The organism is Paraburkholderia phymatum (assembly GCF_040965635.1).
GTDB lineage: Bacteria > Pseudomonadota > Gammaproteobacteria > Burkholderiales > Burkholderiaceae > Paraburkholderia > Paraburkholderia phymatum_B.
Map to the genome: position 1 here is coordinate 113,216 of NZ_JBFRCH010000015.1, position 56,449 is coordinate 169,664.

52 protein-coding genes (1 of these 52 only partly in view) are annotated in these 56,449 nt (G+C 60.5%); 36 read left to right on the forward strand and 16 right to left on the reverse strand.

Going from position 1 to position 56,449, the window contains the following annotated elements:
• On the forward strand, positions 1-75 hold the end of the coding sequence (gene rpoS / locus AB4Y32_RS23895) for an RNA polymerase sigma factor RpoS (RefSeq protein WP_368723699.1). The gene continues 1,023 nt to the left of window position 1, outside the view; 75 of the gene's 1,098 nt are visible here — the last part of the coding sequence; its start codon lies beyond the left edge, outside the window; it ends in the stop codon at positions 73-75.
• A 288-nt stretch (positions 76-363) separates the two neighbouring features.
• On the forward strand, positions 364-1,140 hold the full coding sequence (locus tag AB4Y32_RS23900) for a 3'-5' exonuclease (RefSeq protein ID WP_368723700.1): 777 nt from the start codon (positions 364-366) through the stop codon (positions 1,138-1,140).
• A 66-nt stretch (positions 1,141-1,206) separates the two neighbouring features.
• Here AB4Y32_RS23900 and AB4Y32_RS23905 read toward each other — a convergent pair whose 3' ends face one another.
• Entirely contained in the window at positions 1,207-2,070 is an 864-nt protein-coding gene (locus tag AB4Y32_RS23905) for an endonuclease/exonuclease/phosphatase family protein (RefSeq protein ID WP_368723701.1), read from the reverse strand.
• Positions 2,071-2,296: 226 nt separating this feature from the next.
• Between AB4Y32_RS23905 and rlmD the strand changes: the two genes are divergently transcribed.
• Positions 2,297-3,601 (forward strand): 23S rRNA (uracil(1939)-C(5))-methyltransferase RlmD, encoded by a 1,305-nt coding sequence (rlmD, locus tag AB4Y32_RS23910; RefSeq protein ID WP_439899835.1) that lies wholly within the window; start codon positions 2,297-2,299, stop codon positions 3,599-3,601.
• Positions 3,602-3,735: 134 nt separating this feature from the next.
• Here rlmD and AB4Y32_RS23915 read toward each other — a convergent pair whose 3' ends face one another.
• The gene (locus AB4Y32_RS23915; RefSeq protein ID WP_439899829.1) at positions 3,736-4,539 is read right to left on the reverse strand and encodes an outer membrane protein assembly factor BamD; all 804 of its coding nucleotides are present in this window, start codon (positions 4,537-4,539) and stop codon (positions 3,736-3,738) included.
• Positions 4,540-4,631: 92 nt separating this feature from the next.
• Here AB4Y32_RS23915 and AB4Y32_RS23920 point away from each other — a divergent pair, with 92 nt between their 5' ends.
• From AB4Y32_RS23920 to AB4Y32_RS23950, 7 genes are all read left to right on the forward strand, one after another.
• Complete coding sequence (locus tag AB4Y32_RS23920) at positions 4,632-5,921, forward strand: RluA family pseudouridine synthase (protein ID WP_368723704.1); 1,290 nt, start codon at positions 4,632-4,634, stop codon at positions 5,919-5,921.
• On the forward strand, positions 5,918-6,769 hold the full coding sequence (pgeF, locus tag AB4Y32_RS23925) for a peptidoglycan editing factor PgeF (RefSeq protein WP_368723705.1): 852 nt from the start codon (positions 5,918-5,920) through the stop codon (positions 6,767-6,769). The genes AB4Y32_RS23920 and pgeF overlap by 4 nt, the downstream gene beginning before the upstream one ends.
• A gap of 411 nt (positions 6,770-7,180) precedes the next feature.
• Positions 7,181-9,193 carry a class I poly(R)-hydroxyalkanoic acid synthase gene (gene phaC / locus AB4Y32_RS23930; protein WP_439899830.1) on the forward strand — a complete coding sequence of 671 codons (2,013 nt, stop codon included), beginning with the start codon at positions 7,181-7,183 and terminating at the stop codon, positions 9,191-9,193.
• Positions 9,194-9,376: 183 nt separating this feature from the next.
• Positions 9,377-10,558, forward strand: a complete 1,182-nt coding sequence (locus AB4Y32_RS23935) for an acetyl-CoA C-acetyltransferase (protein ID WP_368723706.1) — start codon at positions 9,377-9,379, stop codon at positions 10,556-10,558.
• Between the two features lie 175 nt (positions 10,559-10,733).
• Positions 10,734-11,474: a 3-ketoacyl-ACP reductase gene (locus tag AB4Y32_RS23940; RefSeq protein ID WP_368723707.1), complete on the forward strand. Its 741-nt coding sequence runs from the start codon at positions 10,734-10,736 to the stop codon at positions 11,472-11,474.
• Between the two features lie 148 nt (positions 11,475-11,622).
• Positions 11,623-12,201 carry a polyhydroxyalkanoate synthesis repressor PhaR gene (gene phaR / locus AB4Y32_RS23945; protein ID WP_012400378.1) on the forward strand — a complete coding sequence of 193 codons (579 nt, stop codon included), beginning with the start codon at positions 11,623-11,625 and terminating at the stop codon, positions 12,199-12,201.
• A 621-nt stretch (positions 12,202-12,822) separates the two neighbouring features.
• Positions 12,823-13,548: a hypothetical protein gene (locus AB4Y32_RS23950; protein WP_368723708.1), complete on the forward strand. Its 726-nt coding sequence runs from the start codon at positions 12,823-12,825 to the stop codon at positions 13,546-13,548.
• A 136-nt stretch (positions 13,549-13,684) separates the two neighbouring features.
• Here the strand turns inward: AB4Y32_RS23950 and AB4Y32_RS23955 are convergent, their stop codons facing one another.
• From AB4Y32_RS23955 to AB4Y32_RS23970, 4 genes are all read right to left on the reverse strand, one after another.
• Positions 13,685-14,479, reverse strand: a complete 795-nt coding sequence (locus AB4Y32_RS23955; protein ID WP_368723709.1) for a TIR domain-containing protein — start codon at positions 14,477-14,479, stop codon at positions 13,685-13,687.
• A gap of 107 nt (positions 14,480-14,586) precedes the next feature.
• Positions 14,587-14,865 (reverse strand): hypothetical protein, encoded by a 279-nt coding sequence (locus AB4Y32_RS23960; protein ID WP_368723710.1) that lies wholly within the window; start codon positions 14,863-14,865, stop codon positions 14,587-14,589.
• 401 nt (positions 14,866-15,266) lie between these two features.
• Positions 15,267-15,542: a hypothetical protein gene (locus tag AB4Y32_RS23965; RefSeq protein ID WP_368723711.1), complete on the reverse strand. Its 276-nt coding sequence runs from the start codon at positions 15,540-15,542 to the stop codon at positions 15,267-15,269.
• Positions 15,543-15,564: 22 nt separating this feature from the next.
• The gene (locus AB4Y32_RS23970) at positions 15,565-16,149 is read right to left on the reverse strand and encodes a recombinase family protein (RefSeq protein ID WP_368723712.1); all 585 of its coding nucleotides are present in this window, start codon (positions 16,147-16,149) and stop codon (positions 15,565-15,567) included.
• Positions 16,150-16,373: 224 nt separating this feature from the next.
• Between AB4Y32_RS23970 and AB4Y32_RS23975 the strand changes: the two genes are divergently transcribed.
• The 5 genes from AB4Y32_RS23975 (at position 16,374) to AB4Y32_RS23995 (ending at position 21,559) form a co-directional block, all read left to right on the forward strand.
• Positions 16,374-16,571, forward strand: a complete 198-nt coding sequence (locus AB4Y32_RS23975; RefSeq protein ID WP_368723713.1) for a helix-turn-helix transcriptional regulator — start codon at positions 16,374-16,376, stop codon at positions 16,569-16,571.
• A gap of 68 nt (positions 16,572-16,639) precedes the next feature.
• Positions 16,640-17,071 carry a helix-turn-helix transcriptional regulator gene (locus AB4Y32_RS23980; RefSeq protein WP_368723714.1) on the forward strand — a complete coding sequence of 144 codons (432 nt, stop codon included), beginning with the start codon at positions 16,640-16,642 and terminating at the stop codon, positions 17,069-17,071.
• Positions 17,071-17,604 carry a hypothetical protein gene (locus AB4Y32_RS23985; protein WP_368723715.1) on the forward strand — a complete coding sequence of 178 codons (534 nt, stop codon included), beginning with the start codon at positions 17,071-17,073 and terminating at the stop codon, positions 17,602-17,604. The genes AB4Y32_RS23980 and AB4Y32_RS23985 overlap by 1 nt, the downstream gene beginning before the upstream one ends.
• A gap of 349 nt (positions 17,605-17,953) precedes the next feature.
• Positions 17,954-20,917: a PriCT-2 domain-containing protein gene (locus AB4Y32_RS23990; protein ID WP_368723716.1), complete on the forward strand. Its 2,964-nt coding sequence runs from the start codon at positions 17,954-17,956 to the stop codon at positions 20,915-20,917.
• A 348-nt stretch (positions 20,918-21,265) separates the two neighbouring features.
• The gene (locus AB4Y32_RS23995) at positions 21,266-21,559 is read left to right on the forward strand and encodes a hypothetical protein (protein ID WP_368723717.1); all 294 of its coding nucleotides are present in this window, start codon (positions 21,266-21,268) and stop codon (positions 21,557-21,559) included.
• Positions 21,560-21,709: 150 nt separating this feature from the next.
• Here the strand turns inward: AB4Y32_RS23995 and AB4Y32_RS24000 are convergent, their stop codons facing one another.
• The gene (locus AB4Y32_RS24000; RefSeq protein ID WP_368723718.1) at positions 21,710-21,925 is read right to left on the reverse strand and encodes a hypothetical protein; all 216 of its coding nucleotides are present in this window, start codon (positions 21,923-21,925) and stop codon (positions 21,710-21,712) included.
• Between the two features lie 397 nt (positions 21,926-22,322).
• Here AB4Y32_RS24000 and AB4Y32_RS24005 point away from each other — a divergent pair, with 397 nt between their 5' ends.
• Positions 22,323-22,970: a hypothetical protein gene (locus tag AB4Y32_RS24005; RefSeq protein ID WP_368723719.1), complete on the forward strand. Its 648-nt coding sequence runs from the start codon at positions 22,323-22,325 to the stop codon at positions 22,968-22,970.
• A gap of 46 nt (positions 22,971-23,016) precedes the next feature.
• Here AB4Y32_RS24005 and AB4Y32_RS24010 read toward each other — a convergent pair whose 3' ends face one another.
• Positions 23,017-23,412 (reverse strand): hypothetical protein, encoded by a 396-nt coding sequence (locus AB4Y32_RS24010; protein ID WP_368723720.1) that lies wholly within the window; start codon positions 23,410-23,412, stop codon positions 23,017-23,019.
• An 853-nt stretch (positions 23,413-24,265) separates the two neighbouring features.
• On the opposite strand from AB4Y32_RS24010, the gene AB4Y32_RS24015 reads away from it, so the two are divergent.
• Positions 24,266-24,481: a hypothetical protein gene (locus AB4Y32_RS24015; protein ID WP_368723721.1), complete on the forward strand. Its 216-nt coding sequence runs from the start codon at positions 24,266-24,268 to the stop codon at positions 24,479-24,481.
• Between the two features lie 81 nt (positions 24,482-24,562).
• Here the strand turns inward: AB4Y32_RS24015 and AB4Y32_RS24020 are convergent, their stop codons facing one another.
• Positions 24,563-26,434: a DUF262 domain-containing protein gene (locus tag AB4Y32_RS24020; protein ID WP_368723722.1), complete on the reverse strand. Its 1,872-nt coding sequence runs from the start codon at positions 26,432-26,434 to the stop codon at positions 24,563-24,565.
• 492 nt (positions 26,435-26,926) lie between these two features.
• Here AB4Y32_RS24020 and hsdR point away from each other — a divergent pair, with 492 nt between their 5' ends.
• From hsdR to AB4Y32_RS24035, 3 genes are read left to right on the forward strand one after another with little or no spacing between them, the layout of a single operon-like run.
• A complete protein-coding gene (gene hsdR, locus AB4Y32_RS24025; protein WP_368723723.1) occupies positions 26,927-29,260 on the forward strand; it encodes an EcoAI/FtnUII family type I restriction enzme subunit R in 2,334 nt (777 codons plus the stop codon).
• Positions 29,261-29,284: 24 nt separating this feature from the next.
• Entirely contained in the window at positions 29,285-30,754 is a 1,470-nt protein-coding gene (locus tag AB4Y32_RS24030) for a type I restriction-modification system subunit M (RefSeq protein ID WP_368723724.1), read from the forward strand.
• Positions 30,751-32,409: a restriction endonuclease subunit S gene (locus AB4Y32_RS24035; RefSeq protein WP_368723725.1), complete on the forward strand. Its 1,659-nt coding sequence runs from the start codon at positions 30,751-30,753 to the stop codon at positions 32,407-32,409. The genes AB4Y32_RS24030 and AB4Y32_RS24035 overlap by 4 nt, the downstream gene beginning before the upstream one ends.
• A 630-nt stretch (positions 32,410-33,039) precedes the next feature.
• Here the strand turns inward: AB4Y32_RS24035 and AB4Y32_RS24040 are convergent.
• A complete protein-coding gene (locus tag AB4Y32_RS24040; protein WP_368723726.1) occupies positions 33,040-33,570 on the reverse strand; it encodes a hypothetical protein in 531 nt (176 codons plus the stop codon).
• 978 nt (positions 33,571-34,548) lie between these two features.
• On the opposite strand from AB4Y32_RS24040, the gene AB4Y32_RS24045 reads away from it, so the two are divergent.
• The gene (locus AB4Y32_RS24045) at positions 34,549-34,851 is read left to right on the forward strand and encodes a hypothetical protein (protein WP_368723727.1); all 303 of its coding nucleotides are present in this window, start codon (positions 34,549-34,551) and stop codon (positions 34,849-34,851) included.
• Between the two features lie 167 nt (positions 34,852-35,018).
• Here AB4Y32_RS24045 and AB4Y32_RS24050 read toward each other — a convergent pair whose 3' ends face one another.
• Positions 35,019-39,527, reverse strand: coding sequence for an NACHT domain-containing NTPase (locus AB4Y32_RS24050; RefSeq protein ID WP_368723728.1), 4,509 nt, complete (start codon positions 39,525-39,527; stop codon positions 35,019-35,021).
• Positions 39,528-39,948: 421 nt separating this feature from the next.
• Here AB4Y32_RS24050 and AB4Y32_RS24055 point away from each other — a divergent pair, with 421 nt between their 5' ends.
• The 3 genes from AB4Y32_RS24055 (at position 39,949) to AB4Y32_RS24065 (ending at position 41,588) form a co-directional block, all read left to right on the forward strand.
• On the forward strand, positions 39,949-40,869 hold the full coding sequence (locus AB4Y32_RS24055) for an endonuclease/exonuclease/phosphatase family protein (RefSeq protein WP_368723729.1): 921 nt from the start codon (positions 39,949-39,951) through the stop codon (positions 40,867-40,869).
• Positions 40,866-41,336 (forward strand): hypothetical protein, encoded by a 471-nt coding sequence (locus AB4Y32_RS24060; protein WP_368723730.1) that lies wholly within the window; start codon positions 40,866-40,868, stop codon positions 41,334-41,336. Before AB4Y32_RS24055 ends, AB4Y32_RS24060 begins: the two co-directional genes overlap by 4 nt.
• Positions 41,337-41,414: 78 nt before the next feature.
• Positions 41,415-41,588 (forward strand): antitoxin MazE-like protein, encoded by a 174-nt coding sequence (locus tag AB4Y32_RS24065; RefSeq protein WP_368723731.1) that lies wholly within the window; start codon positions 41,415-41,417, stop codon positions 41,586-41,588.
• 23 nt (positions 41,589-41,611) lie between these two features.
• On the opposite strand, the gene AB4Y32_RS40710 is transcribed toward AB4Y32_RS24065, so the two are convergent.
• Both AB4Y32_RS40710 and AB4Y32_RS24070 read right to left on the reverse strand, forming a co-directional pair.
• Complete coding sequence (locus AB4Y32_RS40710) at positions 41,612-41,758, reverse strand: hypothetical protein (protein WP_439899831.1); 147 nt, start codon at positions 41,756-41,758, stop codon at positions 41,612-41,614.
• Between the two features lie 228 nt (positions 41,759-41,986).
• A complete protein-coding gene (locus AB4Y32_RS24070) occupies positions 41,987-42,334 on the reverse strand; it encodes a HigA family addiction module antitoxin (RefSeq protein WP_368723732.1) in 348 nt (115 codons plus the stop codon).
• A 116-nt stretch (positions 42,335-42,450) separates the two neighbouring features.
• Between AB4Y32_RS24070 and AB4Y32_RS24075 the strand changes: the two genes are divergently transcribed.
• From AB4Y32_RS24075 to AB4Y32_RS24105, 7 genes are all read left to right on the forward strand, one after another.
• Positions 42,451-42,663: a hypothetical protein gene (locus AB4Y32_RS24075; RefSeq protein ID WP_368723733.1), complete on the forward strand. Its 213-nt coding sequence runs from the start codon at positions 42,451-42,453 to the stop codon at positions 42,661-42,663.
• A gap of 206 nt (positions 42,664-42,869) precedes the next feature.
• Positions 42,870-43,688: a hypothetical protein gene (locus AB4Y32_RS24080; RefSeq protein ID WP_368723734.1), complete on the forward strand. Its 819-nt coding sequence runs from the start codon at positions 42,870-42,872 to the stop codon at positions 43,686-43,688.
• Positions 43,689-43,700: 12 nt separating this feature from the next.
• Positions 43,701-43,970 carry a hypothetical protein gene (locus AB4Y32_RS24085; RefSeq protein ID WP_368723735.1) on the forward strand — a complete coding sequence of 90 codons (270 nt, stop codon included), beginning with the start codon at positions 43,701-43,703 and terminating at the stop codon, positions 43,968-43,970.
• An 85-nt stretch (positions 43,971-44,055) separates the two neighbouring features.
• On the forward strand, positions 44,056-44,406 hold the full coding sequence (locus AB4Y32_RS24090; protein WP_368723736.1) for a hypothetical protein: 351 nt from the start codon (positions 44,056-44,058) through the stop codon (positions 44,404-44,406).
• Positions 44,403-44,573, forward strand: a complete 171-nt coding sequence (locus AB4Y32_RS24095) for a hypothetical protein (RefSeq protein ID WP_368723737.1) — start codon at positions 44,403-44,405, stop codon at positions 44,571-44,573. Before AB4Y32_RS24090 ends, AB4Y32_RS24095 begins: the two co-directional genes overlap by 4 nt.
• 303 nt (positions 44,574-44,876) lie before the next feature.
• Positions 44,877-46,358: a hypothetical protein gene (locus AB4Y32_RS24100; protein WP_368723738.1), complete on the forward strand. Its 1,482-nt coding sequence runs from the start codon at positions 44,877-44,879 to the stop codon at positions 46,356-46,358.
• Positions 46,359-46,402: 44 nt separating this feature from the next.
• Complete coding sequence (locus AB4Y32_RS24105; protein WP_368723739.1) at positions 46,403-47,002, forward strand: hypothetical protein; 600 nt, start codon at positions 46,403-46,405, stop codon at positions 47,000-47,002.
• Between the two features lie 267 nt (positions 47,003-47,269).
• Here AB4Y32_RS24105 and AB4Y32_RS24110 read toward each other — a convergent pair whose 3' ends face one another.
• Together AB4Y32_RS24110 and AB4Y32_RS24115 are read right to left on the reverse strand one after the other, a co-directional pair.
• Positions 47,270-47,584: a hypothetical protein gene (locus tag AB4Y32_RS24110; RefSeq protein ID WP_368723740.1), complete on the reverse strand. Its 315-nt coding sequence runs from the start codon at positions 47,582-47,584 to the stop codon at positions 47,270-47,272.
• Positions 47,585-47,637: 53 nt separating this feature from the next.
• On the reverse strand, positions 47,638-49,311 hold the full coding sequence (locus tag AB4Y32_RS24115) for a recombinase family protein (RefSeq protein ID WP_368723741.1): 1,674 nt from the start codon (positions 49,309-49,311) through the stop codon (positions 47,638-47,640).
• Between the two features lie 15 nt (positions 49,312-49,326).
• Here AB4Y32_RS24115 and rimO point away from each other — a divergent pair, with 15 nt between their 5' ends.
• From rimO to AB4Y32_RS24140, 5 genes are all read left to right on the forward strand, one after another.
• Entirely contained in the window at positions 49,327-50,688 is a 1,362-nt protein-coding gene (rimO, locus tag AB4Y32_RS24120) for a 30S ribosomal protein S12 methylthiotransferase RimO (protein WP_368723742.1), read from the forward strand.
• Positions 50,689-50,691: 3 nt separating this feature from the next.
• Positions 50,692-51,630, forward strand: coding sequence for a sugar kinase (locus AB4Y32_RS24125; protein WP_368723743.1), 939 nt, complete (start codon positions 50,692-50,694; stop codon positions 51,628-51,630).
• 144 nt (positions 51,631-51,774) lie between these two features.
• Positions 51,775-52,959 (forward strand): beta-ketothiolase BktB, encoded by a 1,185-nt coding sequence (gene bktB, locus AB4Y32_RS24130; RefSeq protein ID WP_368723744.1) that lies wholly within the window; start codon positions 51,775-51,777, stop codon positions 52,957-52,959.
• Positions 52,960-53,130: 171 nt separating this feature from the next.
• Positions 53,131-53,829, forward strand: coding sequence for a hypothetical protein (locus tag AB4Y32_RS24135; protein ID WP_368723745.1), 699 nt, complete (start codon positions 53,131-53,133; stop codon positions 53,827-53,829).
• Positions 53,830-53,890: 61 nt separating this feature from the next.
• Positions 53,891-55,078, forward strand: coding sequence for a cystathionine beta-lyase (locus AB4Y32_RS24140; RefSeq protein ID WP_368723746.1), 1,188 nt, complete (start codon positions 53,891-53,893; stop codon positions 55,076-55,078).
• A 115-nt stretch (positions 55,079-55,193) separates the two neighbouring features.
• Here AB4Y32_RS24140 and serB read toward each other — a convergent pair whose 3' ends face one another.
• Complete coding sequence (serB, locus tag AB4Y32_RS24145; protein WP_368723747.1) at positions 55,194-56,033, reverse strand: phosphoserine phosphatase SerB; 840 nt, start codon at positions 56,031-56,033, stop codon at positions 55,194-55,196.
• Between the last annotated feature and the right edge of the window lie 416 nt (positions 56,034-56,449).

Here is a 56,449-nt window from a genome sequence, read left to right on the forward strand (position 1 = left end):
ATCCAGCAAGAGGCGCTCGTGCGTCTGAAGCGCTTCTTTGCCTCCAATGGCGTGCGCAAGGACGCCGTTCTCTAGGGTCTGTTTGCAGATGAAACGTACATGCGTTGCCCCGTAAAGGGCCGCTCGCAAGGATGTATTCGCAAAGAGCGTGACGCCGCGAGCAGCCCTTTACGGGGCAACCCCTGACTTATAAATTGATTCCAGGGGAACGCCCGAAACCGGCCGCTTGGCGGCGTCGTGCGTCGCTTGTCTGGCTCGGCCAAACGGCGCTCCTTGCTTCTGCGCCCCGAAGGAAGTCCCCTTGGAGGGCGGCCAGTTTCGGGCGTTCGCATGCACGTTTCACCTGCAAACACACCCTCAACAATGACTCCAATTCTGGTTTTCGACATTGAGACGATTCCCGATGTCGCCGGCATTCGCCGGCTTGAAAGTCTTCCCGCCACGATGTCCGACGAAGAGGTCGCCGAGCATGCTTTCGCGGCGCGGCGCGAAAAGACGGGCAGCGATTTCCTGCCGCATCACCTGCAGCGCATCGCGGCGATTTCATGTGTGTTCCGCGACAACAACGGCTTTCGCGTGCGCTCGCTCGGCACGCCTGAAGACGGCGAAGCGGCGCTCGTGCAGTCGTTCTTCCGGACCATCGAGAAGTACACGCCGCAACTCGTGTCGTGGAACGGCGGCGGCTTCGATCTGCCCGTGCTGCACTACCGCGCGCTCGTCAACGGCATTCGCGCGAATCGCTACTGGGATCTCGGCGAAGACGACCGCGACTTCAAGTGGAACAACTACATCAGCCGCTATCACGCGCGTCACACCGACCTGATGGATCTGCTCGCGATGTATCAGGCGCGCGCGAACGCGCCGCTCGACGCGCTCGCGAAGCTGTGCGGCTTTCCCGGCAAGCTGGGGATGGACGGCGGCCAGGTATGGCACGCGTTCCTTGCGGGCCGCATCGATGAGATCCGCAACTACTGCGAGACGGACGTCGTCAACACGTATCTGCTGTACTGCCGTTTCCAGCTGATGCGCGGCGGCTTTTCGCCCGAAGAGTACGCGGACGAAATCGCGTTCGTGAAGAACGCGCTCGCGCAGGAGTCGGCGCCGCATTGGGCCGAATATCTGGCAGCGTTCGAGAACTGATCGCTGCGTGCGCATGCGTGCACGCGCCGCGGAGGATGCGTGCGCGTCGCGTGCAGGCAGGCCGGGTCAATCCATTTCCAGCACGATCGGCTGATGATCGGATGCGCGCGTCGCGCCGTCGATCTCGCAGCTTCGCAGCCGCGTGCGCAGGTCTTCCGTGACGAAAAGGAAATCGCACGTGAGCGGCCCGTCCGACCACTGCGCCTTGTCGTAGACGCCAGCCGTCATCGGCGGCGTCTGGTTGGGGTGCAGCGCGGTCCATGCGTCGATGAAAGACGGGCTGCCGTCGAGCGGCTCCAGCATGCGCCGGTATGCGTCGCTGTCGTATGCGCTGTTGAAATCGCCGCAGACGATCGCGCTGACAGGCCGCCCCGTGTCGGTGAAAGGTCCGATGGCATTTTCGGCCGGCGCGGGGTGCCTGGCATGCGCGGCCGCCTCCTGCTGCATCGCGCGCAGATGGTTCACCTGCGCGAGCCGTTGCTTGAGCGAATAGAACTCCAGATGCGTGACGATCACGCGCAGCGGGCCGCTGGGCGCACGCAGCACGGCTTCGAGCGCGACGCGCTGCATCGACGGCGCTTCCGGGTCGGCGGGCCACGGCAGCGAATGACGGATCACGCGCTCGATGGGCAAACGCGTCGCGAGCGCGTTGCCGAACTGCCGGCGCGGCGCGGCGGGCGCGTCGAGCTTGAGCGGCGCCAGATCCGCGCCGATCGCGCCCAATACCGTGTAGCCGGGCAGCAGATCGGCCAGCTCGGCAAACTGGTCGTCGCCCGGATGGCCCGCCAGCACCGAAAAGCCGCGCGTGATTTCCTGCATGCACAGCACGTCGAAATCGGCGAGCCGCCGCGCTTCGTCGATCGTGCGGGACAGGTTCACGTCCCCGTGCGCACTGCGTCCCCACTGGACGTTCCAGCTGATCAGTCGCATCGTCAAATCTCCGTCGGTGTTTGTCGTTCGTCTACAATCTCATGTTTGGTCCCGCCGATTTTTCATTTCGGGTCCCACTTTTACACAGTCTGTCAGGAAGTCGCAGGTGTCTGAAACTGTTACCCCCATTGGTAAATCGCGCTCGCCCCGCAAGAGCAAGCAGGCGCGCGACGAGGCTGCCGCCGGCCCGTTCAAGGCCCCCGAACTCGATATCGATTCGCTCGACATGGAAGCGCGCGGCGTCGGCCGCACCGTCACGGAAGACGGCTCGCCCGGCAAGGTCATCTTCGTCGAGGGCGCGCTGCCCGGCGAACGCGTCACCTATTCGAGCTACCGAAAGAAGCCGAGTTTCGAACAGGCGCAGGTCGTCGATGTTCTTAAAGAGAGCGTGATCCGTACCCGCCCACAGTGCAAGTTTTTTGGCACGTGCGGCGGTTGTTCGATGCAGCATCTCGACGTGCGCGCGCAGATCGCCGTCAAGCAGCGCGTGCTGGAAGACAATCTGATGCATCTGGCGAAGCTGCGTGCGGAAACCATCTTCCGGCCGATCCACGGCCCGTCGTGGGGCTACCGCTATCGCGCACGGCTGACGGTGCGCAACGTCGTGAAGAAGGGCGGCGTGCTGGTGGGCTTCCACGAGAAGAAGAGCAGCTACGTCGCCGACATGACGAGCTGCGAAGTGCTGCCGCCGCATGTGTCGGACATGCTGGTGCCGCTGCGCCACCTGGTCGAGGGGCTGTCGATTCGCGATCGCATGCCGCAAATCGAACTGGCCGTCGGCTCGTCGGTGACGGCGCTCGTGCTGCGCATCCTGGAGCCGATCAACGCCGCCGACGAACAGCTGCTGCGCGATTTCGCCGACCAGCACAATGTCCAGTTCTGGCTGCAGCCGAAGGGGCCGGATACCGTCTATCCGTTCTACCCGCTCGACCGCCAGCTCGACTACACGCTGCCCGAGTTCGGCATCCGCATGCCGTTCCGTCCGACCGATTTCACGCAGGTCAATCACCAGATCAACCGCGTGCTGGTCGGCCGCGCGCTGCGCCTGCTCGCGCCCGCAAAGACCGATCGCGTGCTCGACCTGTTCTGCGGCATCGGCAATTTCACACTGCCGCTGGCCAGGGTTTCGCAAGAAGTGGTGGGCATCGAAGGCAGCGACGTGCTGACCACGCGCGCGCTCGAAAACGCGAAGGAAAACGGCGTCGACGGCCATACAGCGTTTGCGTGCCGCAACCTGTTCGAAGTCACGGCGGACGATATCCGCGCGCTCGGCCACTTCGACAAGTACCTGATCGATCCGCCGCGCGAAGGGGCGCTGGCCGTATCGAAGGCGCTCGCGGATATCGCGCAAAGCGGCGAAGGGCCGCTGCCGAAGCGCATCGTCTACGTGTCGTGCAACCCGGCGACGCTTGCCCGCGACGCCGGCCTGCTCGTGCATGAAGCCGGCTATCGGCTGAAGGGCGCGGGCGTCGTGAACATGTTTCCGCACACGTCGCATGTCGAGTCGATTGCGCTTTTCGAGCGTGACTGACCGGGCTTGACCGACGCGAAAGGGGCCATCATTAAGCGCGCCCACGTAAAGCGGGCACCAAAGCGGGCCGCCACAAACAAAAACGCCACGGTATCGAACCGTGGCGTTTTTTATTTCGGCTGACGATCAGCGGGTCAGAACTGCCACCATGCCTTTTCCTTGCCCGGACGCGCATGGCCCGTGATATACGGGCTGTCCGGGAACGTGCCTGCCAGCACGCGCTTCGTGTCGTCGGCGAGCTGCGGCTGGTCCAGCTTCTGATACGACAGCATCATGATGTGCAGCGCGTCTTCGATTGCGGGCGCGTTCTTGTATTCCCTGATCGCGAGCTGCGCGCGGTTGATGGCGGCCACGTACGCGCCGCGGCGATAGTAGTAGTCGGCCGCGTGCACTTCGTGCGAAGCCAGCGCGTTCACGATGTAGCGCATGCGCTGAGCCGCATCGGGCGCGTACTTGCTTTGCGGATACTTGTCGACGACCACCTTGAAAGCGTCATACGACTCGCGCAGCGACTTCGGATCGCGCTCGCTCATGTCCTGGCCCGAGAAGCGGCCGAACAGACCGAGGTCGTCGTTGAAGTGGATCATGCCCTTCAGGTAATACGCGTAGGCGATGTCCGGATGGTCCGGGTGCAACTGGATGAAGCGGTTGACGGCCTGGTCGGCAGCATCCGTTTCGCTGTCCTTCCAGTTGCAGTACGCGACGTTGATCTGCGCCTGCTGTGCGAAGTGGCCGAACGGGTCGCGGCCTTCGAGCGCCTCGAAGTATTTCGCGCACTTGCCGAAGTCGCCGCCGCTCAGGGCGTCTTGCGCCTCCGTATATAATTTATTGTTGGTCCACGTCGCCGTTTCGTCCGTCTTCTGAGGCAGACCATGACAGGCCGCCACCAGCGTCACGGCTGCCGCGCAAGCGACATAGCTGGCCACCTTCCTGGCCATCTGTTGGGCCACCGTCTTTCGAACAGTTTGAGTAATGATGTTCAAGGCTCGCATTTTCCAGTCTAGCTTTACGTCCAGGTGACCCAGTCTCGATGACCCGTTCCAATACTCCGCGCCCCGCACAGGTCGCGCGGAAGAGCAGCAAGGATTATAGCCCAAGCGTCAATCCCGCCGACGCATTGCCGGACGATAGCGCGAGCGATGCGCTCGACGACGATTTCGGCGGCGACGCACTCGCTTCCGAAGCCTCGAACGCCGATGTCGAAAGCGCCGTGCCGCGGGCCGACGAAGCGCCGCGCGTCGTCACCGTGCCGCCCGAGCTTGCGGGCGACCGGCTCGACAAAGTGCTCGCGAAGGTCTTTCCCGAGTTTTCGCGCAGCCGTCTGCAAAGCTGGATCGAGGCGCAGCGCGTGCGCGTCGACGGACAGCCCGCGAAGATCCGCCAGCCGGTGCCGCTCGGCGCGACGATCGAGCTCGTGCCCGATCTGCTGCCCGAGCAACTCGCGTTCACGCCGGAACCCGTGCCGCTCGATATCGTCTATGAAGACGAGACGCTCGTCGTGATCAACAAGCCTGCCGGGCTCGTCGTGCATCCCGCCGCCGGCAACTGGAGCGGCACCGTGCTGAACGGCCTGCTGCACCGCTATGGCGACGCCGCCGCGGGCTTGCCGCGCGCGGGCATCGTGCATCGGCTGGACAAGGAGACGTCGGGGCTGATGGTGGTCGCGCGCACGCTCGAAGCGCAAACCGATCTCGTGCGCCAGTTGCAGGCGCGCACGGTGAAGCGCCGCTATCTCGCGCTGGTGTGGGGCAACATGCCGGAAGAAGGCACGATCGACGCGCCCATCGGCCGCGATCCGCGCGAGCGCACGCGCATGGCCGTCGTGACGGGTGCGGCGGGCAAGCCCGCGCGCACGCACTTCAGGCGCATCGATTCGACGCTTTGGGAGCCCCAGCCCGTGTCGGCGATTCATTGCGATCTGGAGACGGGGCGCACACATCAGATCCGCGTGCATTGCGCGCATGTCGGCCATCCGCTGCTCGGCGACCCGGTGTATGGCCGCGCGCGCGGCAAGCGCTCGGTGACGCCGCTGCCGGGCGGCTTCGCGCGTCAGGCGCTGCATGCATGGCGGCTCGCGCTGGTTCATCCGCGAACCGGGCGCACGATGCAATGGCGCGCCGACGTGCCGGAAGATATCGCCGCCTTGTCCGAAGCGCTGGGGCTGGGCCGCGATCACGAAGCCGAGTACGCGGAAGACTACGACGAAGACGAAGCGTTCTACGACGACGAAACCGATGCATCGCCCGATGCGGAAAACTACGTCGACGAAGACGAAGTGGACGGATCACGCGGATCACACGACGAGGACAATCGCGCATGACGCTGCCTGACCTGACGATGAATGACGTGTTGCGGCCCGAGTGGCGGGTATCGCCGCGTGTGCATGCGTTCGTCACGACGCGCAACGGCGGCGTGAGCCTGCCGCCGTTCGGCACGTGGCGCAATGGCGTCGACGGGCCGGGCGGGCTGAATCTCGGCAAGAAGTCGGGCGACGATCTCGCGCATGTCGAACAGAACCGCGCGCGCGTGATGCGGCTCGCGGGGCTCCACGAAGCGGCGTGGCTGTCGCAGGTCCACGGCGCGACCGTCGTGAACGCCGAAGACGCACTCGCCGCCGCAAAGCGCGGTGAGCCGACCATTCGGGCCGACGCGAGCGCGACCGACCACACGGGCACGCTGTGCGTCGTGATGATCGCGGACTGCATGCCCGTCCTGCTGTGCGATCCGCAAGGCCGCGCAGTCGGCGCAGCGCATGCCGGCTGGCGAGGGCTCGCGGCAGGTGTCGTCGAAAATACGGCGCAACGTGTCGCGTCGCTCGCGGGCACTGACATGTCAGCGCTGCATGCTTACCTCGGTCCGTGCATCGGTCCCGCGACTTTCGAGGTCGGACCAGACGTGCGTGACGCCTTCATGAAGGGTGTCGGTGGCGCACAACGCGATGAGGTCGCAAGCGCGTTCGCCGATCACCCGGCGAACGCGGGCAAATACCTCGCGGATCTGCCCAGGCTTGCACGTCTGCGGCTTGCTCGACTCGGCGTGACACAGGTGACGGGTGGCGGTCATTGCACGTTCACTGAGCGCGAGCGTTTTTACTCATATCGACGCGATCGCGAGACGGGCCGAATGGCCGCGATGATCTGGCTCGCGGACGATATTGGGGCGCTCTAAGTCCCGCTGCGCAAGGGCCTTTTTGCTGCGCCCCACTGGTCGCGACGATGCTTTGCGAGCGTTCTTATGCTGCATTGCGCGAACGTAAGAAGACCTATGCGGTTGCGCAGTGCGTAAGCGTTTCGTGCCCGTGTGGATCAGGACAAGAGCCCGTCATAGCGGGCTCTTTTTGCATTGCACAGCACGACCGTGCGCCCGACCGCCAAACGCCTTGCTGCACATCGGGAAAACGATAATGAAAAAAATCCCGCACTGCGGCAAAATCGGGAGCAAGCATTGACATGCCTTGCGATGGGGCGCAAGAATGTTCTTCACAGGGCAAGGGCGCACGTGGTCGTGATCCGATCGCGTTCTTCGCGCCAGTACCTGCCTCTCAACCCGTCCGCGAGGACTTTTCGGTCAAAAGCAGGCATGGTTGCATCTCAAACTTCCTCGAATTCTTCTCGCAAGGACACCTCGTCAGACCGCGCTCAGCAAGAAGCGAATGCGGCAGGGGTTCAGCAATGGTTCGACGCCTGGATGAACGCATGGCGTTCGCTAGGCGCACCGGCCGCAGCAAATGGCAATCCGTTCAGCATTCCTCCCATGCCGGACTTCGCGAAATCGGCGACGGCGCAGGCGGGTTCGCTGCCATTTTCCAATCCCTTCGTCGAGCAGATCGCCAAACAGTTCGCTCAGGCGCAGGGCCAACCGGACGGCGAGGCTTCGGGCCAGCCGTTCAACGCATTCTTCGGACAGGTTTTCAATCCGCAGCTTGCTCAACAGTTCGCGCCACAATTTGCGCAACAGTTCACGCAGCAACTCGCGGGGCTGAAGGTGCCGAGCGCCTCGATTCCGCCCGCGCGCCTTCAGCAGTTGCAGTCCGACTATTCGCGTGACGCGATGCAGTTGCTGCAGCAGGCGACCCAGGCGGCGTCGACGGGCATCGAGCTCAAGGACCGGCGCTTCAGTTCCGAAGCCTGGAAGACGACGCCTGTCTACACATATACGGCCGCGTGGTACTTGCTGAACGCGCGCTATCTGCAGGAACTCGTCGACGCGATCGAAACCGACCAGAAGACGCGCGAGCGCATCCGCTTCGCCGTGCAGCAATGGACGGCCGCCGCATCGCCGAGCAACTTCTTCGCGCTCAATCCCGAAGCGCAGAAGACGCTGCTCGAAAGCAACGGCGAGAGCCTGCGCCAGGGCGTGATGAACCTGCTCGGCGACATGCAGCGCGGCAAGATCTCGCAGACGGACGAAACGCGTTTCGGCGTCGGCAAGAATCTCGCGATGACGGAAGGCTCCGTCGTGTTCGAGAACGAACTGATGCAGCTGATCCAGTACAAGCCGCGCACCGCGACGGTCCACGAGAGGCCGCTGCTGATCGTGCCGCCGTGCATCAACAAGTACTACATTCTCGATCTGCAGCCCGACAACTCGCTCGTTGCGCATGCGCTCGAATCGGGGCATCAGGTCTTTCTGATTTCGTGGCGCAACGCGGACCAGTCGATCGCGCAGAAGACGTGGGACGACTACGTGTCCGAGGGCGTGCTGACGGCTCTCGATACCGCGCGCCAGATCAGCGGCCGCGAGCAGATCAATACGCTTGGCTTCTGCATCGGCGGCACGCTGCTGGCGGCGGCGCTGGCTGTCGCCGCGGCGCGCGGCGAACATCCCGCCGCGTCGATGACGCTGCTCACGTCGTTGCTCGACTTCAGCGATACGGGCGTGCTCGACATCTTCGTCGACGAAGCGCACGTGCAGATGCGCGAGCAGACGATCGGCGGCAAGAACGGCATGCCCCCGGGCCTGATGCGCGGCATCGAGCTCGCGAACACGTTCTCGTTCCTGCGTCCGAACGACCTCGTGTGGAACTACGTCGTCGACAATTACCTGAAGGGCCGCACGCCGATGCCGTTCGACCTGCTGTACTGGAACAGCGATTCGACGAGCCTGCCGGGGCCGATGTATGTCTGGTATCTGCGCAACACGTATCTCGAGAACCGGCTGCGCGAGCCCGGCGCGTTGACGACGTGCGGCGAAAAGGTGGACCTGTCGCGCATCGACGTGCCGACGTTCATCTACGGTTCGCGCGAGGACCATATCGTGCCGTGGCAATCGGCGTATGCGTCGGTGCCGCTTTTGACGGGGCCGCGCAAGTTCGTGCTCGGCGCATCGGGCCACATCGCCGGCGTGATCAATCCGCCGTCGAAGAACAAGCGCAGCTACTGGTCGGTGGCGGGCGACGAGAAGACGCTACCCGCGAACCCGGACGACTGGTTCGAAGGCGCGACGGAAACGCCGGGAAGCTGGTGGCCCGAATGGACGAACTGGCTCGACCAGTACGGCGGCAAGAAGGTGAAGGCGCCCACGGAGCCGGGGTCGACCGAATTCCCCGTGATCGAATCCGCACCCGGACGCTACGTGCAGGTGCGCGAGTAATCGTTCGGGTGTCGAAGCAAATCACGAGCGGTCGCCGTCGAAGTCGATGAGCGATCGACGCAAACAGATAACGAGTGACGACGGAGTGAGACAGACGCTGTATCGCAGTAACGCTGACTGACCGGATTAACAACTTGACGGGCTACTGTGGAGCAACTCGCCGCAGCCCCGGAGGAAATTGAAATGACTGACGTAGTGATCGTATCGGCGGCCCGCACGGCTGTCGGCAAATTCGGTGGGTCGCTGGCGAAGATTGCGGCGCCGGAACTGGGCGCCACGGTGATCCGCGCCGTGCTGGAGCGCGCGGGCGTGAAGCCCGAGCAGGTGAGCGAAGTCATCATGGGTCAGGTTTTGGCTGCGGGTTCGGGTCAGAACCCGGCGCGCCAGTCGCTGATCAAGGCCGGCCTGCCGATGGCCGTGCCCGGCATGACCATCAACAAGGTGTGCGGCTCGGGCCTGAAGGCCGTGATGCTGGCGGCCAACGCGATCATCGCGGGCGACGCGGACATCGTCGTCGCGGGCGGCCAGGAAAACATGAGCGCCGCGCCGCACGTGATGCCGGGCTCGCGCGACGGCTTCCGCATGGGTGATGCGAAGCTGATCGACAGCATGATCGTCGACGGCTTGTGGGACGTGTACAACCAGTACCACATGGGCGTGACGGCCGAGAACGTCGCGAAGGAATACGGCATCACGCGCGAAGACCAGGACAAGTTCGCGGCACTTTCGCAAAATAAGGCGGAAGCCGCACAGAAGGCCGGCCGCTTCGATGATGAAATCGTGCCGATCCAGATTCCGCAGAGGAAGGGCGACCCGCTGTCGTTCACGACCGACGAATTCGTGCGCCACGGCGTCACGGCTGAATCGCTTGCGGGCCTGAAGCCGGCGTTCTCGAAGGAAGGCACGGTGACGGCCGCGAACGCGTCCGGCATCAACGACGGCGCAGCCGCTGTCGTCGTGATGTCGGCGAAGAAGGCCGAGGCGCTGGGTCTCACGCCGATCGCGCGCATCAAGGCATACGCGAACGCGGCTGTCGATCCGAAGGTGATGGGCATGGGCCCCGTGCCGGCGTCGCGCCGCTGTCTGGAGCGCGCGGGCTGGAGCGTGAACGATCTCGACCTGATGGAAATCAACGAAGCGTTTGCCGCGCAGGCGCTGGCCGTGCACAAGCAGATGGGCTGGGACACATCGAAGATCAACGTGAACGGCGGGGCGATCGCGATCGGCCATCCGATCGGCGCGTCCGGCTGCCGTATTCTCGTCACGCTGCTGCACGAAATGCAGAAGCGCGATGCGAAGCGGGGTCTGGCTTCGCTGTGTATCGGCGGCGGCATGGGCGTGGCGCTGGCTGTCGAGCGTCCGTAAGCAAGACCGTTTCACAAGGAGGCCGCCACGCAGGCCGGTGTTCGCCAAGGCGGCCGGTGCGTGGCGCGGTCCGATGGCCGTGCGGGCGGCGTAATCCGCCGCATGGCCGTGGATATCGCGAAGGGCGAAGCACGAGGCGGCTGGCGTCTCGTAAAACGATAATGGAGTGTGTTTTATGTCACAACGAATTGCGTACGTAACGGGCGGCATGGGTGGCATCGGCACGAGCATTTGCCAGCGTCTGCACAAGGATGGCTTCAAGGTGATCGCGGGTTGCGGCCCGAACTCGCCGCGCCGCGTGAAGTGGCTCGAAGATCAGAAAGCTCTGGGCTTCGACTTCGTTGCTTCGGAAGGCAACGTGGGTGACTGGGAATCCACCAAGACCGCGTTCGACAAGGTGAAAGCTGAAATCGGCGAAGTCGACGTGCTGGTCAACAATGCGGGCATCACGCGCGACGTCGTGTTTCGCAAGATGACGCACGAAGACTGGACGGCCGTGATCGATACCAACCTGACCAGCCTCTTCAATGTGACAAAGCAGGTGATCGACGGCATGGTCGAGCGCGGCTTTGGCCGTGTGATCAACATCTCGTCGGTGAACGGCCAGAAGGGGCAGTTCGGGCAGACGAACTACTCGACCGCGAAGGCGGGGATTCACGGTTTCACGATGGCCCTCGCGCAGGAAGTGGCCACCAAGGGCGTGACGGTCAACACGGTTTCGCCGGGCTACATCGGCACGGACATGGTGAAATCGATCCGCCCCGATGTGCTGGAAAAGATCGTCGCGACGATTCCGGTGCGCCGTCTCGGCACGCCGGATGAAATCGGGTCGATCGTTGCATGGCTGGCGTCGGAGGAATCGGGCTTCTCGACGGGGGCCGACTTCTCACTGAACGGCGGCCTGCATATGGGCTGATCCGTGGGCGTTCCGCCTTGTCGCAGCAAGGACGAGGCGGGACGTTGCATGGTTCAGATGTTTCTGGCGGCGTCTTGTACGCGCAGTGTCATGCTGCGCGTGCGACAGGACGCCGTTTCTGCGCTTCATTCGCGCTCAAAGGCTTTACATGACCACTACTACAAAGAAAACAGCCGAACGACTCATTAAGAAATATCCGAACCGTCGACTGTACGATACAGAGACCAGCACTTACATCACGTTGACTGATGTGAAGCAGCTCGTGCTGGATCAGGAGGATTTCAAGGTCATCGATGCCAAGAGCAACGAGGACCTGACGCGCAGCATCCTGCTGCAGATCATTCTCGAAGAGGAGAGCGGCGGTCTGCCGATGTTCTCTTCGCTGATGCTGTCGCAGATCATCCGTTTTTACGGGCATGCGATGCAGGGCATGATGGGAACGTACTTGGAAAAGAACATCCAGGCGTTCATCGACATTCAGAACAAGCTCGCGGATCAATCGAAGGGCCTGTACGAAGGCAAGACGATGAATCCGGAGGTCTGGTCGCAGTTCATGAACATGCAGGCCCCGATGATGCAGGGGATGATGACGAGCTATATCGAGCAGTCGAAGAACATGTTCGTGCAGATGCAGGAGCAGATGCAGAACCAGGCGAAGACGATGTTCAGCTCGTTCCCGTTCACGCAGCCTGCGCCGCAAGGGAATCCGGAGCCGGAGAAGAAGTAACCGGCGCAAGCGGTTCTTCAAGCGGGAAAGTTCTTCCTGAGTTTTTCCGGCCATGACGCCTCGATGAGTCCGCCCGGCGGCACGCCGGGCGGTGCGGCGTCGTGTAGCGGCGGGGCTCGTCGGCGTTCGCCCACCCAGTCCCCCATCCCAGCCCACGGTATAATATGCGGTTGCTTGCGCGGGGCCATTCCGATCGGGCGTCGACCACGCATCGCGCTACCAATCCGATCAGCATGGCCCCAATTCGCGGCGGCCCGCAGTTGTTCCGCGGTCGTACTTTTCGCCGCCGTACGGTGCACCCACGTTTGCCGCGGTTTGGCGCTCGGGCTGCACGCCCAGGCCTTCATCTATCGCGCCACTCATCGCTTCTCGCCGGACCATTCTCTATGTCGCAGACCTCAACCCCCGCCGCGCCGACCGCTTCGTCTCCGAAGGTCGGATTCGTTTCACTCGGATGCCCGAGCGATACTGTATGTAAACTTTAGCATAAGCCGCAGATAACGATTAAAATCAGCGCCTTCAGGTAAGCGGCAAGCAAAAATGGCGAGACTAGACGAGTCGGTAGTAGCGGAGTTTTTTGAGACTGCTCCTTTGTACACGCGGAAGGCATTCCCGTTTCCAGTGGACAATTTGCTGTTCGTGAAAATTTCAGAGATCAATGACGAGTGCGAGGTGTGTGAAGAACGTCGCCCGTTTTTTAATCTGAAAGACGAGGGCGCGTCTTACGCGCTGAAAAAACAGTCGGGCGACGTGTACTATTCGTTCCAGTGCTTTTCGTGCAGGACGGACAAACGTGTGTTCGTGGTTCGCTACTCAGTGGACGTCGACGAACGTATGCTGAATCTTGAGAAGTTTGGTGAGTTCCCGAGAAGGAAGCTCAAGCGGGATAAAAACCTGCAACGGTTCTTCAAAGACGACCTCGACAATTTCGAGAAAGCAACTGTTTGCCTTGCCACTGGCTACGGCGTGGCGGCCTTCGCATATTTCCGTCGAATCTTGGAAAACAACATCGTTCAGCTATTGAAGCTGGTGCGCGAAGATGCGGTGGCGTCCGGCGCGCCGCAGGAAACGCTTGATGCACTCGACGAACTGGAAAACCCAGGCGTCCCGATGTCGAAGAAGATCGAAAAGGCGAACGCAGCAATGCCGCCGTATCTGAAACCTGAGGGGCTTAATCCGCTCGGCAAGTTGTACGCCAATCTCAGCGATGGCGTCCATTCCGCGCCTGAGGAGGAATGCTTTAAGCGAGCCAACGCGATTCAGTTTTGCCTCGCCTTCCTGATCGGCGAACTCTCATCGCGGAAGCGACACCGCGAATCGTTCAAGAGTCAGCTCGCATCCCTTTAAAAAACGGCGCCTCGGCGCCGTTTGTCATCTCGTGTCGCAGGGCAGACCGGAACCTGTTCCTGTTTTCGTTGCTCGCTACCGATCTGCGCGTTCAATCCCGAATAACTTGGGGCTAACGGGACAGATGAAGGATGTGTCAGAGCTTATACATAGCTTTTAACTCGCGAACTAGGACACCGAAAGCGGCGCCGACGTGTCCTTTCGGGAACGGCACATATACGACACCCGCGAGGTTGGTCGGGATGCTTACACCTTCCTCATGCAATAGACAGACACGAGCACGACCATATTTGGCCTGAAAAAATCCGATTTCGTGCATCACGTTTTCACGCGCGCGTGTTTGCCCATCTTGATCCAAATCGTCGCCCGTCATAACGATGACTGCGCTATCACATGAAGCGGCGTTTGCTTCCAGTTTCTCGATAATCGTTTGGCCGGTGTTCGGTTCTTGCGCTAGCTCGATCGTCGCGAGCCCAATGTCTTTCTCAATGTATGCTTGCATCTCCCGCCAGTCCGTCGCGCGGCCGTGAGAGATGAAAACACGCCTCTGTTCCGTGGGCTTCGCCGGGACAGGTTGAGCCAGTTCGCTATTCGCGCGAATTTCTAGTACCTGGTCGATGGCGCGTGCGAGCTGTTCCACTTGGTCGCGTGTGTAATTGAACACGGTAGAGCCGTCAGCGTTCTTTGCGGCCATCTGTTGCAGGGGCTTCGTGTTGATCCTGTGGAAATCCCCGTAATAGTCCGGTAAGAGGGTGCGAAGCTGATCGATGAGCGTGGCAGCTTGCACGAAGTAGTGGCCGTTGCTGACCGGTCCGAAATTTGTGCGTAGCCTCCCGCCAGCTCGATCGACATTCACTTTCTCCTCCAGTGCGGCGCCCACGGCCCTGCGAATGCCGGCTAGTTTCGCCATTACGATCGCGACGCTACTCAATTCGATTCTCCGTCTTGTTAGATCAGCCTATGTTACTGGCAATCTCAAACTGCTGCGATCGGGCATCCTTTAACGAATAAAACGGCCCCGAAGCGCCGTTTCTCACTCTACATGTCTACATCTTTCGGTGGACCGGTGTGCACCCGCAGGTGACCCGATCCCTTCAAGAAATTGCGATACGAATTGATGGCGACGTTCCAGGCGGCGATCGCAACCCCGGCACCCGCCTCGAGCACATTGCCGTCCGTGTCTACTACGGCGAGCATTGCGGGCTCGCCGCTCGCCGTGGTCACGTGAAAGCCTGCATAGCTGATTGCGCTAATGACTGAGTGCTGCAGTTTACGAATATCCGGTTCGTCGGCCTTGGTAATTTGTTGCGCTTTCATCTATATCCCGATTGTTCGCGCGCTCAAGCGATGCCGCCGGCGCACTCGCAGTGTAATGCGGCGCCAGATCTGATTCAACTCATTGTTTTTAAAAGAAAAAACCAACAGTGCGAAAATCTGTTGTTCGAGGCGTGTGCGCCGCGTGTGTCGGGCGTCTCGGGGGGCACGCCATTCGTCGGGCGCAGTTCGGGCGCAGCGGGTAGCGTTGCAAAAACGCGTTGTACGGTCGAGAGCGCGGAAAAAAAGCGCCATCAACTGATGGCGGTGAAAGGATGTCTTTCGAGAAGATGAGCGCTCGACGTGACGAGAGCGCCAGGACGATTGTGATCAGAGGCGCTGATCGTTTCTAGCGGGGCAAACCCGTGTGATTAATTCGTCCGGCACGTCGCAGTTGTTCGCTATCAATCTGAGGCCGGCGGCTCGATTCCGGTTTGCCTGATTCCGTCGACGCGAACGAGATCGGCCCACTGTTCCATGTCGAGCTCGTCGGCGATCGCATCCATGTCGTTGCGGTCAGCGTAGGGGATTACCGTCACGAAGAACAGCGGATCATCGCCTTCTTCGAGCTCGGCCTCCAGATCGGTTGCTTCGTCGTAGATGTGCTCGACAAAGATTTTCGCGCCTTTGTCGTTCTCCCAAACTGAATACAGCGGCGGACATTTCACGGTCATCGACAACTCCTCCAAGATCGGGTTTGGCTCACGCGGTGATCGCCTTCTGGCGCACGCGCATGATCGTCTGGCGCGTCGTATTGTAGTCGCGCGCGAGTTGGGCGACTGACACTCCTGCCGCCAATTTCTGGCGCGCTTCGGCCTGTTGCGCTTGTGTAAGCGCGGACGGACGCCCCATAGCCTTTCCCTCGGATTTCGCGCGCGCGAGTCCTGCCTGTGTGCGCTCGATCAGCAGGTCGCGTTCGAACTCAGCGACGGCGCCGAGGACGCCCATCGTCATCTTGCCGGCGGCGCTGGTCAGGTCTACTCCGCCAAGTGCGAGGCAGTGCACTCGCACGCCCATCTCCGCCAGTCGCTCGACGGTCGCGCGGACGTCCATCGCGTTGCGCCCGAGCCGATCGAGTTTCGTGACGATCAGCACATCGCCATCCTCGAGGCGATCGAGCAGCTTGGCGAAACCTGGACGTTCGGCAGCGGCGACGGAACCCGAAATGCTTTCGGTGACGATCCGGCGCTTGTCGACAGAGAAGCCGGCCGCCTCGATCTCGCGAAGCTGGTTGTCGGTGGTCTGGTCGACGGTGGACACGCGCGCGTAGATGAAGATCCGGGACATCGGCGACTCCTGAGTGTACGAAATAGGAGTGCGAATTATAGAGCGCGTACGAAATATTATGTGACTATTTTTCGTACATGGATGAGAGTCCGTGTACGCAACCGGTCGTTTTCGTACGCGCACCCATCGCACGCGCACGCCAGCCATCGCACAAAAACGCTAGGTCGAAATCAGGTCGTGACAAACAGAATGCGAGCAACAAAACCACCGCAGCGGGGCTGCTCATGAATCAGGACGATCGGGTTCTCAAATACGACGAGGTCAAGACGATGACCGGCATCGGTGCCACGAAAATCCGCCAGATGGTGAAGTCCGGCGAATTTCCGGCACAGGTTAAGCTCGGCGGCCGCGCGGCGACGTGGATGCTGTCTGATATCCGCGCATGGCTCGCAGCGCGTCGCGCGAAAGGGGCGGCGAAGTGACGGAGCTTGATGACGACGTGATGATCCAGCGATACGACGGCGCAGCCGGCCGTACGCCAGGAGATCCCATGACGGACCTCGATCCGTTGCGAGTGATGTCCATTGGCGACATTCGACGCGCTCTGGAGGTCTCGCCGGGCGTGCTCGCGGGAATGGACAAGCGGAACGAGCTGCCTCGACCATTCACGCTGACGCCGCGCGGTACGCGCCTATGGCTCGCGTCCGATGTACGCTCTTGGCTCGCTGGTATGCCCGTCGATCGGTCGCCGCTTGTGCGCGTTGAACTGGCGCAGGTGCCGCGCATGACCGAGGCGGACGATCTCGAAGGGGATAACGAGCGCGACGAGCAACGTTATGCGCCACGACGAAGCTGGCGGTCTGCGGACGACTTCGAGGCGGAGCGTCGCGACCTAGGCGAGCTCGAGCGCATCGTGCACGGGTGGGTGACCGGCAGTTTTGGGATGTTAAAAAACGATATTTCTATTGTGGCGCAAATCTGATGACCAATTTCAACTGGTTCAACCCGGCACCTGACTTCGATCCGGCGACGGTCAGCGCTGACGACGTCAACGAGGTCGCGGCTGGAATGATTGACCCGTGGTTCACCGCGATGGGCTGGGAATCCTTTCGATCCGACGAGCGGGGCATTGAATGGGATCCGCCATGCGACGTGCCGACGGAGAAGCAGCAGGGCCTGCGAGCCTTTTGGGACAGCCGGACGCCGGGGCGCGTTACCGTGTGTGCCAAAGGCAAGGCGATAGATTGCGCAAACCCGTTCGAGCTGGTGATGGTGCTTTTGAAGGTGGCGCAGCACACCGGCATTGGCTGTTTCGATGCCGCTCGGTTTGAAGCGTGCTGTAGCCGGTTTGTGCTCTTCGGTAGCGCCTCGCTCGAGTTACTGCGCCGCGCTGTCGCCGACGTCTTTGCCGAACGGCAGATTGAGGACGGGCAACGCGAAATATACCGTCGGCTCGACCTACTGGGCGATCGCCGGCGCTCGGCGTATGCACGGCGCGGTGACGGTCAACGCTGATGCGGGTCGTTAACCCGCCAGTGCAAGAAAGTTTGATCGGGCGTCGTGATGGCCGGGTGTCCGTCGGGCAAGGCTTTGGCGGCGTTTGTCACGAATCAGACACCTTCGCGGCCTGGCGTCAACGGCTATCGCTTCACGGGTGGCGCCGGTAGGATCGCGACATCGGCCTACCAGCTGGGGCCAGCAGGGCGGCTCATGCCGCAGTGTTTAATCTCCGGTGTTTCCCCGGCAAATAAGAAAGCCGGGCCCGTTGGACGCGGGACACCGGCTTTGGAATCTACAGTGATGGATTTTACAGCATGGCTCGTGTGGCGTCACGTTCGCACAACTAATTTTTATCGAAAATATCTTGACATCGTCGATTCGGGGGCTGCTCATGAATGAGACTCCGCAGGCGATTGTCGAACGAACCCAGCGGCCGTTTGCACCGGCGACGCTCGAGGAAGCGCGCGACGCACTGATATACGTCTCGCCGGATTGCGACCGCAACGAGTGGTTCGGTATCGGCGCGGCACTCTATAACGAATTCGGCGATGCGGCCTTCGATCTGTTCGACTCGTGGTCACAAGGCGTCGTCGATCCCGACCGATACGATCATCACGGCACGCGGGTGACGTGGCGTTCCATCAAAGGCACGTCGAGCAGCAATCCAAAGACGTTCGCAACGATTGCACGTCTGGCCCGCGACGGCGGTTGGAGTCCGCAAATATCCGGTGAAGCGCCGTCTGCAGAGGAACTCATCCGACGCAACCGTGATCGCGCCAAGCGGCAGGCCGCCGAGGCGCTGAAGGCCGCTGAGCGGCAGGCGAAGGTCGCGGAATCTGCCAAACGCCAGTGGGGCGACGCACTTGAGTGTGGCGTTGACGGCCACCCCTACCTGGTCTGCAAAAGGATCGCACCGTGCGGTGCGCGCGTCGGCACATGGGCGCGGCGCGACCCGACGACGGGTGAAGTGCGCACGATCGAAAACGCGTTGTTGATCCGCATTCGTGATGCGGCGGGCGAGACCCGTATGCTGCAGGCGATCTTTGACGGCTCCGACAACTTTCTTGGCCGCAGCAAGGATTTCTCTCCAGGCGGCCAGCTGCGTGGCAACTTCTTCACCATCGGACAGCCTCAATCGGTAGACGGCAAGCCCGTCGTCTTAATCTGCGAGGGCTTCGCAACGGCGGTGTCACTGCACATCGCGACGAAGCACGCAGTCGTGGGGGCTCTCTCGGCCGGCAATCTCGAGCCTGTCGCGGCCGCTCTTCGCACGATGGACAAACTGCGGGAGGCGATTTTGGTGTTCTGTGCGGACAACGATCGATGGACGGCCGGGAATCCAGGTTTGAAGTCGGCGTGCGCCGCTGCCGCGGCGTTTCACGGAAAGTTGGCGGTGCCGCAGTTCGACGCATCGCACGACGATCGGCGGCCGACGGATTTCAATGATCTGGCGATGCTCGAAGGTGTTGACGCCGTGCGCGAAGCAATCGAGCAGGCGTCAGCGCCGGCTGTCGATGAGGATGACGAAGAGCTCGAAGCGCCGCTAGCGCAGTGGGCGGTCGACAAGACGCAGGAGGTGCTCGGGCAGGCGCAGTCGGCTGCGAATGTGGCGTTGGAGGGGCAGCCGCAGGCGAGCGAAGGGGCTGACGACGAATATGCTGATCTGGTCGACAACTCGTATTTCAAGCTGCTCGGCTATAACCGGAATGACTTTTACGCGTTCGACAAGGCGCGTGGGCAGATCAAGTCGTTCACCAGTCGCGAAGCTGGATCGATGTCGGGTCTGATCGATCTCGCCCCGCTTAACTGGTGGGAAATGCACTTTCCGAAAGGGAAGGAGAACGCGGTCAACAAGGACGCGGCACTAAACTTCCTCGTGCAGAACTGCAAGGCGCTCGACATCTACGACAACGGGCGCACCCGTGGCCGGGGCGCATGGATCGATCAAGTCCGTGTCGTGCTCCATCACGGCGATTGTTTATCAGTCGATGGCGTGCGCACCGGCGTTACCGACATAGTCTCGCGCTACGTGTACGAGCTGGATATCGCGCTGCCGCGTCCGGCCGATGAGGTGCTGTCGGATGAAGACGGCGCGCGCATCTTCAACATCGCGAGGCGGTTTCGCTGGACAAAGCCGGGCTCGGCGGCACTGCTCGCTGGCTTCGTTATGCTGGCGCCGCTGTGCGGTGCGCTGCGCTGGCGCCCGCACGTGTGGCTGACGGGCGGCGCAGGCTGCGGGAAGTCGACGGTGCTCAATGAGTTCGTGCATCCGTTGATGAACGGCTATGACCTGTTCGCGCAGGGCAATTCATCGGAGGCGGGTATCCGCCAGAAACTGAAGGGGGACGCGCGGCCGGTGCTGTTCGACGAGTCCGAATCGAACGAGGAGGGCGACATCCGCCGGATCCAGAATGTGCTGTCGCTGATCCGCCAGGCGTCGACGGAGTCGGAAGCGCAAACGCTCAAGGGCACGGCGGGCGGCGAGTCCATGTCGTTCCATATCCGCTCCATGTTCTGCCTCGCGTCGATCCAGGTCGCGATCAAGCATCAGGCCGACGACGAGCGTCTCGCCGTACTCTCTCTGCGTCCTAAGCGCGACGAAGCAAACGCGGCTGAATCGTGGAAGGCGCTCAAAGCCGAACTGTATGAGATCAAGCGCGATCCGACGATCGCCGCGCGTCTCATGCGCCGCGCGCTGACGCTGCTCCCCGTGATCCAAAAAAACATCGAAGTGTTCACGGAAGTCGCCGCGACGCGTTTCGGCTCGCAGCGCGACGGTGACCAGTACGGCACGCTGCTGGCTGGCGCGTGGGCACTCCTGACGCGTGAGCCTGCCTCGCGATCGGATGCGGAGCAGATGATCGACGGCTTCGAATGGTCGGATCGTTTCGATGAGGATGATCCTGCCCAGGTGGAAAACACTACACTGACCACGTTCTTCGGGTTGCCGGTCAAGGTCCATAGCGAACAAGCAACGCTCTATGATCTCGTGCGCGTCGCACTCGACAGAGTCGACGAAGACACGCCGTTGCATGTCGGCAAAGCCGAGGCGCGTACGATTCTGGCCCAGCATGGTGTGAACGCGCATGCTGACAAGGGCTTCGTATATATCGGTACTGGTGGGGCGTTTCCTACGCGGGACGAATTGCTTCGCGGTACTCCGATCGCGTCAGGATTCGAGGGGCTTCTCGCGCAGGTACCGGGGAACTTCATGCCAAAGGAATACGACGAGAAATCCGGCAGAGAGAGGCGAGTCAAGAAGTCCTTCGGCAATCAAAATAGCCGGCATTGCATCGGGTTTCCGCTCAACATGATCATCACCGATTAGCGGTCGACCTGCGATCCGCTTCCTATCAGCCCGCGCATGTGCGCGGGCTTTTTCATGACCGGTTTATCAAGTCATGCCCGGCCGCCTTGGCGACGGTCATGACTCAAAGGCTTGCCAGATAAGGCTTTGCGAGGCGTTATGACCGACATGACCACTCTGACTGATTTTTCCGAAAGATAGATATATATAAGCATCCACCAGTACTCACGGAATGAAAGCAACAAATGTCTCTCTATATCTATCTATACCGGTCATAATGGTCATAATAGTCATAAGGGGACCGCAAACATAAGCTGGACAAGGGTTTGAGCTTATGACCAGATCCATGACCTGTGCGTGATGGCGGTCATGACAGGCAAAATTAGAGGTAGCGGCGTTATGCAAGCTAACGCAGACCACATCCGAAAAGTTCTTGGCGAGCTGGCCGCGCTGGCATATCAGTGCGATGAGGCAGAGCTGCGGATCCTTGCACGTGCAACGGAACGGCTCGAACAGGTCAATCTGCTGATCGAGCCGGCGCGCGTGGCGGCGCTATCGGGCGGGGACGAGGAGCGCTCGGCGTATGAGGCGCTGATTGCGGAGCGAGGTGTACTCGAGCAGGTGATCGCGCGGGCCAAAAGAGCGCTCAACGGGGAAGGCTGACCGGCGTGAAAATATGTCAAACCCCGACGCGGATATTTTTGATCGGGGTTTGATATATGCGGGCGCCCGGGGTTTGATATATCCCGGCGGCGTCTTCAAGTCGACTGATGGCCGGCGTCAGAGTTGTTGAGGCCGGCCCGGAAGCCCGAATCAATGGATCTCGAGAGGCGCCCAGGCGCGGTGTTGGAAGTTGGACACATAGCGTGCCTCGCGCGCGGCCTGCTGGTTGAATTCGTCCCAGTGCCAGGCCTTTCCATCCCAGTAGCTAAGAGTCGCGCGCGTTTGCTTGCCGCGCAACGTGCGATAGACACCAGGAGCGGCGGGAGTGCCTGCGTTGAATATGGGTGCGGTGACAGTGTGACGCATGATGAGGAGTCCTTTGCTGGGTGAGGTCACCCGGTCCACGACGCCAATCGTGGTGGCCGGGAGCATGGCGAGGTTGGCGTACCGGAGCAAAGGAACCGGCGAGCGCAAGCGCTCCCTCACCAAGTCCCAGCCATAGGAGCTCGATGTGCGGACGAAAAAATACCGCCGGCGGCGGTTGTCCGCCTTTGCTGTTCGAGACGCCAATCTCGATCGCTGTTGTCTCAGCGATGTCGCCATCGTAGCCCAAACCCGTGCGACGTGCATTAACCATGTTTGAGTAACGCGCGCCGCAAATTATGAGCTCTTATTTGCGAAATGGTTTGCTCGAGAGGTCCGCCCGACAAGGCTTGCGGCGTCGTGATCGCACAATCTAACCATTAAATTGTGGGATAGCGGAATGGGGCGAAAGGCAAACGCAGATCGCGCGCATGCGATCGATCACATCCGTTCGTGCACGAAGCGGATGGGGCACGTAGAGGGGCCAAAGAAGGCGCGTGAAGACTTCCTGCATGTGGCGGCGTCCACGTGGTCGAGATGGGTGGGCGATGCCATTGGCGATGCGCGCTACGCGGCAGGCAGGCCCGCTGCGGAGCAGTTGACTGCTGAGGTGGCGCGGCTGGTGCCGTCGCCGGGTGACCTATCGCCCGGCGTGGTTGCCGAGAGGCCGGCGATCGCGCGGGATGCCGCAAAGTTCTTCAAGGAGACGCTGGTCGATCTCCAGGAGGACGCGAAACTCATGCGGGAATTTTCGACGACGACGGGGCCGGACGGAGTCAGAAAACTGAAAAATCCAATCGTTATGAAGGATTCCGCGCGTATGCGCGTTGACACCCTGCGCATGATCATTGATCTCTCGGAATCCGTCTACGATCAACAGCGCATGCAGTCTATGTTCGATGCGATTGTGGAGGAGATCGGAAAGGAGAGCAGGGAATGCGCGATGCGGATCATTAGCCGGCTTCGAGATCTCAATGCGCAGTTTGGCATGGTTTTCGGCGACTCGACGCCGACCGCGTGGCGGGGAACGCAAGCCGGGAACAGATAGCAGGCGACATGCGCCTATGGCAACGCAGGCCCCGCACGCGATCAAGTCAGTCGAAGGCGCTACGAGGCACCGTCGCGGGATCCAGGAAGTAATGCTGATCGATCCAGCGGCAGTCGTTGGTGAGAAAGCCGTCGCGCTTGCCGTAGGCGCGGGCGCAGACGACGATAACGCGCTTTTCCCCGCTGATGCTCTTGAGGCCCGATGGCGTCCGATCCGTCCTGTGCCAGCAGGACTCGAAGTCTCCCCGGCCGCGCAGCTGGACGATCGCTCGCATGCCGTCGGCGGGCTTTCCACGCGTGCATTGCTCGTTGGTGAGCACGGTCGGATCCAGATTCCCATTGCCCGGGAAGATCGCGATCTCGCGCGCACTGGCTGCATTCGCGCCGGCGAGCAATGCCGCGGTTAGAGCAATCGCGCCGAAAGCCATTTTGCCGTACACCATGCGGAACCCCGTTTTGTTGTTATCGCATCGACATGCTATCCAGCTCTGAAGGCTTTGGGTACCTCTTTTCGTGCGCGCGATAGCGGAGCGAACGCCGGCCGTTGAGGCGAGGCGGTTTCGTTCAGTGCGTCGATCAAAAGGCAGGTTTGGGCGCGGTTGTACACCCATACGTCGGCGGCGGAGCCGCGTATATAGCTCCTTCGGTATATGAGCGATAGTCACCGTTAAGGCGATTCAGACTATGTACGTCCTTAGTCTGCGTTCCGTTGTAGGGATTGCGCTCGGGCGTCGACCATTTGATTTGGTCGGGCGTGATATCAGCAGATGCGCCGTTTACGGTTCTGGCATCCAGGTCAACAGAAAGGGATTGAGTGAGTCGTTGTCCTTGGACCGTTGTGACACACAGAAGCACGAATTGACGAGGCGGCGTTGGCTCGTTTGCTTTGGCTGGCTCGGGTTGTCGAACCTCCAATCCGGCCGCCTTTACGACTTCTATCGCTTTTTGGAGTGGTACCGGCTTTTCCTTCCCGGCTATGCAATCGTTGATTTTGTCCAACTTTCCATCGCAACCCGTCAACAGGAGCAGCGCAAAAACAATCGGTAACCTCGATCTTTTCATTTTTCTAGTCCTTGGATTCGTACTCGGCCGCATCGCTCTCGGGCGATGCTTGATGTTATCCGAAAACCGTTGGAAGCGACGAGTGCCCGACCCGCGCCCGGGATTGACGCGCATATCCCGAAAACCCTCGCCTGTAAAAGGCGCCGGGCGTGTCGAACAACAGATTGATCGTCTGTTGACGTCGCATTTTCGGGGATTTCGCGCTCCATCATCAGGCGGGTTACTTGCGCACGAATGCTCAACAATTCCATCTGCTCAGGACTTGCCGGCCGGCTTAATACCGACCGCACCGAGCTTGCCTTCCTGTTCAACCTGACCCAGTTGAAAATTGGTACACGCACCGGCGGTGCGGGCACGCCGCGCGCGCGTAAGCGCGAAGCCGGATGTGGCTACAACGATCAGGAGCTTAATGTGCTGCTATTGTCTGCAAGCCTTCAACGTCAACGATAGGATCAGCGGAGTCGTTCTTCCGTCGTTATGGGCGCGAACGGCCCAGCGCTTGCGCAAAGCCGTTCTTCCTTGAATTGCTGGCTATGCAACCGGTCCTTCGTTTCGCGGCCAGATTTTCAGAGCAAGCGCAAACAGGGCCCGGCCGCGCCGATCGATGAGTCCTTCATCCCAGATATCGAAGTCATGGAACTCTCGGTTCAGTGAAAGAGCTGAGTGTCTAAGAATCTCAGGGCGTTTCTCTACGTATGGGGCATTCTGAAGTGATGAGTTCATTGATGCGGTCAACATCGTCAGATTTCCCATAGTATGGATGACCTTATCCCGAGCGGCGGCGTCGTCGTCGACAATACCGTTCAAGCCGTCCAGCATACGGTCGGTTGGACTTTTCGACATCCGGCCGTCGGATAGCGGCCAGTGGGTCCACCATGCGACGGGCATCACATGTTCCACGGTTAGCGCCGAATGAATCGTGATGTCCTCGTTCTTGGCTTTTCGCTTCGCCTGCTCAATACGCTTCATAATGTATTGCAAGCGAATCGACGACAATTCCGAATAAAGCGGGCGGGACATCCAGGCGCTGCTGAACGTTGCGTCATCGGGCCATAACGTTGCATCGGCGCCGGCTTCACGCAGTTGCAGTGTCAATTTTTCGACTACGCCATCTGTTCCACGCAGTGCCTGGACCAATTGAAGGAAAAAGTGGTTGTAGTTCTTGGTCGTAAGGCCACAGATAGCCCGTCGGACGAGGTACGATTCGAGCATCGACAAAGCTTGTTGCAGTTGGAGGCTAGGCAGCTTGGCCTCTCCGCAAAGAAATAGCATCAACGGGGAGATGGTCTTAACGTCAAAGACGTTGAGCATTGCCGCGAATTCGCTTAGATCCGATTCAATTTCAGGCGTCAGGAGTTTACGATAAACACCCGCGAACGCCTCTGCGTCCTGTAGCTCCTCTTCGATTCTTCGATAGGGCTTTTCATTCAGGATCCAGTCCCGATATTCATAATAGAGACGACCAACGTTGATCTCACTGGCCCGCTTCATTGCGAGAAAATGCTGGAAAAAAATGTCGATCCTCGGCCGCTTAAGACGACCTTGTTTTTCCTCCCGTTTCCAAAAATGCCGATCGAATGGCAGCCAGTACTGATCGTAAAGTTGCTCCGGTGTTTTGTCGTCATCGCCGCGTTCTTCTCTGTAAGCGCGTTGGAAGACAAAATTACGCATCAGATCAGTCGGTAACAGCGGCTCGTTGAAACCGTTCAGAGTCTCGAAGATGACCTGTGGATCGTCATCGCCCTCAAGTTCGATCGAGACGAGGGCAAGATCGTTCTTCAGCGACTGGAACAATGCTTGAATCCGTTCTTCAGAGGCGGATTGGTCATAAGGCTCGTTGACAAATCCGGAAATCCGGTCGTAGAAGTAGCGATATGCCGCGATCATGTTCGGCTTAACGCCGGTCTTTCGCTCTCCGAGCTCATTCGCTTCTTTAACGCGAACGGCTGCTAGGGAACCGGAATCAGCGAGTGCTCTGATCTGAGCACGATCGACTTGGGTAGGCCACAGTTTGAATCTTTCCACGGCCTTGTCTTTCATTATTCCGTCGTTGATGATGTACTTTGCCAACTCGTCGGCGTATTCCGACTCTTTTGAGGCCGCAACATCCCGAAAGGCGGTCAAAAGGATCTGGAATGTGGTTAACCGCTGCTGGCCATCAATGACGTCGTATGCTTGCACCTCATTTCCGAACGTCTTGATTTGCGCGATGACGGCGGCACCGAGAAAGTGTGGCATCGTTGATCTATTGGCCAATCGTTGTTCCGCTTTCCCTTTTATATCTTCCCAAAGCCGAGGAAGCTGTTTCTGCTCGCTCCACACATACTGTCGTTGGAACATCGGAATGACATAACGTTTCTTGCCATCGAACAGCTCGATGACTGATCTAGAAAAAGGCTTCACGCACGATCCTTTGTAGTTAGTAGGCAGGCTTCGCCAGTCGGCATGCGCCGTACGGCAGACGTGCCTCTATGCGCTTTGAATGTTGGTCCGGCAGATGTGAAAGTTTGGCGAGCGAGTCCAGATACCCCCGATCTGTATTCATGCGATGAGTATTCTCCCAGATCACTGCCCGGCGTGACAGGGTATCCACTCTTGAGTGTGGAGCGGTACAAAAGGCGCAGCCGAGTGGGATCCGGATGCATGCGCGGTCAGCAGGGTAGTAAGCCAGGGACGCGCCCGCTGTGCGCCCGAGCGCGACGCGCACTTCCCGGAAACGCTCACCAAAAACAGCCCGAGTGCTGCGCGCAACGGATTGTGAATCTCTGTGGGCCCGAATTGCCAAAACGGTACTCTTTGGTCTCACTGTTCAGCGTTTCGGGGCGGCGCTTGAGGGGCGTACAATGCGGGCGATTGTCCATATGATTGCGCTATTGGCCACGGAAATGACCCCAAATGAACAAAAAAATATTCTCAGAACGGGACATTTGCAGCAAATTCATTTCGCCGGCGCTGGCCAACGCTGGTTGGGACCTTCAAACGCAGATCCGCGAGGAGGTAGCGCTGACGAGCGGACGGGTCGTAGTGCGCGGAAATAAGGCTCATCGCGACGAAAAGACGATCCGGCGAGCCGACTATGTGCTGTACCTTAAGCCCGGCATCCCTCTCGCGGTCGTAGAGGCGAAGGACAACAATCACACGGTGCGCGATGGGATCCAGCAGGCCCTGGCCTACGCGGAGATGCTCGACGTGCCGTTCGCGTTTTCCAGCAATGGCGACGGGTTCTTGTGGCATGACAGGACGCTGCAGGACGGCGTACTGGAGCGTGAGATCGGGATGGACGAATTTCCGTCGCCGTCGGAGCTCTGGCGGCGCTATCTCGCTTGGAAGGGAATCGCCCCGGAGGCGGAACCGCTCTACACACAGGACTACTACCCCGGCAAGCCGGCACGCTATTACCAGCTGAACGCGGTGAACCGCGCGATCGAGGCGGTCACCAAGGGCCAGCGGCGCATCCTGCTGGTGATGGCCACCGGAACAGGCAAGACCTACACCGCCTTCCAGATCATCTGGCGACTGTGGAAGGCGCGGGCCGCCAAGCGGATCCTGTTCTTGGCCGACCGCAACATCCTGGTGGACCAGACCAAGACGAACGATTTCAAGCCGTTTGGCGGGGCGATGACGAAGATCGAGAATCGCACGGTCGACAAGTCGTTCGAGATCTACCTATCGCTTTATCAGGCTGTGACTGGGACCGAGGAGGTTCAGAACATCTACCGCCAGTTCAGTCCGGAGTTTTTTGATCTGGTGGTGATTGACGAATGTCATCGCGGCAGCGCGGCCGAGGACTCGGCGTGGCGGGAGATCCTCGACTACTTCAGTTCAGCCACTCATCTTGGCCTGACGGCTACGCCGAAGGAAACGACTGAAGTGTCGAACATCACCTACTTCGGTGAGCCGGTCTATACGTACACGCTGCGGCGGGGCATCGAGGACGGTTTTCTCGCGCCGTACAAGGTGATCCGTGTCGACCTCGACAAGGATCTGGGCTGGCGACCGGTCAGCGGAATGGTCGACACGCTGGGGCAACTGGTCGAGGACCGGATCTACAACCAGTCCGACATGAACCGGTCGTTGGTACTGACCCGCCGCGATGAAATTGTCGCCAGACGCATCACCGAGTTCCTACGCGCGACCGATCGGATGGCCAAGACCATCGTGTTCTGCGAGGACATTGACCATGCGGCACGGATGCGGCAGGCGCTCATCAACGCCAATGCCGATCTGGCTGGTGCGAACCCGAAGTACGTGATGCAGATCACTGGAGACAACGCCGAGGGCAAGCTCGAGCTGGACAACTTCATCAATCCCCGCAAGCCCTATCCGGTGATCGCCACGACGTCGCGGCTGATGACGACCGGCGTGGACGCGAAGACCTGCAAGCTGGTGGTGCTGGACCGCACGATCAACTCGATGACCGAGTTCAAGCAGATCATCGGACGCGGCACCCGGATCGACGAGGAGCACGGCAAGCTTTGGTTTACCATCCTCGACTTTAAAAAGGCGACGGAGTTGTTCGCGGATCCGGCCTTCGACGGTGACCCCGTAGTGGTTTTCGAGCCGGAGCCGGATGGATCCGTTGTTCCGCCCGAAGAAGACAGCGAGCCGGCGGCCGGCCCCGACGGGCATGATGAGCCTTTGCCGCCCGGACCGGATGAGCCGGGTGCTGGCCGGGTCCGGTATGTCATCGATGAGGTGCCCGTGTACGTCGTCAATGAGCGCGTCCAGTATCTGGCACCGGACGGCAGGCTGATCACCGAATCACTGCGTGACTTCACGCGGATCCAGATTGGCAAGCGCTTTGTCTCGCTCGATGCGTTCCTGCAGGCGTGGAGTGGCGCCGATCGGAAGCAGGCGATTGTCGCCGAGCTCGAGGAACACGGCATCCTGTTCGATGAACTGGCCAGGGAGGTCGGTAAGGATCTCGACCCGTTCGACCTGATCTGTCATATCGCCTTCGGGCAGAAGCCTTTGACCCGGCGGGAACGCGCTGAGCAGGTGAAAAAGCGCGACGCGTTTGGCAAGTACAGTGACAAGGCCAGAAAGGTGTTGCAAGCGCTGCTCGACAAGTACGCCGACGACGGGATTGCGAACATCGAACAGCCCGAGGTGTTGCGCTTGGCGCCGATCGACCAGCTGGGGTCACCGGTCGAGATAATTACCGCCTTTGGCGGTCGCGCCCAATACCAGGCCGCGCTTCAAGAGCTTGAGCGCGCGCTTTATCAGTAACAGTAACACACTGCAGACATATCCATGACAATCAGTTCTACCTTTATCAAGTCGGTGCAGGACATCATGCGCCAGGATGCCGGCGTGGACGGCGACGCGCAGCGGATCTCACAGCTGACCTGGTTGCTGTTCCTGAAGATCTTCGATGACCAAGAAACGGAGCTCGAACTGATGCGTGACGGGTTCCGGTCACCGCTGCCGGATCGGCTGCGCTGGCGCAACTGGGCAACGGACGCGGAGGGCATCACTGGTGACGAGCTGCTGGGCTTCGTCAACGACGACCTGTTCCCGTCGCTTAAGGCGCTCGAAGCGGATCCGCAGCGCAACCCGCGTGGTTTTGTGGCGCGCGAAGTGTTTGGCGATGCGTACAACTACATGAAGTCGGGCCAGTTGCTGCGCCAAGTGATCAACAAGATCAACGAGATCGACTTCAATAATCGCGCTGACAGGCACCTGTTCAACGACCTTTACGAAAAGATTCTCAAGGACCTGCAGAGCGCGGGCAACGCGGGCGAGTTCTACACGCCGCGTGCAGTCACGCAATTCATGGTCGACCAGATCAACCCGCAGCTCGGCGAGCGGATACTGGATCCGGCCTGCGGTACCGGTGGTTTTCTCGCCTGCTCGATCGAGCACCTGAAGGCGAAACGCAAGCGCGTCGAGGATGACGCCGCGCTGCAGACTGCCGTCACCGGCGTCGAAAAAAAACAGTTGCCGCACCTGCTGTGCGTCACGAACATGATGTTGCACGGGATCGAAGTGCCCCTACAGATTCGCCACGACAATACCCTGTCGCGACCGCTCATCGACTATGGCGCGCGAGACATGGTCGACGTGATCCTGACCAATCCGCCGTTCGGCGGCACTGAGGAGCCTGGCATCGAGGCCAATTTCCCGGCCGACGTGCGCACCCGCGAAACCGCTGACCTGTTCCTCGTGCTGATCATCGAACTTCTCAAGCACGACGGGCGGGCCGCAGTTGTGCTGCCCGATGGCACATTGTTCGGCGAGGGCGTGAAAAGCCGGATCAAGGAAAAGCTTCTCACCGAATGTAACCTGCATACGATCGTGCGGATGCCCAACGGCGTGTTCGCGCCGTACACGGGTATCAGGACCAACCTGCTGTTCTTCACCAAGGGCACACCCACGCGCGAGGTCTGGTATTACGAGCATCCGTATCCCGCTGGCTACAAGAACTACTCGAAGACCAAGCCGATCCGCATTGAGGAATTCGCACCGGAGAAGGCGTGGTGGGGCAGCGAAGCCGAAGGCTTTGCAGGCCGCGTCGAGAACGAGTTCGCCTGGAAGGTGAACATCGAGACGCTGAAGGCTAATGGCTACAACCTTGACCAAAAGAATCCGCACCGTGGAGAAGAGGTCAGCCACGATCCGGACGAACTGCTTATGCAGTATCAGCGGCTGACGGCCGAAGCGCAGGCAATGCGCGACCGGCTCAAGGGGATCCTGGCGAATGCACTGGAGCGCCAGGCATGAACCTCAGGGGTGGATTTGAAATGCTGGCGACAGCGCCGGATGGGGTCGCACGCATTCGCGAGCTGATTTTGTCACTTGCAGTACAGGGCAAGCTGGTGCCGCAGGACCCGAAGGACCCGAAGGACGAGCACGCACCCGCACCACAAATTAGGCGGGCAAAGCCTCTCGCACCTATTGTCGCCGAGGAAAAGCCATTTGATTTACCTGAGCGCTGGCAATTTGTGCGGCTTGGTGCCGTGCTCGAAATGGTCAATGGTCGCGCATTTAAATCGTCTGAATGGTGCTCTGAAGGCTTGCCGATCGTTCGAATTCAAAATCTGAACAATCCGAACGCCGCATTCAACTATTGCAATCCGCAGGGCGTTGATCAGAGACACATCATTTCCGACGGGGATCTCCTTATTAGCTGGTCGGGTACGCCGGGCACTTCATTTGGCGCATTCGTTTGGGATCGAGGCGCTGCGGCTCTGAATCAGCACATTTTCAAATGCATTCAGGCTGGATCAGCCTATGTAAAGAGTTTTCTGCGATTAGCGATTAATAGTCAGCTGCACGTGTTGATATCACGCGCACAGGGAGGTGTTGGTCTACAGCATGTTACGAAGGGGACTCTCGAAAATCTAGTTCTTGTTCTGCCACCGGTTGCTGAGCAAGTCCGCATCGTTGCCAAAGTCGACGAACTGATGCGGTTGTGCGATGAACTGGAAACCCGTGGCCGGCTGGAGGGTGAGCGGCACTCGCAGCTGACGGCGACACTGTTCGAGGCACTGACCGCGAGCGAATCGGCTCATGAACTTGGCGAAAACTGGTCGCGCGTCGCCGCCCATTTCGACCTACTGCTCGACCGGCCAGAAGCAGTCGACGCACTGGAGAGGACCATTCTGGAGCTTGCTGTGCGCGGGCTACTACTGCCGGTAGACGACCGCAATGGAACGACAACGGCAAATTCTATCGCGCAAGTCGATAGAGCAACCGATGCCTCGCTAAACGTCGGATCGTATGAGATCCCGTCGTCTTGGTCGTGGATCAAATTTGGCGAGATCATGCGTGATTTGAGGTACGGCACATCTGCGAAATGTGACTATGAGGTTAAAGGCGTCCCAGTATTGCGCATTCCGAACCTCAAGAATGGTCGAATTTCGACCGAGGATCTTAAGTTCGGGCCGCTAACCACAGAAGAGGTTGCGCGCCTGGCACTTGTTCCCGGTGATTTGCTTCTAGTCCGTTCGAATGGCAGCGCAACGTTAGTTGGTTCTGCCGCGCTGGTCGGAGAGGAATCTCGCGATTTTGCTTTCGCAGGCTATCTGATGCGGGTTCGACTTCGAAAGGATGTTGCTCTGCCAACGTACGTCCTGCTGGCATTGGAGACAGAGGGTGTGCGAGCGCAGATTGAGGGCCCGATTCGGACTACTTCCGGTGTGAAAAACATCAATAGTACCGAAGTGTCGAGACTTGAATTTCCGCTTCCTCCGCTGAACGTGCAGCAGCGCGTAGTCGCACACGTGGACAAGCTGCGGCTTCTCTGTTCCAACATGCGCGAACAGCTAGTCGCATGCCATGCAGCGCAAGCGTATTTTGCCGAAGCGCTGGTCGACGCGGTGACATCCGACGTGTCGTTTCCGACCAGCGCAGACGGCCTGGTTGCGGCCGCTTGAAGTCCTGCCCGGCCTCATTTCGCGGTGTGGGAGGCGGTACCGATGGCGGCCGGAGCGTGCCGGCCGACCATCGGAAGCGGGGTGCAACTGCAGTTGATCAAAGCGGCATGATTCGAAATTGCGGGCGCGCATCTGGACGATCAAGAGTCAGGCATTGTTAACCAGTTGCACATGCATCGGGTACCGTTTCTTTGTTGCGCCCTACCTGCGCCCGAAATAATTGCTCGCGGCTGAAGACAAGCCAGTAAAAGAATTCGACCAACACTCAACAGATTCACAGTCTGTTGTTTGGAGCGGTGGCGTCGGTCCGCGAATATCAGGGTCTCGTCGGGCAAGAGTCGGTCCGTTACTGACGGTCGGCTCAGTTGCCAGTGAGACATTCGCACGCACCGATGACTTTGATAGCAGCCGCTCATGCACGCGAGGTGTCTAACGAAGGCGAACTATTGCAGCCGTCGTGGCTAGACCTCGAACGCATCTTAAGGCTATATCGACCTTGCCAAAGGCAAACAAGCGTGGGCCGTTCCAAGCAAATTTTTTCGCGAATAACAGTGTGAGGCGATGTCCGGCAGCACGGAGTGAGTCCAACATGCACTGGGAGCGTCAGTCACCCGACGCGGATGCCCCCTGTCACTTCTTCACCCCCACTCCCTTTAAGCTCTTTAAGCCTAAAGCGAAAGGGTTCTCAGTTGGCTTTGCGGCGGCGTTATTATAATATTCCTGCAGCTTGTCGGGTACGATAATCGCGCCCGTCTTTATGAGCCGGAGAAACTCGGAGCGAGTTTTTCGAATTTGCGGTTTATCAGAGGTGGTCGAATATTTAAAGAGAATGGTATTAATATCGAGAACTCGAGCTCCAGACGCGAGCTGCGTTGCATTCTGACACTTCGACACCCTATCCTGAAAATCATCCACAAATTCGACTTCGATGTGACGTCCATCTGCTATGACAGCAATGGGCTCCGTCGGAGATTCGACGCCGAGCATGACATCAATGTCATCTGGAAAGATTTTACTATATATTGCGTGGGAACATCTGTTGACATTTTCCTTGTCTGTGATGTATGCCCAGCACGCAGCTCCGCCCACAAGCATCCAATCGGTGCTATATGTCTTATTCATCCACTCGTAAAATCCATTAAATCCCATAACAGCAATCATGATTGCCTCCGGGGTTGGTCATATAATTTATGAAATCAATTTTCAACGATATAATAATCGCTGTTCATTTTCGTCAATCTCTGGCCAATGAAAATTTGAGGCGCATCAAAACGTATTGCTTGATGTGAGAACGTTTTCAGAGTTACTAATGAGTTGCGCGCCGCAGTTTCAACCTGTTCGATAGTAGAAAGAAAAGGACGCGAATTCAAGTGCTCGACGGCTTCCTAAAACGAGTTCATTAAGCGATAAGGCCGGTTTGCTTTCCGGAACTGCCAATCCTTGAGCGAGGCACCACGAGCGGCCGTGAGGGGTCGACAGTGCCTTTTCGCAAGTTGATGAAATAATCGTGAGGGGCCTCCGTGAGTCACATCCGTAAGGAAGGCAGTACTAGGAAAAATGTGTGGGCCCTACCTGCGCCCGGAAAGAACTAGAGCGCCCCGAAGACGCTTGTTGCGCAATGCGATGCTCGCCATGAGCAACAGATTGTTGATCTGTGAGTTGGCGTCTTCCCGCTCGTGAGACTCTACATTCGGACGACAGCGACAAGCGATTCGCTGTTAGCCGGTGCAGGTATGCACGACGTCTGCTGGTATACCAAGGTGATACCACGTGCCAATGCATAGCGAGCGTAATCTGCACAGCATCCGGGGAAATGGTAAGCCGGGAGTCCGAAACCAAGCCGATGGAACAGGGTAACGCTGCAGCTGTGAATCATTTCGCATGCGTGTTTGCCGCCGGTAAGAGAGAGACGACACCATTCCGAAAACTTTGTAAAATTCGGTGGCCCGATGATGAATGGGAGCAACTAAAAACCGGCGAACGCCCGAAGAATTGGGCCAGCGTCTATAGCACTTTCACCATGTAGCACTGGTGGAGCACTGAATGGACAGCAACCGGACTGCGGCGACGCTCTTTCCTTGACCACTCGGTTGCAGCAGAAATAACATCGCCATCCCTAACATTTGGAGGCTATAAGCGATGCCGACAACGAAATTCGATCATAAATGGTCGGTTGGTGAAGTTTTAACGCCGCCGAGTCAGCCTGGCTGCTACGTCAGGGTTCTCGCCGTAAACTTTGTGGACGATAGGGTGGGGTATGTGGCCGAGGTGGTCGGCGAATATCGAACGCTTAATGTGCCCGCGGAGGACATGGAACGTTACTACCGCAAACCGACGGACGAAGAATGGGACGAGGTCGACGGAATTGAGAACCCACCGCCACCAGCTGATCCGGACTTTGACGAGGACGGCTTTCCGAATTTCCGCCCAGATCACATCTAAGCGATTGGGGCGCCGCCGGGCCCATCATTGAGCGCGAGCACATCGTGACATTGGCGAATGTCGTCGACCGGACCCACAGCAACCGCTCATGTATGTCTCGGGCGCCGGACTTCACTTCAATCCGAACCAGTCGGGCACGTCGCCTACCTCTTTGATTACTAGGAAAGTCAGGATTGCCTCGGGGGCCAAGGCTGGCCGGATGAAAGATCGGGGTGACGAGGTTCGCCCGTCGGCCGGCCATACTCCAGTCGCCATTCCTCGATTTGGCCGAGAAGCATGCATGCGGATTTCCGTCGTTTGTCGTCCTCATACGCCATTCTGAATAGCCGGACGCGCAACTCGTTTGACGCGCGAGCGTGTTGCGTGAAGACGTTGGGATCTTGCTCGTACGGGCGTCGCTCGACGAAAGCGGTTTCGAGTTGCTCCCAGACACCTTGCGGAACCGGCGCGGGCTTGGTGTCGTCGATCAGGTGTAGATTCGCGGTGAGTGCTTCGGACGTCCCGAGCCAGTTCATAATTTTCGAGATGAAGTGCCGATTGAGTTCCTGCAGGTCGCGTTCACATAACTCGCGCAGCCGCGCGGCAACTTCCGGGCGCTTCTGGGCGAGTTCAGCGAGTCGCGCGACCAACACGTCATGGCGGTGGGGACGATCCCGCAAAGTGATGCCGTGGATATCCGGGTCGACAAAAGCTCGGAGCAATTCACGTGCGCGCGGCGTATCCAATGTGGACAAAGCGTTAACGAGCGTTTTCTCGCACTCCTCAAACGTCGGCGCATCAGACGCGAGCTCGTACAGAAGTTCGACGGCGGCGTTCGATCGGCTCTCGCCGAGAGCGGTAATAAGGTCTCCCAGTTCGTGCGCCCAGAGCCGACGCTTCGCGAGCACATCGCGCATCTTGGCAATCCCTGCCGCAGGGTCGTCGACGAAGGGGCATAGCGCGAGGATGCGGCGCAGAAGGTACCTGTCTGAATCATGCATCCACTCTTGTGTCCGTTCAAGGAAGGAATCAACCAGAGCGAACAGGGTGTTCATGGGCAGGACGACACCGGCCACCAACAAACGCTCGGCGGTGTCGAGACGGGTGTATTGGTCCCATTGGCCAGGCATGACAATTACCTCGAGCACTGTTGCCGTGGAACCGCGGCCGTCAATGGCCGCAAGCGCCTTTGCGAGATCTTTCAGTCCGACGACGCTTTTACCATCTTCGTTCTGCTCTCGCAGGCGCTTGATTTCGGCATTGAGTGCGGCAGCAAACCGTGTGCGCTGCTGGTCGTCGACGGGCGGTGGAACGCGACCTTCGCGCGCGCCCCAAATCAAGTCGTAGCGGAGCGTTGGTTCGAAGAGGCGGTCCGGCTTCGGCACGAAGTTACGCGCCATTGCCGCCGCGACGTCCGAAAGGTATTCCGGCTCAGGGAGCAGGTCAATGAGTACCTGCTCGGCGCTAGGGGGGGCGAGGTGCATGGCGGCGGCGACGTGCCAGCCCGCGTAGCACATGCCGGCGCCATTGCCGAGAGGTCCACGGTCGCCGGCCGCGCGCGCGGCCTGGCCGCGGCGCATCCTATCGATGTCAGCCCGGATGAGCGTCACTAGGTCTGCCATGTCTTCTGGCATTCCAACCTGCGCTATCGCCGAGGCCAGGTTGGCCTTCTCCTGGCCGGTGAAATCGTCCTGGCCGAGCACGAGATCAACGCTGCCTTTCAGATATGCACGAACGCGCGCCTTCAGGTCGTTGTCGGCGATATGGAACGGTTCCGCGTCAGACCTCGCAACCTTGGTGAGAAGAGCGGCCGCGACCTTAATGTCGAAGGGGTCCCCGTTGGTGACGGATAAAAGGACACCGGCCGCGGCAACATCGCCGGAAAAGTGGTGAAATACGGCCTCGAACTGGCCGATTATCTGCCACTCGAACTCGTGCGGCTGCCCGTGTTCCTCATCCACCTTGCGCCTCAGCTCGTGCAGCTTCGTAAATACGCGTGCCGCAAGCGGTGCATTCGCGCCAGCGGCGATCACCGTAGCCATACCATGAAAGCGCGCATTCGTTAAGTTTTCGGTCTCGAGGCGATGGAGGTACCCCTCAACAATGCCATCAGGAATCGCGGTCACGAACGGCAACCAGTACTCGTGCCCGTAGAGCACGCCTTCGGCAATCTGGACTGCCACCCACGCGCTCACCCAGACCGGATCCGATTTGCGCAGATACTCGAGCGCCGGTTGGATGTAGTGCGAACCCAGGTTGTGCATGTCGCCGCCGGGCAGCGCCACCATCGCGTCCTTGATGACGCCGTCTAGACCTGTATCGCCGAGTTCGATCAAATGGAGCGCGGTTCGCAGGCGCTGAGGATGGTCCGTGGTGCTCTCGATGAGTTTCCGCATCGCAGCGACAGTCTTTTGTCTGAGCGACGCCGGCATTCGGTCGAAATTCTCACGCGCAAGATCTTCGAATGTTTGCGCATCCATCGACTCGAGGACGCGCGTGAGCGCGTCGTCAGATCCGGTCCACATGAGACCGGTAGCTGCCGCCTTCTTCACCGCAATGCTGTTGTCCTCCACAGCGAAGGCCGCGATCTCGTCATCGGCACGATGATGAAGCAATTCGGACACGAAATCTTCTCGCGCCTCCTCGCTCCAGCCGCGTACTTGCTCGCGCCAGTTCGATCCAATCGACGAGACCTGGATGTCCGGCCAGAGTCGGTACGTGCGAAACCGCGTTTGCTGGTCTTCGCTCGACAGAAGCGGCACGATGATGTCGCTGAAGTCGTCCGCGCCGGTAGCGAGCATTGCGGCGAGTGCGTACTGCCGAAAGCTGCCGTCTTGGATCGCGCAGACGACGCGGAAGCGCTCACTGACCGCGGCGCTGACTTCACTCCAGACGGCCGCGCCACAAAGCTGCGCAAGCTCGCCGGCGAATACGAGGTCGACGGCGAGTGCCATCGCCACCAGCTTCCCGCCGGCACTGGTATTTTTTTTGTCTGTTTCGTCGTTGCCGGTCTGTTCGGAAAACGTCTCGCAGATCATGCGCAGCGGCTCGGCCCATGCCGGATCATTTACGTAGTCGGCCGTGAAGCGGCCGGTCGTATCGTGGTCATCGTCCAGCAGGTCGACAAGACGCGCACGCAAGTCGAGCGCAGCGTAATACTCCTGTAACTGCTGATGCTCGAATTTAAATGCCGCTTGCGGGTAGTCAACGCGCTCGAGAACGTGGTGCGCCGTGAGTGTCGCAAGGAGCGCTGGGGCTCCCACAGGCTCGATCTGGCCAAGGTTCGCAAGCTCTCGTGCGACGGCGGCAACGACAGCGCGGGCGTCAGCGTCGGGCAATGCCACCGCACCGCCGCGAGTCATCTTCGTTGCGAGGGCCTTCAGATAGTCCTTTTGCAGGCCAAAGGTCGGTGCCGCTTGCAGCGCATTTCTGTGTTCGTCACGATGTTCTTGCAGACGCAGAACCTCGGCGAGGATGCCGATTTTGCTAGAGGGAATTTCGGCGCCCGCTTCAAACAGCGAAGCGACTTCGGAGAGGATGAAAGGCGTTCGGGTTAGCTCGTCGAGCGACGGCTCGGCATCGATACGGGCGCAAAGCTCGGTGTCCCTCTCACCAAGGCGGGCTGCCAGGTAAGCTGCCCGCTGCACGCGACGGAGGCGCAGCAACCGCAGCCGCAATGCTCCGGGTAGCGGCGGTGTTAAGTGGTACGTGCGGGTCGCGACGATGATGCCTGCGCCTGGAAAATCCCGTTCTAGTTCCCGGAGTGCGTTGTTAGCCTGCGCGGAATTCGACTCCGCAATCTCATTCCAGCCGTTCAGCAAAAACATGAAAGGTTCCATTCGCTGCACGCGCGCGAGGTCCGCGGCCGTGAGACCTTCGGTCTGGAACGCAGGCATGCCGGCAATGTAATCGAGAATTCCCCGGTGTGAGGACGTCCACGCCGGAAGTTCGACGATGAACGCTGTGCCGATGGCGTGTGCGCGCTGCGCGAGCTGTATCAGCGTCGTGGTTTTCCCGCGGCCAGCGGGGCCCTCGAGAACGATGCGGCGGCTCTGTGATAGTGCCTGGCCAATCTGTTCGAGCGACAATACCTCGGCAGACTCCGCTCCATTTGAGTCGAGTCGAACCACGGCGAGATCAATAAGCGGATGTCCTTTTGTTTTGCCAGCCCAGGTCCGCGTAATGGCGTCCGCCGCGCGTCTTGTTTTTTCGATGAGGTCTACAATCTGCGGTTCGGATTCGACATCGAGCCGGAGGAAGCTTGCACGGAGTGAGGCGTTCTCCGGCATCATCATCTGCGTGACGATTTCCTCGCGCTCGATAATGTGCAGGTCGAGGCCGAGGTCATCGTAGATCGCTTTTTCCCACTTCTTTCGGTCAGCGTTGCCGACTTTAGCGGGTGTCACGAATAGAAGCGCCTTTAAGTCAGGAAAGTGCTCCTTGGCGGTCTTCGCGTCGTCAGAAATCTTCTTCAGCGTTGGCGTGATCGACGCAGCGAGGCCCTTGCCGATTTTCTCCGGAGTCAGGGTTGCGGCCGCGTAGGCATCGAGCCCGAAATCCTTCTTGCGCTGGCGGGCGATGAGTTCCGGCCAGCGCTTCTTGCCGAGTACAACTGACAGTCCCTGAAAACGCATTCCCTCCTCTTGGGAGGCGAGTTCATCGAGTGCCCTTTCGATGTCAATTCTCAGGACAGGCATTGGTGCACCATGCTGCGTATCGGAGGAATGCAAGGGAATATGCCACGGCTGGCTGGATGGTTCCAGCGGTCGAACATCGCGTTGCCGAAAACTAACGGAGGTTACCGCCGCCGAAGAACTGTGATGGTTTGCCCGCACCAGGCCGCTTTCCGGCTTCGAGGTCCAGCTCGATAAAGTCGCAAAACACCCGATTTTGGAAAGCTTCCCGGATCACAAGCATATCGATAAAGCGACCGATTGCCATGATGCGCCCGACCTGCGTCCGAGATCTGTGCGGCGTGCACCGGAAATCCCGCCGACAAAGCTCTTCGGAGGCAACGTACAACAGACTGTAAATCTGTTGGCGATTCTGATTGCTACAATACGGACGCTCCGTCCGACTCGCGGGATAGCTCGGACAATAAACTACAACAGGTACAGAATGTCCTGGGCAACCGTTGGGCCGCTAGTGTTTGTCTGGTGGAATACGAGTCTGTCGCCTCCTGTTCCTCGAAGGAAGGCCACTGAAGCGGATCTGGAATTCGTCGTGACCCAACTGCGCGAACTGCGTGAGGAGGTGGCGTTCGACGTTCTGGCGCTCGGTGAAGTCTGTAGCGCAGACCTTGATGCGATCGTCGAGGGACTTGGTGATCCGAATCTGAGTGTTCACGATGCAACCGACCGCACGAATCGACTAATGTTTGACACGGCGGTGATTTATGATCACAGCAAGCTGACCCTTGAGTCTAGTCTTCCCCTCACCGATAAATTCGGCCGTAAGACCTTGAAGACTGGAGAAGCCCTCGGGTTTCGTCTAGTCGAGACTGACGACTCGTTCGTTTTGGTGGCCTCACACTGGCCAAGTCGCCTAACAGCGGCAGATGCGTCGGCGGTCCGCGCGGAGCTGGGTACGGCCCTACGTAGGTTCGTTGAGCGGATGCATGCAGCATACGCTGATCCCTTCGTCGTCTTGGTCGGCGACTACAATGATGACCCGTTCTCCCCGTCTTTAGCGAACCACCTTCTGGCCACGCGAGACCGTGCGCTGGCACGTCGCGATTCGAGGTTTCTATACAATCCTTTCTGGAGAAAGATTGGCCAGTCGCACGATAGCGATCACGCGGATGACGCGAGAGGGTTCTGCGGGACCCACTTCTATTCGGGTGGTGAAAACTCACAGTGGTTCACCTACGACCAGATTATGTTTTCGTCCGCCTTCTTGCAGGACAAATCGCTGAGCCTCAGGGAAAACCTGTGTGGCATCGTTGCACGCCCCGACTTGCGGGCCAGGTTACTTAGTCGGCGGGAAATTTTTGACCATCTTCCTGTGCTTGGCACAGTCGAACTTAGGAGTGAGTCGTGACGGATTTCGCCGATGCATTCAAACGCGGACAGGATGCTGCGGCACTTGCAGCGCAGGCGCGCGCCGAACTCGAAGAAGTATTCGCGGAGGCGAGGGAGCAACTGCTTAATGCTACAGACGGCAAACTGGAACTGAGCATGCGGGGCTTCCCGAAGCCGAGAAAGAGAAGCCCTGCTGAGGTACTTTTGGGGGGAGCCATCGCTTGGGCGGCGGCTTTAGAAGAGCGCGAAACGGAGCCTTGGATCGCGGCGCGAAATCCGAAGGCGGAAGACACCGAGTGGGTCCGGCTGGCGAAGTGGGATCGACCGCAGGAGGGCTATCCATGTCAAATATCCTACGACAGGACAGACGTCAGGTGCCACGACCGAACTGCATTCGCTGACGCAATCGGAGAGATGTTGGCGAACGCGTGGATCGGGGAGAAGCTGCGCGAGCTCTTGAACCTCCCGCTCAAGCAAGCCCAATAGAAGGTGATCGACGAGGCCGTGTTGCGACCGAGCGGACCGACCTATAATGGTCCGGTATCACGCTATAGGGAGCCGACCGTGCCAAACCCTCCAGATCTTCGCAAGTCACCGTACGCGGATGGCTTGCCTGATACATCAGATCCTGAGTTCATCAAGGAAATTCAGCGCCAGTCCCGGGTGATCGCCGAAAGCCCGGGCGAAAAGGAACTCATGGACTTCATCGAGGAGGCGTCTAGGGACGCGTGGGACTGATATCCCGCTCCGCATGCACGGGCTTAGTCTTCACTGGCTCGAGATCCTCGGAGATGCTTTGGCTCGATCGTGAAACCGACGTGCACAGCGTCATAAGGGAACACAACAGCCCCATTCTCCGCGTGGTCGAGCACACCGACGTTAAGCAGCGCGCGGACGTCCTCATGCACCTGCTCTTGCTCGCGGTTGAGTCGCCGCGCGAGCTCGCGGATCTCGAGTGGGCCCGGCGCCGGTCATTGCGGCGATCAAATTCCAACGCAAGAGCGTGATCGTCCGGAACAGGTCTTCGTGCGTCAGGAACGTGATGCGCGCGGTATCGGTAGCTCAGCCGCTTGCAGCGGTAGCTACTGCGCGGGCGATCATTTCTTCCCGCGACGCCACACCGATAGTTACTGTGGTCATTGCAGCGTAGATTCTTTGGGTGCTCGCGGCGTAACCTCCGCCTCGATCCGCTGCCCATGCGCGTGTTGCGCTACCTTCAGATCGTACGTCTGCTGCATGTTCATCCACGACTCGGCGGATCCGCCAAAGTAGCGTGCGAGGCGTAGCGCCAGCTCGGCGGTGACGGGCCGTTGCTCGTTCACGACCTCGTCAACGCTGGAAATCGAAACCTTCAGAGCGCGCGCGAGCGTGCTCGCATTCATGCCCAGCGGCAGCAAGAAGTCTTCGCGCAGGACTTCGCCCGGGTGGATCGGGCGCATACCGTTGCCCGGGCGGCCCGTGCTTCCGGTCTGAATCTGTTCCATGTCCGCCTCCGCGAGCGTTGATGCGCTAATTGTAGCCGCCGTCGCTGCGCGTCGTTACGCCAGCATCTGAGCGACGGCCGCGATCGGCGCGGCCGCACCCCAAAACGGAGGTAAAGGTGGGTTCGAAGGCAGAGGCACAGGTGACGTACCTGGTCGGAGAGATTGAAAAGTTCAAGGCACGGCTCGACGCGGCCAGCAGCCAAGGCACACAGACACATCTGGTCAAGCGCAAGCTGGCCCAACTCGAGGCTGAGCTCGTGATTGCGCGGCGCCGCGCGGCGGAGGAACTGTACGCGCTTCCGGCGGCGGTGGTGGGTGCCCACGGCTGAACCGGTCCAGCTCAGTAGGCCGGCGTCGTAGGTCTCGCCGACCAGATAAGGCCCCTCGAGGGCCTTTTTTCTTTGCGCGACAGACTCATTCCGCATCTGATAAGGGGCTTTTTGCTATCTGATCTCGCCGATTTGCTTGGTCGTGACAAGAAGATTTGTCCATCGGCTGCTCACGTTGAGCGCCGGCAAAACTAAGCGGAGTTGGTATGAACACGGCAGCACATGAGGAAGTAATCGCCAGTATCAACGGTGAGATCGGCGAGACGAATGCCCTGATTAACGCAGCGCTTGTTGCAGGTACCAGTACCGAGAAGTTGCGCAAGAGGCTGGCGGCCCTTCATAGCGATCTTAAGGCGGCGCATGACCGGGAAGCGGCTGGCATCGCGGAAGATCGGGCCAAAGACGAAGCGTTTGTGCTGGCATCCGGCGGTGAGATCGCGGCGTCCGCAATCGCCTCGATCAACGCAGAGCTCGAGGCGCTCGCCGTCCCTTATCGCGTGAGTCACGGTGATGAGCGCTTCGCTTCACTCGCCCACCAGCTCGCGCGCTCGCTTCGCGCCCTGCAGAAGGTCGTCGAAAAGGTTGACGCGGCGCGGAAGTCCGTCGATCGGATCGAAGCCCGTATCAACGAATGCGCGGCGCGCCGGTCGGCCATCACTGCGGCTCGACTCGAGGGCAGATCCAACGATCGCGAGGCAAACGAATTCGTCGCCTTGGCGGCCGATATCGATGCACTGAACGGGCTGCTGTTCGAAGCTCGCGCAAAGCTGGATCGAATCGACGACAAGGCCGAAAAGGCAACCGTAGACACGCTTCGCGCCGAACTGAGACAGGTCGCGTCCAAAGTCACGATCGATGCGACGAGAGAGCACGTGGCGCACATTGAATTCGATCTCCTGCAAGGCATACGGAAGTTGTACGAGACGTCGCGGAAGCATGCGCCTGATCGAACCTCGACGCCCCGTTCGGTATACAGGCCCAACGACGATCTGGACTTCTTCTTTCGCACTGGCGCACTTCGCTAAACGAGGTCGGTCATGACGTTTGCGAAAGGCCACGAACTGAGCCGTGACACGAAGTTCCGCCCCGGCGAAACCGGCAACGTGCGCGGTCGCACGAGGCATGTGAAAAACGTCGTTTCTGAAGCTTGCAAGCCTCTGCGGCGACACGCGGGTGTCCTTGTTGAGCACGCGTTGTCGAAGGCGCTTGCTGGCGATGCTGAGTGCCTTGCCGCGCTGCTCAACCTGATGTCGACGGTCGAATACGCGGAAGCGGTAAGGCGTTTGCCGGTGGCGACCCAAGACTAGCCCTTTGCTCCGTCCGTGCCCATGACTCGGCGCGGACTTTACCCGGCTGGCAATGGTCGGCCGGGCTTTTTCCAGGATTCATGACATGAAGAAACAGCGCAACCCCCTGTTCGAACAGCTACTCGACTCGCTCACGCCCTGGTACAAGTCGCGCCAGAAGCGCGCCGCGAAGCCGCGACTCATAGTAAAAGCGACGCCGGCGCCGCAGTCCGCAAGTCTTCGAACCGAACACCTCAAGCAGCAGGCTGCGCGCCATGCGGCGAGTGTCGCAGTGATGCATGCACCGATCAACGAAGAAACACTGCGCCGTGTGTTGGCTGCCGCGCGCGCCGGGAAGTTGTCGCAGCAGGACGTTCAGCTTTGCAATGAGGCTCATGCCGCCGGGCGCGCGCTGCCGACGTCCGTGCTGAGCAAACTGCACGAGGCATCCCGATGAACGCCCCTAACGTAGCGCAATCCCTCTCGCCCGGAACGCTCCGACGCATCGAGCGCGAGGCCCGCGACATAGGAATCAGCGTCGACGAAATGGTCGACCGCGCGCTGATCGAGCTCGCTGATGCGGTCGACGCGGGCCGGCGCGAGCAAGCGAGGCCGGGTCGATGAAAGAGCCCCGGTTGCTCCTCGTCAAGTCACGGCCGGCTCCTCCGGTGCGGTCGCTTATGCCACGGGGCGTGGAACCCCGTGCGCCAATCACGGGAAAAGTTTTCGATGCTGTCGTGCGAGCCGTCTACCACGATCAGTTACCCATGACTGCGCTCTTGGACTTGTCGGACGCCTGGTTCACGGGCAAGCCGCTGCCGGATCACGTGGCGGCCGTGTTAGAGGGCGGCCCGGCGTGACCGGCCGTGGCGCAACGGACAACGGAAGGCGCATGGCGCCCCAATCCTTCGAAATTTCGATTTAGACATGGACATCAAACTCTATACGCCCGACGTGCGCCTGACCCTTTACAAAACTATCGGGCGCACGACTGTCGACGGCAAGACGCCCGTGTCCCAGCGCGTGCTGGACACGCACAAGACGATCGATTTGACGCCGTTCCTTGGTGAGTCGGGGCAGCTGGTGTGCTCGAAGTCGGTACGCGAATCCGCCGGCGCGTTCACGCTAGTGCTGGCGGACGCGCCATATTCGGAGCCGGGCGCGTTTGAGTCGCTGTACGGGTTGATTGAACCCATGGATCTTGTGGAAATCCGGATGCGCCACAATTTGCCGAACTCCAGTTCGAGCAGCCCTTCGCCGACGCCTCCCATCTATATGCGCGGGTTCGTCACCTGGATTGAGCGCGACGAGGCAATGGGGCAGGATGGTAAGGCGCAGCGTAGCGTGACGGTCAAAGGAATCGATTACGGAGTGCTGTGGCAAATGCTACAAATCTCGTTCACAACAGGCTACGTAATCGGTGAGAGCTATCTGTCGAGCTTCAAACTGTTTGAGCGGTTCGGGCCCGGCTATAAAACGAGCCAGACGGCCGCTGAGTTCGTCGAGCAGGTGATGAGCGCGATTGTCACACCGTTCCTTCAGTCGCTCATGCCGGCTAACACTTCGAACCCTAACTCGATCAAGACGGATATCACCGTCGCAAATGGCGTCGTCGACGTTGGCGGGGTGCAGAACCAACAGGGCGCGATCTACAACCTGTTGAGCTACTTCGGGGACGTCGGGATGTGGAATGAACTCTACCTCGAGGATCGCGAGGATGGCGTCTATTGCGTCTACCGGCCGAATCCCTTCACGGACATCAACGGTAACGTCATTCAGTCGGACGCGGCGGAGCTTACGCCGATCAGCGTGCACGCCAGGGATGTGCTCAGTCTGAGCCTGTCGCGTACCCATGAGAGGGTCGCCAACTACTACTGGGTGCGCGCGCCAAAGTTCGAGATGGTCGATGATATCTATCGGCAGCAGTTCGCGCTTCAGAAGGCTGACGACCCCTCGGTCATCCTCTACCAATATCCGAACTCGGCGGCTCAATTCTACGGCGTGCGGCGCATGGATTGCGAGACGCAGCAAGGAGGTAACGACGTCACTACGATGAGCAGCGGGCAACCCGAGAGCGTTCAAGAAACCCGCCGTGTCAGCATGACCGAGTGGATCACGAATCGGCGCGAAATCGTTGTGGCGCAGAACAAGGACAACGTACTGCTCGAGTCGGGCACGGCGCGTATCCGTGCAGATGAGCGCGTAAAACCCGGCAGCTATGTGCGCATCGTGCGAGGGTCGTTCACTGCGGTTTATTACGTGCCGATGGTGGATCTGCATTTTGTCCCGTACCAAGGACTATTTCAGACGCTGCATCTCGAGCGCGGCACCGGCTTTATCGAGCGCATGAAGGCGGGCGCCGGGGCGCAAAGTCCGTATCTGGCGGAAATGGCGGACGCAACAGCTTGAGCCAAGCGGCGCCGGTCGGCGCTGCGACTAGCGGGGGAATCTAAGTGGCGGTCGAATACTTCGAGATTGATCTGATGCCGGGGCGCCGCTTCTTTCGCTGCGAGCCGCTGCGCGCCTCCATATCCACGGACGAGTGCGAACGGCGGTGGCGGGCTGGAAACATGCTTGCCGAGGTCACGGCGGAAAAGCGCGCGGGCTTAGGTGGCAGCATTGATGCAGATTTTGCCCAGACTGAGGCGAGTACGCGTTGCCTGGTCTGCAAGGGTTGCGGACTGGGCGCGCGACACGCGGGCGTGCCGGACGCCAACCCGTCGCTGTTGAGGGGGCAGTCGGTCTGTGCGCGGTGCCATCGAGGTGCCACGCGCCTGATCGGCAGGCGTATCTGCATCTCTTGTTACAACCGGCAAAGAGAACTGTTCGTCGGAAAAAATTCAAAGGGCACGAAGCCGGTGAAGCTGGCAGCGCTCGATCGCCGTCAGATAACCTACGTGACCGCCGGCGAGGTCAAGACGCTCGCGCTCGAGCGTTCCGCCGATATGGACGAGCTCGTCGTGTCGGTACTGCGCGACGAGCCGCACTCCGTGCGGTTCATACCGACGTTGCCGGCGAGGTTTCTGGAACTGCGCGCGCTGGAGGGGGCATGAGCGGAAACGGAGAAGCCTGGCGACTGACGTTGCATTGCTGCCGTCGTTGCGCTGGGCGTGTGCTTGAGGGCGACACAGCCGAAGGCGGCCGTGTCAACCGTTGCGCGCAGTGCGGATTTACCATCGCGGGCCAAGAGGCGGCGGCGGTGTGCTGCTGCGGGATCCGGCTACGCGAAGGGCGGGATGCGGGTGTGCGGTGTGTCGTGAACGCTGAGCGCACGCCGACGAACCCATATGAGGTTGTGGCGGCGCAGGCGGGAGTCTAGGTCATTTGGCGATCGGTTGTACAACCAGCTGCATACCCAGGTGCTCCAGCGCTTCCATAAACTGCGCGAGTCCGTGATTGCCAAACGGCGCGAGGTCCGGGTAAGGAAAGACGTCGTCAGCCTGCGAGTAGTGCTCGGTTTTCGGCACGCCGCAGTCTTTTGCTTGGTCGAAAACGACAGCGGCCGCCATGACGGAGTCGCCGGCAGACAGCGCGAGGTTGATCTGTGCCGCCTTTGCTTCAACGGTCTCAGGGGTGTGGCCGAAAGCGTTGGCGACGGCCTCGAAAGCTTCGATATCGGTATGTTTGGTTTTCATGGCAGGGATAACGGCCGCATCCCTCAGATCTTTAGGTGCGGAGTGGGAGCGGGTCAGACAGCCGTCGCGCCCGGCGGAAGCGGTACCTGGTGCGACGGGACATCCGACACGTTGAGGTCCTCGGCCGCCTTCCATGCGCCCGTCCGTCTGTCGATATGCAACATGCGCGTGTTTCCGTGCTTGGCCATCAGCATCAGGTCGATCGACGAGTCGTCGTTGTTCCCCAGCTCAAAGCCCTGCCGGAAAACGACAATTCGACTGAACGTGTCCGCGACCAGCTGGCGGGCCTGCAATCTCGCATCGTAATCAAGCGCCTCGACTCCATTTACCAGCGCGGCCCAAGCCTCTGCGGCCGCCGGTGTGGAGCGGCTGGATGCAGAGGCCAGTTCGTGTTCGAGTGACTCGATCTCCTTTTGGCATTCGTCCAGCTGGGATTCGAGCTCTCGTGCCTTTCGCGCGAAAGCCTGCGGCGCGGCCTCCATGTCGGAAAGCATGGCGTCCATGATTCGCGCGATCTGCGCATCCAACTCCTTCGCGCGTTGCCGTGACAGGGCCAGTCGACCGGCCGACGCCGTCGCGCCGCTGTCGCCCTCAAGAAGGCGCGTCAGGTTCATCTGGTCCGAGCAAAAACGCATCACGGCCCGTTCGATTGGGACCACACTGCAACTGCCTCCAACCGTGCAACCCTGGTTTTGGCTGTACGCGACGCAGATCAGCCTGCGATGTCCATCTTGGGGATGCCCATTCGCCTTCCGTTTTCGCCCCATCAGGTTCTGTGCAACGACTGCGGTTCCACAGTATCCACAGTAGCTAATACCCAAGCCTGTAATGATGCCGGGGATTTCGCCTTTGCCCTTACGGCGGCCGCGCTGCTCGGCGAGATGTTGCAGTTCAGCGAACTCGTCGGCAGTCAGCAGGGGCGGGTAATAACCTTCTAGGCGATATTGCTCTCCGTCAACCTCGAGCGTTTTCTCGCCGATCAAGGCCCGGTTTCGGATGATGCGATAGATCTGCTCGGCGGGATTTCCAGTGTCCGTAATCGACATGCCGCGCGTGGACAGCTCACGAACTGTTTTAACAGCGCCGTGTCCCTGTTTGTACATCTCGATCATGAACTTGATGGCGCCAGCGCGCTCCGGTACCAGTTCGAAGCGCCGTTCGTCGTTGAGCCGCGCCCATTGTGGGTCCTTTCCGTTTCGCACAACACCGCGCCAGGTGCCCGCAATCCAGTTTTGACACTGTCGACGGATCGCGGCCTTGACGCGTTTGCTCTTGGTATCCGATTCCTCGTGTGCGCGGATCATCACGAGCAGCGAGTAAACGAGATCCATCGGCTGCGCTTTGAGGCTGGCGCGATTGTATTCGCGCCCGTCGCTGGCAGTTACGACGGTAATGCCGGCGTTCACAATCTGCGCCAGTTGCCCCTGTGCCTGAATGGGCTCGGCGCGACTGAGTCGGTCCAGCCCCTCGACTATCAGGACAGACCCTGACGGGATTCGACCGTCCTCGATAGCGCGGAGAAATACCCCTAGTGCACCTTGCTTGACGTGTTTCTGGTGATAGGCCGAAAGTCCCTCGTCGCGGAGCGAGAGGGAATCGTCGAGCTGCATTTGATGTTCTGCCGCCCATCGCGTGGCGTACTCTACTTGGCGGTCCGCGCTGCTGCCGGCCGCTTGTTTTGGGTCGCTGAAGCGCAAATAGCTGTAAACTCTCGACTTTATCGCCATGTCCCGCAATCCGAAATGTCCAAGCAGTATAGTATAGGTATAGTATCTTTGGGGTGCCCGAAAGCCCTCGTCGACTCCGAACAGATCATCACGCAACTGCGCGCGGAGGGTTACGAGATCTCCGGCACCTATGACGGTGCGGACCTCGTCGTCGTGAATACGTGCGGCTTCATCGACGAAGCCGTTCAGGAAAGCCTCGACGCGATCGGCGAAGCGCTGAACGAGAACGGCAAGGTGATCGTCACCGGCTGTCTGGGCGCGAAGCGGAGCGCGAGCGGTTCGAACCTGATCGAAGAAGTGCATCCGAAGGTGCTCGCCGTGACGGGCCCGCATGCCGTCGGCGAAGTGATGCAGGCCGTCCACAGCCATCTGCCGAAGCCGCATGATCCGTTCGTCGATCTCGTGCCCGCCGCGGGCATCAAGCTCACGCCGCGTCATTACGCGTATCTGAAGATTTCCGAAGGCTGCAATCACCGCTGCACGTTCTGCATCATTCCGTCGATGCGCGGCGATCTCGTCTCGCGACCCGTCGCCGAAGTCATGCTCGAAGCGGAGAACCTGTTCAAGTCGGGCGTGAAAGAGCTGCTCGTGATTTCGCAGGACACGAGCGCATATGGCGTCGACGTCAAATACCGCACGGGCTTCTGGAACGGCAAGCCGATCAAGACGCGCATGACGGATCTCGTCGGCGCGCTCGGCGAACTGGCCGCGCAATACGGCGCGTGGGTGCGTCTGCACTATGTGTATCCGTATCCGAGCGTCGACGAAGTCATTCCGATGATGGCCGACGGTCCGCTGAAGGGCCACGTGCTGCCGTATCTCGACGTGCCGTTCCAGCACGCGCACCCGGAAGTGCTGAAGCGCATGAAGCGACCCGCGAACGCCGAAAAGGTGCTCGAGCGCGTGCGCGCATGGCGCGAGATCTGCCCGGACCTGACGATCCGCAGCACGTTTATCGCGGGCTTCCCGGGCGAAACGGAAGAGCAGTTCGAAACGCTGCTGGACTTCATCCGCGAGGCGGAACTCGATCGTGTCGGCTGCTTTGCATACTCGCCTGTCGAAGGCGCCACGGCCAACGAGCTTGACGGCGCGCTGCCCGACGAAGTCCGCGAGGAGCGCCGCGCGCGCTTCATGGAAGTCGCGGAAGAAGTGTCCGCGAAACGCATCGCGCGCAAGGTCGGCAAGACGCTGAAGGTGCTCGTCGACGAAATCAACGCCGACGGCGGCATCGGCCGCACGGCGGCAGACGCGCCGGAGATCGACGGCGTCGTGTATATCGCGCCCGCGAAGAAGGCGTCGAAGCGCTACAAGGTCGGTGATTTCGTGTCGGTGAAGATCACGGGCGCCGACGGCCACGACCTGTGGGGCGAGGTGTAAGCGATGGCGTCGAACGTGCCCGCCGGCACGCCGTCCGTCCTCGCGCTCGGCGAGGCGATGGTCGAGTTCAACCAGTCCGGGAAAGACCAGCCGACGTATCTGCAAGGCTTCGGCGGCGACACGTCGAACTTCTGCATCGCGGCTGCGCGGCAGGGCGCGTCGACGGGCTTCGTGTCGGCTGTCGGCGGCGATCAGTTCGGGCGTCTGCTGCTCGATCTGTGGCAACGCGAGCACGTGGATACGTCGTATGTGCGCATCGACGATCAGGCGTCGACGGGCGTGTATTTCGTGTCGCACGGCTCGTCCGGCCATCAGTTCGACTATCTTCGCGCCGGTTCTGCCGCGAGCCGCTACGCGCCGCGCGACCTGCCGCTCGACGCGATTGCGGCCGCGAAGGTCATCCATCTGTCGGGCATCAGCCTCGCGATCAGCGTGAGCGCGTGCGATGCCGCGCTCGCCGCCATCGAACACGCGCGCGCGAACCAGGTGCTCGTCAGCTTCGACACGAATCTGCGCCTGAAGCTCTGGCCGCTCGCGCGGGCGCGCGCGGTGATGCTCGAAGCGATTCGCCAGACGGACATCTGCCTGCCGAGCTGGGATGACGTCACCGAGCTGACAGGGCTCACGAAGCGCGACGACATCGTCGATTTCCTGCTGGCGCAAGGACCGCGTGTCGTCGCGCTGAAGCTCGGCAAGGAGGGCTCGTATATCGCGACGCCCGATGAGCGCCGCGTCGTGCCTGGCCGCGCCGTGAACGCCGTCGATGCGACGGGCGCGGGCGACTGTTTCGGCGGCGCGTTCGTCGCGCGCATCGTCGCGGGCGACGACCCGTTCAAGGCCGCGCGTTATGCGAACGTCGCGGCGGCGCTGTCGACGCAAGGCTTCGGCGCCGTCGCGCCGATTCCCGATCGCGCGAGCGTCGAAAAACTCCTCGGCGCTTGAGCGCATCGCACGGCGGCCGCTGCACAATAGCATTAGCGCGCAATGCGCCAGACCGGCAACTCGGGCAGGTTCAGCGGGACACTGTCGCGTGCTGTCCTCACGAAGCGCGCGGCATTCATCTGAGACACAAGAGAGGAGCAAGCGATGCAACGTGAAGTGGTGGTGGTAAGCGGCGTACGGACCGCAATCGGCGATTTCGGCGGCAGCCTGAAGGACTTCGCGCCTACCGAGCTGGGCGCGCGTGTCGTGCGCGAGGCGCTGTCGCGCGCGAACGTGGCCGGCGACGAAGTCGGTCACGTCGTGTTCGGCAGCGTGATCCACACGGAGCCGAAGGACATGTATCTCGCGCGCGTCGCGGCGCTGAACGGCGGCGTCGCGCAGCATGCGCCCGCGCTGACCGTGAACCGGCTGTGCGGCTCGGGGCTGCAGGCGATCGTCTCCGCGGCGCAGAGCGTGCTGCTCGGCGATGCGGACGTCGCGATCGGCGGCGGCGCGGAAAGCATGAGCCGCGCGCCGTACATGATGCCGACGGCGCGCTTCGGTCAGCGCATGGGCAACGCGAGCATGGTCGACATGATGCTCGGCGCGCTGCACGATCCGTTTCAGACGATCCACATGGGCGTGACGGCCGAAAACGTCGCGAAGAAGTACGACATCACGCGCGACGCGCAGGACGCGCTTGCGCTCGAGTCGCATCGACGAGCCGCGAAGGCAATCGAAGGCGGTTATTTCAAGGAACAGATTCTGCCCATCACGATTGCGTCGAAGAAAGGCGACACCGTCTTCGACACGGATGAGCACGTGCGCATGAACGCAACCGCCGATGATTTCGCGAAGCTCAAGCCGGTGTTCGCGAAAGAGAACGGCACGGTCACGGCGGGCAACGCCTCGGGTCTCAACGACGCGGCGGCGGCCGTCGTGCTGATGGAGCGCAGCGTCGCCGAAAAGCGCGGCGCGAAACCGCTCGCGCGGCTCGTCGCGTACGCGCATGCGGGCGTCGATCCGAACTACATGGGCATCGGCCCCGTGCCCGCGACGCAGAAGGTGCTGGACCGCGCGGGTCTGAAGGTCGGCGATCTCGACGTGATCGAGGCGAATGAGGCATTCGCCGCGCAGGCGTGCGCCGTGACGAAGGAACTGGGCCTCGACCCCGCCAAGGTGAACCCGAACGGCTCGGGCATTTCGCTCGGTCATCCGATCGGCGCGACGGGCGCGCTGATCACGGTGAAGGCGCTGTACGAACTGCAGCGCATCGGCGGACGCTACGCGCTCGTGACGATGTGCATCGGCGGCGGCCAGGGCATTGCCGCGATCTTCGAGCGTATCTGACGAGGAAATGACGAGGAAATGACGAGTGAAAAGGGGACGGCGGGAATCTCGCTGTCCCCTCGCTGAACGAACTTGCGGTATAACCGGTCGAAGCCGGTTCCCGCCGCGCCAGGCGCCGCGAGCGGGACGTCGAAGGCGGGCCATCACCGGCCGGTTGAAAGGAAACAACGGATGCAGAAGATGAGGTCGAAACAGGGGGCATCGTGGCCCGTGATGATCGCGGCCGCGGCATTGGCCGTCACGGTGGCGCTGCCCGCCGTGACGCGCGCGCAAAGCGATGCCGTGAAGGAACTCGCGGCGCCGCCGCCGATCCAGTTGCCGTTGAAGCCGAGCCCCGAGTTCGCGAAGTTTCCGCAATATGCGGGCACGCTCGGCAAGCGGCAGATCGTGCTGCGCCTGGGCGCGAAGACAGACGATCCATCCGGCGTGCACGGCGAGTATCAGTTTTCCGATTCGGGCGAGGTGATTCTGATTGCGGGCGATCGCGACGGCGATACGCTCGAAGTCGAAGAGTCGAACGACGGCACGCACATCACAGGCAACTGGGTCGGCAAGTTTGCCGCCGACGGCTCGCTCGAAGGCGAGCGGATGAACGTCGACGATTCCGATCCGCAAGCGTTCTCGTTGCGACCGCTCGCGGCAGGACAGGCCGCGGCTGGCGCGGCCGGCAAGAGCGCGGCGGCCCAGTTGCCTGCTCAGTCATCCGCTCAGTCATCCGCTCAGTCATCCGCTCAGTCATCCGTACAAGCACCAGCTCAGTCACCCGCACAAGCACAGAAACCGGCGCAACAGCCCACGCAATCACCCGCTCAGGCGCACAAGGGTGGCCAGCCCGTCAACGGCGTCAGCAACCTGACGACGGGCGAATAGGCGCGCCGCGCGCATCACTGACGTACTCTCTCTCGTACCTCGAATCCAACATCCACTGACCATGACTCAAAAGACTCCGAAGCACGGCTTGCAAACACGCATCGTCCAGCCCGCCGATCAGCTGACGCCCGGTTTCGAATCGTTCTCGGTACCCGTTGCGCGCGCATCGACGGTCGTTTTTCCGGATCTTGCGGCGATGCGCACGCTCGACTGGCGCAACGACGCGCAGTGGCGCTACGGCCTGCACGCAACGCCGACGTCGATCACGCTCGCGCAGCGCCTTGCCGCGCTCGAAGGCGGCAATCACGCACTGTTGCAGCCGTCCGGCCTGTCGTCGATTTCCAACGTGTACTTCGGCCTCGTGAAATCGGGCGACGACGTGCTGATTCCCGACAACGTCTATTCGCCGAACCGCGATCACGCCGAATGGCTCGCGAAGGACTTCGGTATCAGCGCGCGCTACTACGATCCGTTGATCGGCGCGGGCATCGCCGACCTGATCCAGCCGAACACGAAGCTGATCTGGCTCGAAGCGCCGGGTTCGGTGACGATGGAGGTGTCCGACATTCCCGCCATCACGGCCGTCGCCCGCGCGCGCGGCGTCATCACGGCGATCGACAACACGTGGTCCGCGGGCCTCGCGTTCCGTCCGTTCGATCACGGCGTCGATATTTCGATGCAGGCGCTCACGAAGTATCAGTCGGGCGGCAGCGACGTGCTGATGGGCGCGACGATCACCGTCGACCGTGACCTGCATCTGAAGCTGAAGCTCGCGCGGATGCGCATGGGCATCGGCGTGTCGTCGGACGATTGCTCGCTGATCCTGCGCAGCCTGCCGTCGATGAAAGTGCGCTTCGAGCAGCATGACAAGAGCGCGCTCGAACTCGCGAAGTGGCTGAAGACGCGGCGCGAAATCGCGGCCGTGCTACATCCGGCGCTGCCCGACTGCCCGGGCCACGAGGTCTACAAGCGCGATTTCACGGGTGCGGGCGGGCTGTTCTCGGTCGTGTTCGACGAGCGCTATACGCCCGCGCAAATCGACACGTTCTGCGAATCGCTTGACCTGTTCTCGCTGGGCTGGAGTTGGGGCGGCGCGCAGAGTCTCGCGATGCCGTACAACGTCGCGTCGATGCGCAGCGAGTCCAAGTGGCCGCATCGCGGGACGCTGGTGCGCTTCTACGTCGGCCTCGAAGACGAGGCGGATCTGCGCGCGGATATCGAGCGTTGCCTCGCGGCGCTGGCCGCTTGACGGCAGCATTCGCCGCCTGCTTTTAAGTCAAGCGGCAACGCAAGCAAAAAGGCCCGCTCGGAACCGAGCGGGCCTTTCGCGTTTTCACATCATCCGGCGATGCGAGGGCGCCGGCTCAGAACAGCCGCAACAGCCCATCGAGCCCGACGTGATTGAACGCGACGCTCGCGGCCTCGCGCACGACGGGCTTCGCGCGGAACGCAACCGACAGGCCCGCAACCGACATCATCTTCAGATCGTTCGAGCCGTCGCCCATCGCGATCGCACGCGACGGTTCGATACCAAGCTTGTCACACGCTTCGCGCAGCGTGCGCGCCTTCACATCCGCGTTGACGATTTCGCCGAGCACGCGGCCCGTCAGCTTGCCGTCGACGATCTCCAGCGTATTCGCGCGCGTGAAATCGAGGTTGAGGCGCGCCTGCAGCTTTTCGGTGAAGAACGTGAAGCCGCCCGACACCAGCAGCGTCTTCAGACCCGCCGCCTTCGCGCCCGCCAGCATCTTTTCCGCGCCCGGCGACAGACGCAGACGCTCTTCGTAGACCTTTTCGAGCGCGCTCGCGTCGAGGCCCTTGAGCAGCGCGACGCGGCGCGTGAGGCTCTCGTTGAAATCCTTGATCTCGCCGCGCATTGCCGCTTCTGTGATGGCTGCCACTTCCGGCTTCAGTCCGCAGAAATCCGCGATCTCGTCGACGCATTCGATCGTGATCAACGTCGAGTCCATGTCCATCGCGACGAGGCCGAAGTCGGTCAGGCGGCGGCCCGCTTCGACGAACGCGTAGTCGAGCGAATGCGTCGTGCAGTACACGTCGAGGTCGGCGCGCTGCGCGACGTCGGCGTTATCGATGCGCACCGCGTGCGGATCGACAACGGTGAGGTTCGAACCGCGCGACAACGCGGTGAGCGGCTTGTGGTGTTCAGCGGCAAGAGGCGCGAGGCTTTGGATGACGAGATTCATGTCGACGCGGAAAATGGGCGCGCATCGTGTGGCATGCGCGCGTGAAATGTGCGGCGGGACGGCACGGGAAATCCGGCTATTGTAACGGTTCCGCGCGCGACGGCCGGCCGCGCGGGCGGAGCGGCGATGCTCGTGAAGGCGGCATGGTTCATACTTTCGATTCGAAGTAGTTAGCCGCGACGTGCGGCGAAAAGGACAACTGCAACGATGTTGCATGGGACCAGAGTAGGTGCTGAAGCACTAACTCTGGTCGACCGCTTTGCATGGGACCAGAGTAGGTGCTGAAGCACTAAGGCAATGCTGATCAAGCCGAGTAAACGCGACTGATTGCGATGGCGCATGCGTAAACTTTCCGAATCACCAATGAAAATGGTCATTCCGGTTCATTTGGTCGCGCCGCAGGCGCTTTGCGCGGG

Bases quoted from the DNA above. Each gene is read 5' to 3' on its own strand.
- AB4Y32_RS23900 (WP_368723700.1), top strand. From the start codon at position 364: ATGACTCCAATTCTGGTTTTCGACATTGAGACGATTCCCGATGTCGCC.
- AB4Y32_RS23905 (WP_368723701.1), bottom strand. From the start codon at position 2,070: ATGCGACTGATCAGCTGGAACGTCCAGTGGGGACGCAGTGCGCACGGG.
- rlmD (WP_439899835.1), top strand. From the start codon at position 2,297: ATGGAAGCGCGCGGCGTCGGCCGCACCGTCACGGAAGACGGCTCGCCC.
- AB4Y32_RS23915 (WP_439899829.1), bottom strand. From the start codon at position 4,539: ATGGCCAGGAAGGTGGCCAGCTATGTCGCTTGCGCGGCAGCCGTGACG.
- AB4Y32_RS23920 (WP_368723704.1), top strand. From the start codon at position 4,632: ATGACCCGTTCCAATACTCCGCGCCCCGCACAGGTCGCGCGGAAGAGC.
- pgeF (WP_368723705.1), top strand. From the start codon at position 5,918: ATGACGCTGCCTGACCTGACGATGAATGACGTGTTGCGGCCCGAGTGG.
- phaC (WP_439899830.1), top strand. From the start codon at position 7,181: ATGGTTGCATCTCAAACTTCCTCGAATTCTTCTCGCAAGGACACCTCG.
- AB4Y32_RS23935 (WP_368723706.1), top strand. From the start codon at position 9,377: ATGACTGACGTAGTGATCGTATCGGCGGCCCGCACGGCTGTCGGCAAA.
- AB4Y32_RS23940 (WP_368723707.1), top strand. From the start codon at position 10,734: ATGTCACAACGAATTGCGTACGTAACGGGCGGCATGGGTGGCATCGGC.
- phaR (WP_012400378.1), top strand. From the start codon at position 11,623: ATGACCACTACTACAAAGAAAACAGCCGAACGACTCATTAAGAAATAT.
- AB4Y32_RS23960 (WP_368723710.1), bottom strand. From the start codon at position 14,865: ATGAAAGCGCAACAAATTACCAAGGCCGACGAACCGGATATTCGTAAA.
- AB4Y32_RS23970 (WP_368723712.1), bottom strand. From the start codon at position 16,149: ATGTCCCGGATCTTCATCTACGCGCGCGTGTCCACCGTCGACCAGACC.
- AB4Y32_RS23975 (WP_368723713.1), top strand. From the start codon at position 16,374: ATGAATCAGGACGATCGGGTTCTCAAATACGACGAGGTCAAGACGATG.
- AB4Y32_RS23980 (WP_368723714.1), top strand. From the start codon at position 16,640: ATGACGGACCTCGATCCGTTGCGAGTGATGTCCATTGGCGACATTCGA.
- AB4Y32_RS23985 (WP_368723715.1), top strand. From the start codon at position 17,071: ATGACCAATTTCAACTGGTTCAACCCGGCACCTGACTTCGATCCGGCG.
- AB4Y32_RS23995 (WP_368723717.1), top strand. From the start codon at position 21,266: ATGACAGGCAAAATTAGAGGTAGCGGCGTTATGCAAGCTAACGCAGAC.
- AB4Y32_RS24000 (WP_368723718.1), bottom strand. From the start codon at position 21,925: ATGCGTCACACTGTCACCGCACCCATATTCAACGCAGGCACTCCCGCC.
- AB4Y32_RS24005 (WP_368723719.1), top strand. From the start codon at position 22,323: ATGGGGCGAAAGGCAAACGCAGATCGCGCGCATGCGATCGATCACATC.
- AB4Y32_RS24010 (WP_368723720.1), bottom strand. From the start codon at position 23,412: ATGGTGTACGGCAAAATGGCTTTCGGCGCGATTGCTCTAACCGCGGCA.
- AB4Y32_RS24015 (WP_368723721.1), top strand. From the start codon at position 24,266: ATGCTCAACAATTCCATCTGCTCAGGACTTGCCGGCCGGCTTAATACC.
- hsdR (WP_368723723.1), top strand. From the start codon at position 26,927: ATGAACAAAAAAATATTCTCAGAACGGGACATTTGCAGCAAATTCATT.
- AB4Y32_RS24030 (WP_368723724.1), top strand. From the start codon at position 29,285: ATGACAATCAGTTCTACCTTTATCAAGTCGGTGCAGGACATCATGCGC.
- AB4Y32_RS24035 (WP_368723725.1), top strand. From the start codon at position 30,751: ATGAACCTCAGGGGTGGATTTGAAATGCTGGCGACAGCGCCGGATGGG.
- AB4Y32_RS24040 (WP_368723726.1), bottom strand. From the start codon at position 33,570: ATGATTGCTGTTATGGGATTTAATGGATTTTACGAGTGGATGAATAAG.
- AB4Y32_RS24045 (WP_368723727.1), top strand. From the start codon at position 34,549: ATGCCGACAACGAAATTCGATCATAAATGGTCGGTTGGTGAAGTTTTA.
- AB4Y32_RS24050 (WP_368723728.1), bottom strand. From the start codon at position 39,527: ATGCCTGTCCTGAGAATTGACATCGAAAGGGCACTCGATGAACTCGCC.
- AB4Y32_RS24055 (WP_368723729.1), top strand. From the start codon at position 39,949: ATGTCCTGGGCAACCGTTGGGCCGCTAGTGTTTGTCTGGTGGAATACG.
- AB4Y32_RS24070 (WP_368723732.1), bottom strand. From the start codon at position 42,334: ATGGAACAGATTCAGACCGGAAGCACGGGCCGCCCGGGCAACGGTATG.
- AB4Y32_RS24080 (WP_368723734.1), top strand. From the start codon at position 42,870: ATGAACACGGCAGCACATGAGGAAGTAATCGCCAGTATCAACGGTGAG.
- AB4Y32_RS24085 (WP_368723735.1), top strand. From the start codon at position 43,701: ATGACGTTTGCGAAAGGCCACGAACTGAGCCGTGACACGAAGTTCCGC.
- AB4Y32_RS24090 (WP_368723736.1), top strand. From the start codon at position 44,056: ATGAAGAAACAGCGCAACCCCCTGTTCGAACAGCTACTCGACTCGCTC.
- AB4Y32_RS24095 (WP_368723737.1), top strand. From the start codon at position 44,403: ATGAACGCCCCTAACGTAGCGCAATCCCTCTCGCCCGGAACGCTCCGA.
- AB4Y32_RS24100 (WP_368723738.1), top strand. From the start codon at position 44,877: ATGGACATCAAACTCTATACGCCCGACGTGCGCCTGACCCTTTACAAA.
- AB4Y32_RS24110 (WP_368723740.1), bottom strand. From the start codon at position 47,584: ATGAAAACCAAACATACCGATATCGAAGCTTTCGAGGCCGTCGCCAAC.
- AB4Y32_RS24115 (WP_368723741.1), bottom strand. From the start codon at position 49,311: ATGGCGATAAAGTCGAGAGTTTACAGCTATTTGCGCTTCAGCGACCCA.
- rimO (WP_368723742.1), top strand. From the start codon at position 49,327: ATGTCCAAGCAGTATAGTATAGGTATAGTATCTTTGGGGTGCCCGAAA.
- AB4Y32_RS24125 (WP_368723743.1), top strand. From the start codon at position 50,692: ATGGCGTCGAACGTGCCCGCCGGCACGCCGTCCGTCCTCGCGCTCGGC.
- bktB (WP_368723744.1), top strand. From the start codon at position 51,775: ATGCAACGTGAAGTGGTGGTGGTAAGCGGCGTACGGACCGCAATCGGC.
- AB4Y32_RS24135 (WP_368723745.1), top strand. From the start codon at position 53,131: ATGCAGAAGATGAGGTCGAAACAGGGGGCATCGTGGCCCGTGATGATC.
- AB4Y32_RS24140 (WP_368723746.1), top strand. From the start codon at position 53,891: ATGACTCAAAAGACTCCGAAGCACGGCTTGCAAACACGCATCGTCCAG.
- serB (WP_368723747.1), bottom strand. From the start codon at position 56,033: ATGAATCTCGTCATCCAAAGCCTCGCGCCTCTTGCCGCTGAACACCAC.